This is a genomic window from Vibrio sp. 2CM40D, assembly GCF_023161825.1.
GTDB lineage: Bacteria > Pseudomonadota > Gammaproteobacteria > Enterobacterales > Vibrionaceae > Vibrio > Vibrio alginolyticus.
The window spans coordinates 1-54,465 of the sequence record NZ_JALNTL010000016.1 but is presented as its reverse complement, the minus strand read 5'-3'; the positions used below and the strand labels follow the sequence as shown (position 1 = coordinate 54,465).

Here is a 54,465-nt window from a genome sequence, read left to right as displayed (position 1 = left end):
GTAATGTTTGAATTGACTGTGCTGAATCTTTCGATTCAATGGTCACTTCGTTTCATTGAAACCTAATTTGATACCGAGGTATCTAATTGGATTATCATCAACGAGTGCCCACACAGATTGATAGGTTCTTATTTTTAAAGAGCTTTTCTAACATTTTCAGCAACTTAGTTGCTCGTCGTTAGGGGTGCGTATCTTACTTCACACCGTGAGAGAGTCAAGCATTTTTTCAAATTCTTTTTTCTCTCTTCCCGACTCGCTGTGTGACTTTCGTCTCACTCCGTGTCGGTGGATGCGCAGTATAGGGAGTTGAGAAATTAGTACAAGTGTTTTTTGCAAATAAAAAACCAACCGGTCACAAATTAGCCAAAAGTGCGATATTTGCATATTTCTTCGTCACATTTGAGACATATCACAGCAATTGGTTGGAAAAACACCAACCATATACGTAAGATTCATGTGTCTATTCTGTTAATGGGCAATCGATCTCTTTATCACTATGTGTAGTAATTAAAATGACGTCTAAAAAAAATCTGATTTTATGTGTTGGGCTGGCCATCGTTGGGGGAATCATCTTCTCTCAATTCATCATCCCACCAGCCTTGAGCTTCCTCATTGGTGTTATCGCTACTGCTTTTCTTTTTTCATTTTCTAGCAAAACACCTGTTCTTCAATCTTCGGATCCTGATCCTTCAACTAAAACGCTGTATGTCGGCAACCTTCCTTATAAGGCCAATGAGAGTCATGTTCGCGATTTGTTTGCTGAATATGGACAGGTCTATGCGGTACGCTTAATGAAAGATAAGCGTACTGGAAAAAGAAGAGGGTTTGGTTTTGTAGTGATGGCTGCGGCAGATGCCAAGCCAGCTATCGCTAAACTTAATGAAAAGGAATATATGGAGAGAACGCTAAAAGTGAGAATTGCGAACGATCCTAAACATCCGGATGGTGGTAAACCTGAACAGGATTAAAACCTAGCTTCTTTAAACAAATGTTCAGTGCATCTTCCTGCCAAGGAGTTGCACTGGCATAAATCGACTTACTTCCCTCTTCTGTATCCTCAATTTCATCACTTAATAGCAATGCTTTTACTCGACGTGCAATCGCTGCGCCTGAATCAATTAAAGTAACGTCCCCACCCAAAGCTTGATGAATCTCCTCTTTGATTAAAGGGAAGTGAGTACAACCGAGCACCGCAACATCGACTTTATCGCGAAGGGGAAGCAGGATATTTGTCAGTTCGTCGAGAGAAACGCTGTTGCCTCGCAACTTCTCTTCGGCCATATCTACCAAGCGAGTTGATCCCACCAGCTCAACTGGTTTGCCTTGCGCAAAGTCCCGTATTAACTCGTGAGTATATTGGCGTGTTACTGTCGCCGGAGTGGCGATCAGCCCTACCCCTTTTGATGCTAAAAGCGATGCGGGTTTAATCGCAGGGACAACACCAACAACGGGAATCGATAAATTTTCGCGTAAGGAAGGAAGCACTATGGTGCTCGCCGTGTTGCAAGCAATGACGACAATGTCGACTTGGTGTTCTTCGACTAATGAAGAGACCAGTTGGTTAACTCGTGAAATGAGTACAGCCTGATCGAGTTCACCATAAGGGTAAGCCTGATTATCGAATAAGTATAAGTAGTCTAGCTGGGGCAATAGGCGATGTATCTCTTGGAATACAGAAAGGCCACCAACACCGGAGTCAAAAACTAGGACTTTTTTCTTACTTGCTACTCGCACGAGCCTTACCTAAAGAACAGAAACGTTGCGATCATACTGCGTAGATTTGTTTTGGCAATGCTTTAGCATGGTATCTTTGATGGCTGAATCTATCTCCAGATTCTACATCTCGCTTCGTCAGCTCGATATGCCCTTGAAAAGACGGCGAAGACGTGACCAATGTGTGAAATTCACCATTTTCCCCACAGGGATCAATTTGACTTGGTAATGACCCTATTAGGGCTTTGTCATACCAGCGACCACACCATTCTGGAGGGAGAACACTTCCGTCTATGGTGATCAACATAGCTTGAATACCACGCTCTATGATTTCCATCGCTAGTTTGTCGCTGCTCTCCCCTAATAGCGGAAAGACGCACTCCCAGCCAGCAGGTTCAATATAGCAGCGTCGGTACTCGGCAATGCCATTGCAAAACATATCGCCAAATGCGACAGCTTCTATATTCAGACCACTACTTTGTAATCCATTAACGATGGTCGATTGATAAATGTCGTTACTCGGAAAGACTTCAGGCAGTTCGATAGTAATGAGCGGAAGCGCAAGTAAGTCTGCTTGCATTTGTACAACCTCAAGCGGAGTTGCTTGGAAAGGAACTTCTTTCCCTACGTAAGTCGTGTACAAACCGACAACTTGATAATTTGGATTCTCGTTAAGGCGCTCAAGCGTTAATGTCGAATCTTTACCGCTGGACCAACTGATCACCACTCGCTTGGGTTTCTTCATTCGATTTTCCACCACAAAATGTAAATTACCACCTTCTAAAGAAGGTGGCTTTGTATGAGCCCCCTAAAAGGGGGCCTTTGTTTCGTCCAGCGCCAATTGCTGCTGCTCTACTCGCTCTTGCTTCTCTTGATGTCTTACATATCGGCGTATTATTTCTTCATTGATTCCAACACTATCGACAAAATAGCCTCTTTGCCAAAAGTGATTACCCCAAAGCCTGTTCTTCCTAAGGTGAGGAAACTTGATTGTATCTACTCATGTTATTTGTCCTCTTCGAATTCTGGAAAAATCAAAGATGCATTTAGCATGAGTAGATTTACAGGCAAAGCCGAAGCGGATGATAACCACCTACTGAAGTAGGTGGTTTAGGGCTGAAAATTAAAAACCGCCCGAAGGCGGTTTGTGCTCATTCACGATTAGAATTCGTAGCCAACGTTGATATAGTACGCTCGCTCTGCAGCAGGGTAACCTTTTGCCATCTCATACTCTTCATCAAGTAGATTATCGATACGAGCACTAATAGAGGTCGACTCATTCGGATAGTAAGTCACTGCCGTATCAACCAACGAGTAAGAAGAAAGCGTAATATCTTGTGAAGGCCAAGTGCTGTAATCCACATCTGGACGCTTACCGACGTACTGATAGCTAACCGACCAATCCACTTTATCGAAGCTCACTAAAGCATTCCACTTATACATTTCTTTAGCGCGGCGCTGCAACTGATGCCCTTTATCGTCTTCAGCATCTTTGTAATCTGCACTCAATTGGTGCTGCACAATCCCTGTATCAAACTCAGCAACAAGCTCCACACCTTGGATATGTGTTTCACCATCGACATTCAAATATTTGTATGTGGTTGGATGGTAATCGATAAGATTCGTGATTTTATAGTCATAACCCGTTACGGACCAAAAAACGCCTTGGACATCACCGCTGAATGCTAACTCCCAAGCATCTGACTCTTCCGGCTTCAGATCTTTCTCACCGTATGTTGGGTCATACTGTTGATATAGGTTTGGAGCCTTAAACGCAGTACCAAAAGCGGCTTTAACCCCAAACTCTGGTACAAACTGGTAACCAGCCGCTAAACTGTAAGTGAACTCACTACCGTATTCTTCATTATCATCAAGGCGAGCACTGCCCTCGAGCATTGCTTTATCAATACTAGTGGTTGCCATACCAAACAGAGCGCCATTGGTACGATCAAACGTTTTATTCGCACTCTTGTCTTTATAAGATTCGTTGCGCCAATCAATACCACCAGCAAACGTCGTATTGTTGTTTAGCAAGTAACTGTTGGTCCACTGGACATTTTGCTGCTCAAGTTCATCTTCAGTACCTGAGTGTTTGCCTTTTGCTTGCTCATAGTTCCAAGACTTCTGTTTCTGTGCTGTTACTTGTAGTTCTGACATCACATTATCAGACTGATACTTACCGCCCAGAGTGACAGAAAGATCGTCTTTTTCTGCTTCGTAGTAACCGCGACTGCCGTAGCTGCTGTCATATTGATAAACATTTTCGTAAGCACGTAGGTTACCAAATGCAGACCACTGGTCATTGAAGTTATGCACGTAACCTAGCAGACCATTCTTTGTATCAAAGCCATGGCGATCACCGTCATTAACTCCCGGTACAGGACGAACGTTATAACCATCATCACTTTCACTACCAAGCGCGATATTTAGCTGGCCGCTCTCTGTGACTTTAATACCAGATGCCACACTCAATTCTTGATAATCTAAACTACCTAAACCCGCACTTAACTTCGTTCCTTCTTCGTCAGCACGCGCAATGGTGATGATATTGATCACGCCACCAATCGCTTCTGAGCCATAAAGTGACGCACGCGCACCACGCACGTACTCAATACGTTGAACGTAAGTAAGTGGGATTTGGTTAAAGTCCACAGCGCCCTTCGATGCTCGCGCAAAACGTACGCCATCAACCAGTACTAAAACTTGGTCGGAACTGGTTCCACGAACAAATAAAGACGCTAACTGACCACGACCACCATTTTGTGAAACTTGAATCCCCGTAAGGCGACGCAATACATCTGGTAGGGTTTTCGCTTGAATGCGATCGATGTCTTGTCGAGTAACTACTTCGACATCTGCCAACGTACGGCTTTCGGCTTGCTCAAAACGGTTTGCAGTAACAACGATGGTTTCGTCAGTGGAGGTTTCTTGGGCCTGTAGATAAGAGACAGGTGAAAGCAGCGATGCCAAAGTTATCGCCAGTGCGGATTTTCTCATTGTATTGTCCTAAATCGCGTAATTCCTTCCGAGCCCTGTCATCATGACAGTCCAGTGCTGTGGCTCAGTTGTTGGCAGGTATTCGGACTCAAGAGCACGGGTGTACCGCCTACTTGCTCGACTTCCCACATAAACTAATGCAGTGTCTGATGAGCGTTCGTTCTCTTTTACCGCTGCGCGTCAGTTCTGGATTCACACCAGATTCCCATTTCAGCCATCTAGATTGCTAGATAGCACCAACTTGAGGCAAATATTATTCAGCTATTGATTATTTGTCCAGCCAATATTGCCCTTAGAAGTTGTAACGTTTTGATTGATTTTGCTTTCTACTCTGCCTGTACGCACTATCTTTAAATCAATTCCAGTACAAAACTGGACATCCTATTGAGATTGAATAAAATCTGCGCTCTTAAATTGAATGCACCATAAAAGGTAAGATCATGGCTACTCTTGATGTAAACCCACAACGCTACCAAGAACAACTGGCTGAAAAAGTCGAACGTCTCACGGATATGTTCGCGCCATACAACATGCCAGAACTGGAAGTGTTTGAATCACCAGAGCAGCACTACCGCATGCGTGCTGAGTTCCGTGTTTGGCATGAAGGCGAAGATCTTTACTACATCATGTTCAACCAAGAAACTCGTGAGAAGTACCGTGTTGACCAATTCCCTGCAGCAAGCCGTCTGATCAACGACCTGATGCCGCTATTGGTTGAAGCGATGAAAGACAACGACTCACTACGTCGTAAACTGTTCCAAGTGGATTTCCTATCGACGCTAAGTGGTGAGATTCTGGTTTCACTCCTTTACCATCGCCAACTTGATGAAGAGTGGATTGAAAACGCGAAAGCCCTTAAACAGCGTTTGAATGATGAAGGCTTTAACCTAAACATCATTGGTCGCGCTCGTAAGATGAAGATTGTCCTAGACCGAGACTACGTTATCGAGAAACTCGATGTAAATGGTCAAAGCTACATCTACCAACAAGTAGAGAACAGCTTCACTCAGCCGAACGGCAAAGTCGCAGAGAAGATGCTGGAATGGGCGGTCGACTGTACCCAAGAAAGCACTGGCGACCTACTAGAGCTTTACTGTGGTAACGGTAACTTCTCGCTGGCGTTGGCACAGAATTTCGACCGCGTACTGGCAACTGAGCTAGCGAAGCCATCGGTTGTATCTGCACAGTACAACATCGCCGCCAATAAGATTGATAACGTACAAATCTTACGTCTATCAGCCGAGGAATTTACTCAAGCGATCGAAGGTAAGCGTGAATTCCGTCGTCTACAAGATGCAGGTGTAGATCTGAAGAGCTACAACTGCAATACGATTTTTGTCGACCCACCACGTGCTGGGATGGATGTCGATACTTGTAAAATGGTGCAAGGTTACGAGCGCATCATGTACATCTCTTGTAACCCTGAAACTCTAAAAGAGAACTTGGACATTCTATGCGAAACACACAACGTGACGCGTTTTGCTCTGTTTGACCAATTCCCTTATACCCACCATATGGAAGCGGGCGTGCTATTGGAACGCAAAATGTAACCCACGGCGTCAAATAAAAAAAAAGCGAGCTCAATGGCTCGCTTTTTTTATTTGATTCGTTTGCTTATTCCGCAGAAGTCTTCTTACTGACAAAACCTAACTTCTTACCAATCCATGCGAGTAAGATCATTGAAACCATGATCGCAAAGAAGTTTGAGCCTGCTTCTGGGTATTGCGCTTTAATAAACGCAGAGTGACCAAACGCACCTACGAAGAAGCACGCCAAGCCAACTAATGGGATATCTTCTGATACCGGATTATTTAGGTACTCTTGGTAAAGAGCTTGTACAGCCAGTACGAGTGCAATCAATGGGAAGATTGAAAAAGACACTTCACTCATGGTCAACCATGACAACAAAGCATCACCACACATACCTGCAACCAGTGCCAAAATCAGCGTTTTCTTTTCAGATTTATTTCCATTCGACATTATTCTATCCCGCCTTTTAATCGGTTACGTTCACGTTCTTTGCGATACCAATAGGCCCCTTTGGCTATCATTCGCAATTGCATGATCAATCGCTCGGCGAGTTCATCGCGCTCACGTCGATCTAAATCTAAAGCTTCAGCCCCCGAACTGAAAACCAAAGTCACAGACGCTTCTGCTTGAGTATACGCCTCTTCTCTGGTCACGCCGGTGCTCATTAAATACTCGGTTAATTCTGCCGCAAAATGCTGGATTTCTCGAGCAACAGCGGTACGAAATTCAGCAGAAGTGCCGGAGCGCTCACGCAACAACAAACGAAAAACGTTCGGACTACTTTCAATGAATTCCATAAAGGTTTCGACCGAGGTACGAATTACGCTACCTTCTTTCACAATACGTTGACGCGCCTGACGCATCAGTTGACGTAGTAGCAAACCGCCTTCATCGACCATGGTTAAGCCTAGCTCATCCATATCTTTGAAGTGACGGTAAAAAGAAGTCGGTGCAATCCCTGCCTCTCGGGCGACTTCTCGCAAGCTAAGGCTGGAAAAGCTGCGATCCGCACTTAACTGACTAAATGCCGCATCGATCAATGATCGACGTGTCTTCTCTTTTTGCTGTGCGCGGATTCCCATCGATTTCATTCTTAACTTGCTCTTTTTCTGTAGGGTACAAGAGCCTCAATATAACGCAATTTGCTCCTACGGAGAAAGATATGTTGCTTCGCTCGCTCTGAGCGCCGAGAACGTTACTATTGGCATGCATCTAATTGCAATGTTCTCGATGCAATTTATAGACATACAACATACCAAATCACCCTTTTGGTCGATTCTGCGTGATCACTTCCACTCTCTAACAGGCATTACGTGTACCAATAGAGTAAATGAGTTAAAATCGCGCTAAAGCAATGTTAAGCAAATATAACAAGGAAGGCATCATGGCGCATGTTAATCACTATGACGTGATCGTAATCGGTAGTGGCCCTGGCGGAGAAGGGGCTGCAATGGGATTAACCAAAGCGGGACTGAATGTTGCCATTGTCGAGAAAGAAAGCAGTGTCGGCGGCGGTTGTACTCACTGGGGTACCATTCCATCAAAAGCACTGCGTCATGCCGTTAGCCGCATCATCGAATTTAATAGCAACCCGCTATTTTGTCGAAACAACACCAGCGTTCATGCAACATTTTCTGACATTTTAGGTCATGCTAAATCGGTCATTGATAAGCAAACTCGACTTCGTCAGGGCTTTTATGACCGTAACTCATGCACACTTTTGTTCGGAACCGCGCGATTTATCGATAACTACTCAATTGCAGTGATGCAAAGCGACGGTACAGAAGAAATCTATTCTGCGGATAAGTTTGTCATCGCGACGGGTTCTCGCCCGTATCAGCCTAACGACGTAGATTTCTTGCATGAGCGCATCTACGACAGTGATTCCATTTTGAGCCTGAAACACGACCCTCGCCATATCATCATTTACGGTGCGGGCGTTATCGGTTGTGAATACGCTTCTATCTTCCGCGGCCTTGGAGTGAAAACCGACCTTATCAATACCCGAGACCGCTTGTTGGAGTTTTTGGATAACGAAGTGTCAGATGCGCTGTCTTACCACTTCTGGAACAGCGGTGTAGTAATTCGTAATGATGAGACCTATGAAAAAATCGAAGGCACAGAAGATGGCGTGATTATTCACCTACAATCTGGCAAGAAGATGAAGGCAGACTGCTTGTTGTATGCGAATGGTCGAACAGGTAACACCGATAAGTTGAATTTGGGTGCAGTGGGTCTGGAAGCGGACTCTCGCGGACAACTAAAAGTAAACCGTAACTACCAAACCGATATCGAACACATTTACGCTGTAGGCGATGTCATCGGTTACCCTAGCCTTGCAAGCGCCGCTTATGACCAAGGGCGATTTGTCGCACAAGCCATTACGAAAGGTCAGGCAGAAAACTACCTGATTGATGATATTCCAACGGGTATCTACACCATCCCAGAGATTAGCTCTGTGGGTAAAACCGAGCAAGAGCTAACAGCTGCGAAAGTACCGTATGAAGTAGGACGCTCTTCGTTCAAGCATCTAGCTCGTGCACAGATCGCAGGGAAAGACATCGGCAGCTTGAAGATATTGTTCCATCGTGAAACCAAAGAAATTTTAGGGATTCACTGCTTTGGCGAACGTGCTGCGGAAATTATCCACATCGGTCAAGCCATTATGGAGCAAAAAGGCTCAGCGAATACCATCGAGTATTTCGTCAATACCACCTTCAACTATCCAACAATGGCCGAAGCGTATCGTGTCGCTGCGTTGAATGGTTTGAACCGCTTGTTCTAATCTATGCTTCTTGATAGCAGACAGAAAAACAGCAGGCTTGGACCTGCTGTTTTTATATCAACATTGTGTTAGGAAGGTATCCTTGTGCCATTGGTAGAGAAAGATAATCCCTAAACCAATACCCCGCATCAACATAAAGCTCATCATTGCAAACCACAGCGCGTGATTTTCCCACTCGGCGAATAAGTAAAAGACAACGAAGAAACTGCTGGTCGCGACAAACATACTATTGCGCATGTCTTTGCCTTTGGTTGCACCGACAAAAATGCCATCCAATAGAAAGCACCACATCGACGCAAGTGGCATCACCACCAGCCAAGGTAGATACACCGCTGCTTGCTGTTGTACCACCTCAATTGAAGTGATCATGGCGATCAACTGCGATCCCGCCAAACCAAAGAGCGCGGTCAGTCCTAAGCAAATAACCAAACTCCAAAAGAAAGTGCCGACAAGCGATGCACTCAATTGTTGCCTATCTTTGGCACCAATCGCCTTCCCGACCATGGCCTCGATTGCGTAAGCAAAGCCATCCATGCCATACGAGATAATCATCAGGAAGCTCATCAGAACCGCATTTGCAGCGACAACCTCATCACCAAAGCTCGCACCTTGGAACGTCATAAAGCTAAAAGCCGCTTGCAGACACAAAGAGCGCAAGAAAATATCGCGATTCAATTTCACGAAGCGCCCTAAACCGTGTTGAGTGCTGGTTAGCAACTTTTGAGGTGATGGTAATTGCCTCTCTCGCCAGGTTTTCCAAACACACATGAGACCAAAACCCATGCCTGAGTAGTCAGCAATCACCGATGCCAGCGCAGCGCCTTCTACTTTCCACCCCAAACCAATCACAAACAACAAATCGAGGGCGATATTAGTCACGTTGGTGATGATCACCATCCACATTGGTGCTTTGGAATTTTGCGTCCCGAGCAGCCACCCCAACAACACAAAGTTCATTAGCGCAGCGGGGGCACTCCACACACGGATAGAGAAATATTGCATGCCGTAGTGTTTTACCTCTGCGCTGGCGTCACTCCAGCCAAAGATCAAATCAGCAATCGGGTTATGGGCAATAAGGAAGACTAACGCAAACAGCAGCGCCATAAGTGAGCCTTGCACAAACACCAAGGCAAGTTGCTTTCGGTCTTCACCGCCATAGGACTGCGCCGCCAACCCAGTAGTCGACATACGCAAAAAACCAAGCAGCCAAAACGTCACGCTGATCATGGTGCTGCCCAACGCAACACCACCCAAATACCAAGCGTGGTCTAGATGACCAATCACCGCAGCATCGACCAAACCGAGCAATGGGACAGTAATATTCGACAGCACCATAGGTATCGCTAAAGCTAAGACTTGGCGATGAACTTTTGGGTTAGATAAAGGAGAGAAGATTGAATTTGTCACAGGCACCTCATCAGTAAGATCGACGAGTGTACCTGAGCGCTTAACGACTAGCCAATTACCACTTGATGTGAACGAGGACTGGCGTGAGGCGATGCTTCAACATTGGAATCTTATTAAGCCAACGCTGCCAAGCTTTCCAACGAGAACAGAATCTATCGAATGGCGAGAAAGCTTTCGCCCATTGTGCCCATGGTAACCATTGCAATATCTGTGCTGCAGGCGCTTCAAAGCCATGAGCATAACGATCAGATCCAAGCTTTTTCCCCCACTTGGTTTCCGTTAAATCTCCTGCCAGCACCATACACAGTTCAGCAGAAACAAAATGTCGACCTAAGGTTTGAATAAATTTCGCGACTTGACGCTCTGTGCAATCGAGCAGTGCCATTTCACATAAAATGAGTACCGGTGCTTGCTCTGGAATGGCTAACGTCTCTAGCCACGACATTTCATCCACACTGCCACAGCGATGTTCATAGCGTTCATTTTTGTGGAACAAGCGCTGACGCCATACCAAATTTTCCGTCACATCCAGCTCTATCCAATGGCAGCGTCCATTATCCAAACGATAAAAGCGGGTATCCAGCCCCGCTCCGACATTGATTATCCAGGCATCGGGATACTGCTGTAAGAAGTGGCTAACCTGCTGGTCACAAAGCTGAGTCAGCGTCACGTGCAGCAATTGCTTCTGCGCAATATCACCACTCAAACAATCCGGCGCCATCTTACAGCTCAAACACGCTTTAGCAGCTATCGGATCGTACACCAAGCCATTGTCGACCATGCTTTCACGGCTACGCAATAACAGTGGCTTCAATAGATGGTTAGGAACTTGATGTTTAGACTGAGACATGGGCATTTCCTGCGCCAGAGAGAAAACATAGACATTAATAAAGATGATAATGAATATCAATTACATTATCAAGCTTATAAATTGGTCAAAACAAACAAGGTCAAGATGATGAGCAAGCTTTTGGAGGAAGTAGAAAAAGAGAAAAGAAGAGAAAAGACAAAACAGCCCAGGTCAACTGGGCTGCTTAAATACACTTACATCCAATCGGTATTACGAATAATACCAACGGCTAAGCCTTCAATCGTAAGGTGCTGAGACGTTAAGTCCACTTGGATTGGGGCAAACTCTTCATTCTCAGCATGCAGTAATATGGTTGAGCCTTTGCGCTCCAAACGCTTCACAGTCACATCATCATCAACACGCGCAACGACAACTTGACCGTCTCTCACGTCTTGGGTTTTATGCACCGCGAGCAAATCGCCATCCATAATCCCGATGTCTTTCATACTCTCGCCATTTACACGAAGTAAGAAATCCGCTTGCGGTTTGAACATCGCAGGATCGACTTGGTAGTGCGCCTCTACGTGCTCTTGAGCCAGAATTGGCTCACCCGCTGCAACTTGACCAATCAATGGCAAACCCTGCTCATCATTGGCTGCGTCTTCAAGCAGGATACGAATCCCACGAGAAGCGCCTGGAATAATTTCAATTGCTTGCTTACGAGCAAGCGCTTTTAGGTGTTCCTCTGCGGCATTCGCAGAGCGGAAGCCAAGCTCACGCGCAATCTCTGCACGAGTTGGTGGCATTCCGGTGTCATCGATTTTACTTTTAATCAAATCGAAGACTTGTTGTTGGCGTGGCGTTAACGGCTTCATGTCTCACCTGTCTTTTTATACAGTTAACTGTGAGTATATCCAGTAAATGCTCAAATGAAAACCCAATTGGTTGTTTTTTAATTTATTTGTGGAGAGCTTTCAGCTTACCGATTAAGTTCATTCTTTATTCGTTTAAAACACCGACTTTTCAGTTAATCAAGTCAAAGCAATAACTTAGGGGTTCGACTAATTTACAGCCAATAAAATTAAAAGGTTTGACCAGTTTCTGGTATCCTTGCAGCGCTTAAATTTTATCGCCTAGGCTTATTTCTATTGCCGTACTCATCTCTTTTTATAGAGAAGACATGCAAAGCGGAAACTGAAATAAGGTTAGGCCTGTTTGAATACCTATTGAGGCTGTGAACTTTATGTCTTCTGGACAATCATTTTCACGTTCATTACTAAAACTACCTTTATCGGTACTGGTAAAGGGCACCACAATCCCGTCGAACCCGATTGAAGATCTGAACATCGACCTAACTAAACCGATTGTATATGCCCTGCCGTTCCGCTCGAACGTGGATTTGCTGACACTGCAAAAACAAGCCATGAGCCTTGGTCTACCCGACCCGCTCAGCCCGCTGGAAATCAATGGCAAAACGCTGAACCGTTTCGTCTTTATCGCTGCGCGTCCAACTGTGATGAACAACGATAATGATGTCCCAACCGATTCTGTTTCTCTGTTCACTGACTTACTGGAACTGCACAAGCTGGATAGTGAGTTGGATGTTCAAATGATCCCTGCAACCGTGCTTTGGGGTCGTAAGCCAGGTAAAGAAGAGAACCAAAAGCCTTACCTTCAACCGATGAATGGTCCGCAAAAAGCCAAAGCAGTAATGGCGGCGGGACGCGACTGCTTAGTTCGCTTTAGTCCCGTGGTATCTCTGCGTTATATGGCAGACTCTCACGGTACCGACAGCGCAATTGCGCACAAACTGGCTCGCGTGGCGCGTATCCACTTCTCACGCCAGAAACTGGCTGCTTCAGGCCCAAACCTGCCACAACGACAAGTGTTGTTTGCTCGTTTACTAAAATCTCCAGCTATTGAACTGGCGATTGCTGACGAAGCCAAGAGCAAAAACATCTCGATTGATAAGGCACGTAAAGAAGCCCACGACATCATGGATGAAATCGCTGCCGACTTCTCCTATAGTCTGGTGAAAAACGGCGACCGCATCCTGAGTTGGTTATGGACAAAACTATACCAAGGTTTGCACATCAATAACGCCTCGACTGTGCGTCGTTTAGCGCAAGACGGCCACGAAATTGTGTACGTTCCTTGTCACCGTAGTCACATGGACTACCTGCTTTTGTCTTATGTTTTATACCATGAAGGCATGGTACCTCCGCACATTGCGGCAGGCATTAACTTGGACTTCTTCCCGGCCGGTCCTCTTTTCCGTCGTGGTGGGGCGTTCTTTATTCGTCGTAGTTTTAAAGGCAACAAACTGTACTCAACCATTTTCCGTGAGTATCTAGCTGAGCTGTTTGCCAAAGGCTATTCAGTCGAGTACTTCAGTGAGGGTGGTCGTTCACGTACAGGTCGCTTACTGCAAGCGAAAACGGGTATGCTGGCTATGACCATCCAAGCAATGCTACGTGGTCTAAACCGCCCAGTAACACTAGTGCCGGTCTACATCGGTTACGAGCACGTAATGGAAGTGGGCACTTACGCGAAAGAGCTGCGTGGCAAACGCAAAGAGAAAGAAAACGCAGGGCTTGTACTGCGTACTCTGCGTAAACTGCGTAACTTTGGTTTGGGCTATGTGAACTTCGGTGAGCCAATTCAGCTCAACCAATACTTGAACGAGCATGCTCCTGAGTGGACGAAAGACATCGACAGCATGGGTGGTAACAAACCACAATGGATGAATCCTGTGGTCAACGACCTTGCTAATAAGATGATGACGCACATCAATGATGCGGCGGCAGCAAACGCGTTGACCTTGTGTGCAACCGCACTGCTTGCTTCTCGTCAACGTGCACTTTCTCGTGACTCGCTGATCAATCAGATCGAGTGTTACTTAAAGCTACTCAAAAATAATCCGTACTCAAGCACCTCCACTATCCCTACCGAAAGTGCTGAGGAGTTGGTTGATCATGCAATTTCGCTTGATAAGTTCGTGATTGAAACCGATAGCATGGGTGACATCATTTCGCTGGACCGTAGCCAATCGATCCTGATGACTTACTATCGCAACAACATCATTCACTTGTTCGCTCTGCCGTCATTAATTGCCCAAATGCTCATTCGTCAGCGCAACCTTTCGGTAGCCAAGATTCAAGCTAATGTCGCGCAAATCTACCCATTCTTGAAGAAAGAGCTGTTCTTAAGTTACCAAGAAGACGAGTTGGATGAATTGGTCGTTAAAACACTGCATGAATTTGCCGATCAGAAAATGATTAGTCTTGATGGTGATAAGCTGGAAATCAATCAATCGAACAACCAGCCTTTGGTTCTGCTAGGTCGTACGATAACTGAAACGCTGCAACGCTACTCTATCGCGATGAACTTGCTTGTTGCTTACCCTGAGCTAGGTAAATCGGACCTAGAGCAGAAGAGCCAAGATATTGCTCAGCGCCTAGGGCGTTTGCACGGTATTAATGCGCCAGAATTCTTCGATAAAGGTGTGTTTACCGCCATGTTCAATACGCTCAAACAGCAAAAATACCTCGATAACGATGGTAACTGTGACACGAAGAAAACGCAGCAATTTGCACGACTACTGTTCACTCTGCTTTATCCAGAAGTGAAACTGACGATCGAAGAGAGTATTCACCAACTTCGGTCGTAACCGTTTTACCTTCTTCCAATAAGAAAAAAGGCATCCAATCGGATGCCTTTTTCTATTTCTTCGCTTACCAAAATGCGACCAGTAACCCTATCGCTATCACCATGCCAACATAATTGTTGTTAAGGAAAGCCTTAAAGCACAACTCACGCTCACGGTGACGAATTAAGTGCTGCTGATAAACAAACAACGACGCTGCAATCAAAAGGGTCCAGTAGTAACTTTGTCCCAATTGGTAGAACAGCCCTAACCAAACCAACATCGCGAGTGTAATCAGTTGCAACACACCAATAATAAGCTTGTCATGACGACCAAACAGAATTGCCGTCGATTTAATGCCAATCTTTAGATCATCATCTCGGTCTACCATCGCATATTGAGTGTCGTACGCAATGGTCCACAAAGCGTTAATGAGGAACAAAAACCAAACAATCAATGGTAATTCCCCAGTTTGTGCAGCCCACGCCATTGGAATCGCCCAGCTAAAAGCCAAGCCTAAAAATAGCTGTGGAATATGAGTGTAACGCTTCATAAATGGATAGATGAACGCCAACACAATGCCAGCGAAGGATAGCTGAATCGTCAGCGGGTTCATGGTCAGCACTAACAAAAACGAGCTGATACCCAAAACCAAAAATAATCCAATCGCTTCTTTTGCTGTCACTTTCCCTGATGGCAGTGGACGTTGCTTAGTACGCTTTACATGGCCGTCGACTTTGCGATCTGCAAAATCATTAATCACGCACCCCGCACTACGCATTAGGAATACCCCCAATACAAACACGATGAATACATCCCAACTCGGCATCCCTTGGGCTGAGATAATTAGCGCCCAAATCGTTGGCCACATCAGTAACAGTGAACCAATCGGGCGATCCATGCGCATCAGTTGCCAATATGCTTTGGCTTTTTCTGCGGACATTTACACTGTCTCCTTAGCGTAAACTGGTGAATTAGATAAGAATAACTCGGCGACTAGCATCGGTTTGTGATTCATCCACAACCTTGAGCGTCGCGCTAACAAACGTCCTTCTGGTACGGCTACCCATCCCATTTGCAAAGAGTCCCGCTCAACGTTATCTGCGCTGAACACAGTTAGTCCTAATGGGATATCCCCTTGTTGAGCCAAATCATACTGCTGATCAACTAAGGTTGAGCGAGGAATCAATGTCCGCCCAATAACCCAGTTATTATTGTCACCGCACAAAATTACCTCTCTCAGTAAGCAATCTTGTTCGGACAATAACTGGCTTTCGTCCTGTTTTAATGTCGCTGCAGTGACGATCTGATTTTGTAGCAATTCTACCGTTAACGCTTGGCAGTGCTGTTTTAAACGACGTGACAAAGACCCTTGCTCTTCAAGCCAGTGCTTGGCAAATTCATTTGGAAATTCGAATTCTTCGGGGTTTTGCCACTCTACTTCCAATAAAGAAGCAAGATAGAGTGATGTTGGCTGATTCATACTAGTATTCAATTGGAGGCTTTATGCGTACAATAAAGCAACAACTTACCGTCCATAGTAATGTATGTAACCGTAAGTTCCGTTATTTGTTATAGACGGCCCATTGTATCAAGACTGAAGCGATTCGAATATCGCGATCCAGAGAAAGAAAAGTTAGAAATATGTACAAACGTTATATAGCCCAAATTATTTTTGCGTTAACCATACTATTCGCCGCACCAAGTTGGGCTGAAACGGAAGAAGCTGGACCTAAGTTGGCATACTTTACCCTAGAGCCTGACCTCACTACTAACTTTTACACCAAAGGCAAAAAGTTAGGTTATGTGCAAGTGCGCATCGACATCATGGTAATGAGTCAACAAGATTTATCAGTTGTTGAGCATCACCAACCTTTGATTCGCGATGCAGTGATTGAATTATTGGGTAAGCAAACAGAAGATACGATTAAGTCCCTGTCTGGCCGAGAAGATCTGCGCAAAACCTTAGTGACGACCCTCAACGAAACGCTTTTGCCTGAAACAGGTAAAACCATCATTGCCGATTTGTTGTTTACAAAATACCTTTATCAATAAACCCAAATCCGTTTTGAACATAAAAAAGACCGCTCTTGAGCGGTCTTTTCATTTCATCTGCTTTAGGCTTGCTGTTGGTATTTCATCTTGCCTGAATCAAACAGCGCAATCGCCATCCCCGACAGTAGCCCAACTAAGTGAGCGGTGTTTGCAATCGCCATAAATGGCTGCACAAAACCAAGAACTAACCATACCAACATAAAGACGATGATTGGCTTGGGTAGCGTAAGGCCTAAATGTGGCAAGCGGTAACCCAATATCCACAAATAACCAAGCAGTGCATAGACCACGCCAGACAAGCCGCCGAAGTTAGCCCCTTCAACATAGAACTGGCCTGCCCCTGAAAACGCTGCCGACACCACAAAGAGTTGCAATAGCTTACCGGAACCGAGACGACGTTCGATGTCGCCACCCAACTGCCACCACCATAGTAAGTTAAACACGATGTGAGTTACTGAAAAGTGCAGTAACGCATGACTTAGCCATCGCCACACTTGCCATTGTTGCCCCTCAAAAGCCGGGAAGTGCAACAACTTAAACACGCCATTGCCAAAGCCAAACATTTGTAACAAGTAGATGATGATACAGACTGTCATGATCAGCAAAGTCATGGGGCCAGCTTTCGCTTTGACCATGCTCATGATACTCGGGCTGGAATAATGAAATGTGCTCTTACGAGTATCGGCAACGTCCCACGAGGCGGCGCTGTATTTTGAATCAGACGGGTTAGCAAGGAACAGCTTAAGTTCGGCTTCCGCTTCTATTTCATGCTGGCTATCAGTCAGCCACAGCGCAAATTGCCCATCCCCTTCTGGCATCATTTCGATGTCAATTTGGCGAGAGGCCATATAATCAATAAAGGCTTGCGCCATACGTGGATTATTTAACGTTACCAATCTCTTCATTAACTTCTCACTATCGGTAGTTCTGCTCGATGCCAGGCTTCAAAGCCACCATCTACACTGTACACCTGTTCAAAGCCTTGGTTAACCAAATATTGCGCCGCACCTTGGCTACTAATACCGTGGTAACACATCACTAGAATAGGTTGTTCGAACTCCACTTCATCCATAAACGCAACGATCGTATCGTTAGTTAAATGATACGCGGACTCCGCATGCGCAACGGCAAACGATTGAGGGTCACGGATATCTACAAGCTTCGCATCACCCTGCTCGAGCAGCGCTTGCGCACCTTGTACATCGATATGCTTAAACTGATCCATTTACTTTCTCATTGTCTTATTAATATACCCAAGCAACCTCGAACCTAACGTACTAATCAGCGCCCGTGGTACAGCATAAAATCCATATTTGAAGCTGCTTGGGTATACTGCCGCTATTGTAACCTATCCAACGGAAAACTTAGACACATGGATAATCAGGGTTTTCAAAAGTGTACACATTCCAACCATTTGTGGATAAAGCTGTGAATTGCGTTGATAAAGTGTATTTGGATCTTTTGATCCACAATATGTAGTGATGATCCTGATCTAACTGTGTGTATATCTATAACTATCCCCAGATGGAAAAGTGCTTGAATCCCTTATTTTGTCCGGGTTTCGAACAGTTGATAAATAATTACTTCACAGAGTTATACACAGGTAGCACATAAAATCCAGATCGCAAACGCTATCGATTTTCGATCGACAATAAAAAAGCCGAGATCACATGATCTCGGCTTTCTATGAAAATCTTACTTTCAATTAGCAGTGGAAATTAAAATTCACCCACGGCCAATTTTAGTTTCTTCATTGCATTTTTTTCTAGCTGGCGAATACGCTCGGCAGAAACACCGAACTCATCAGCTAAGTCTTGCAATGTTGCTTTCTCATCATCTAACCAACGAGAACGCACGATGCGCTGACTACGCTCATCCAAACTCGCTAATGCATGACCCAAGCGATTGTTGGTGTGCATTTCCCAGTTGGCGGCTTCAATGTTGTCGGCCACATCAGACGATTTGTCTTCTAGGTATAGCATCGGCGCTGTGTAAGCGTTTGAACTGTCGTCTTCATCAGTTGGCATATCAAAGGTTGAATCCACCGCCGCTAAGCGTGATTCCATCTCGCGAACTTCAGAAGGCTCAACACCTAACTCGCGCGCAACGGTTTCCACTTCACCGTTGTTAAACCAACCCAAGCGCTTTTTCGACTTACGCAGGTTGAAGAACAATTTACGTTGCGCTTTAGTGGTCGCAATTTTCACGATACGCCAGTTACGTAGCACGTATTCGTGGATCTCTGCTTTGATCCAGTGGACAGCAAAAGAAACCAAGCGAACCCCTACTTCTGGGTTAAAACGCTTAACGGCTTTCATTAGACCGATGTTACCCTCTTGCACAAGATCCGCCATTGGCAAACCGTAGCCAGAGTAACCACGAGCAACGTGAACAACGAATCGTAGGTGCGAAAGAATTAGACCTTTTGCAGCCTCAATCTCACCTTTATAGTGTAATCGTTCTGCCAGCTCACGCTCTTCGTCTGCAGTCAGCATTGGGTAGCTGTTTACTGAGCGAATATAGCTATCAAGGCTATCTTGCGTGACTAGAGCCATCGGATACGCTTCTTTTGTCATTCAATTCCTCATCAATCTCTGATCTGGAGCATTACATTGCAATTTAGCTTCGATATCTTGAACTCAAAATGAACAAGTTTCAAGAAGGGGAAGCAATTATCCATAAACATTTGGTCTAAGCAAGGGTTCAAAATTAGCTAGTGCTAATGAAATCCAAGTAATAAGACCGCCATCACTTAAACTGGTTCAATTTCTTTTAAATGTCGTTGCGCAGAAAAACGCGCCGCAATACATCCCAAAAGACTCCCAATGATGATTAATAACAAAGATTCATCCCAATTTAGACCAATCAGGCGGAACTGGCTATCGTACAACGCAGCAAGGTCTTCCACCGCACTATTCATGACAATGGTCACTAAAGCCGTTACCAACCACGCAATAGTGGCACCTAACACGCCAAACCACATGCCTGTGTACAAGTAAGGGCGCAGAATGAAACTGTCCGTCGCACCGATCAGTTTCATGGTTTGAATCTCTTCTTTATTCGCCAACACATTAAATCGCAATGTATTGCCAACGATTAAAAATACCGCACCGAGCATCAGCACTGTCAGGGTAATGACAATAATACTCGCGAGAGTTTTGATGGCATCAAGACGCGCCAGCCAGTCTTCGTCAAGTCTCACGTCGGTCACATCTTGTTGCTCTCGAACGTCTTTGGCTAATGACTGAATATCACTTTTTAGCTCCGAATCTGGCGTAATCACCAACACACCAGGTAGCGCATAGCCACTTAAAAGGCTGATAGCTTGGTCGAACCCTGCATATTGGCTTAAATCAGATAGACCTTGTTGCGGTGAAATATATTCTACCTCTTTTACCAAAGGCCAAGTTTCAATTTGATCTTTGAGAACCATCACTCGTGCATCCGGCATGCCTTCAACTAAGTAAGCACTAACTTGTGAAGGAGAAGCGACATCTTCCGCTGCCCCCGCAACGTTTTTCCCCAATAGATACAAACAAGCTGGCATGGCAAGTGCCATGGAGATGACCGCTAGGGTCAGAATGTTGCCTAGTGGTCGTTGCCATAAGGCGCTAAAAGAGGATTTAGCTTGTTTTGCATGGACAGAGAAAAAACCATCGGTATTCGCACGCTTGGCACTGCGGCCTTTCCCCTTCTTTTGGGAGTGCTTGTTACCTGCCATAGTCTTCTACCTCACTTAGGAAGCCTTGGTTCAATTCAAAATGACGATACTGTGGGCGAGTGTTTACTAACCCCACATCGTGCGTGGCAAGTAGGATAGTCACGCCCGCACGGTTAAATTCTTCGAATAGACGCAACACACGGTTGGATAATTCTGGGTCAAGGTTACCCGTAGGCTCATCAGCCACCAGCAACGTTGGTCGATTAACCACAGCACGGGCAATACCGACGCGCTGTTGTTCACCACCAGAAAGTTGACTAGGTAGACAACGAGCTTTATCGAGTAAGCCCGTTTTATCTAACGCCGCAGAAACACGGCGTTTGATTTCGTTTTCAGAAATCGATTCGATACGCATTGGCAGAGCGACATTGTCGTACACACTGCGATCCATCAATAGGCGATGATCTTGAAAAACAATCCCAATATTGCGGCGCAAAAAAGGGATGTCTTTGCCTGGAATACGCGTGATGTCGTGGCCATTAAAATGGATTTTGCCATCGGTTGGTCGCTCTATCGCGCAGATCAATTTCAGCAAGGTACTTTTACCAGCCCCGGAATGTCCGCCTAAAAACGCCATTTCACCGCGCCTCAGGTGAAAATCGACTTTTTGCAGTGCTTGTCGACCACCTCGGTAAGCTTTGCTTACTTGCTGAAATTTGATCACCGTTGATTTCCTCTAACTCTTTTTATTCTTCACGACTAAACAGTGCGTCAATAAACTCTTGAGTTTCAAATGGACGCAAGTCTTCGATACCTTCACCCACACCAATGTAACGAATTGGAATACCGAACTGATCAGCAATAGCGAAAATTACGCCGCCCTTGGCTGTACCATCCAACTTAGTCAAAGTAATCCCGGTTAGAGGGGCAACATCACTGAAAAGTTTCGCTTGGCTAATGGCATTTTGTCCTGTACCTGCATCAAGCGTTAGCATGATCTCATGTGGTGCAGAGTCATCAATTTTCTTCATCACACGTACAATCTTACGCAGCTCTTCCATTAGGTTCGCTTTGTTCTGTAGACGACCTGCTGTATCAGCAATCACCACATCCACACCACGTGCTTTTGCCGCTTCAATCGCATCATAGATAACAGAGGCACTGTCTGCGCCAGTATGTTGAGCAATCACAGGAACATTATTACGTTCACCCCACACTTGTAGCTGCTCAACCGCTGCGGCACGGAAAGTATCTCCCGCTGCAAGCATCACTTTTTTGCCTTGAGTTTGGAACTGCTTCGCTAGCTTACCGATGGTCGTGGTTTTACCCACGCCATTTACACCCACCATCAAGATGACGTAAGGCGTTTTGTTGCTATCGATTTCTAGTGGCTGTTCGACTTTAGAAAGAATCTCAGCCATTTCTTCTTTCAACAAACCATAAAGGGCTTCGCCGTCTTTCAGATCGCCACGTGTGGCTTTTTCTGTCAGGTTGTTGATAATTTTTGTTGTGGTATTCATGCCCACATCAGCAATAAGCAGTTGCTCTTCTAGCTCTTCAAATAAGTCTTCATCGATTTTCTTACCGCTGAACAAACCGAAGAAGCCAGCACCAATATTTGCTTTTGTTCGGCTTAGGCTGCGTTTAAGACGAGCAAAAAAGCTTTCTGTTGGCTTTTCTTGTTCTTGAACACGAGGCGCGGCCGATACGACTTCTGGCTCTTCTGCTTCTGCTTCTGCTTCTGCTTCTGCTTCTGCTTCTGCTGGGGCAGCCTCTGATTGTTTCGCTTCTTCTTCAAGTTCTGGCGTTGCTTCCGCTTGCTCAGCAACCGCTTCGGTTTGCTGCTCTTCAGAAGGCGCTTCCACTGCTTCTTCTTTTACTGTTTCTTCAGTTTTTGGTTTTGGGCTTTGCTCTTCGTCACCAAAACCTAGCCACGAAAGTAATCCGCGCTTCTTTTTTTCCGTCATCTGGGGCTATCCTAGATTGTTCTTTTATCTATTAATGACTCTTTTTTGACAAGATTATTATCTGTCTAAAAAAGGCTAATGACAAAGTTCTGAAAACTTTCCGATTAGGTAATTCTAATCTTATTAGTGTTACACTCTGTCATCTTGAATATTCTGGGCTGTATCCAAGCTCCAAGCTCATTGCTTGGGCGATTAGATATAGTATCACTTTATTAGCGGTCAAAAAATCTATGGTAAGACGTCGCCAGCAAAACTCATCACAAAAAAAGCCAACAACGGGCTTTGTTCGCATTATTAGTGGCTTATGGAGAGGCAGAAAACTTCCTGTACACGATGCTGAAGGCTTACGCCCCACGACAGATCGCGTCAAAGAAACGCTGTTTAACTGGTTAGCTCAAGATGTACCACAGGCAAAATGTCTCGACTTGTTTGCTGGCTCTGGCGGCTTGGGATTTGAGTCAGCTTCGCGCCAAGCAGAGCAAGTGACCATGGTTGAGCTAAACCCACAAGCTTTCCAACAGTTACAAAAGAATGTTGCCTCTCTTAACGCGAACAACATCCAAGTGGTAAATACCGACGCACTGAGTTTTTTGAAGCAACCGGGTTCTGCTCACCATGTGGTGTTTATTGACCCACCGTTTCGCAAAGGTCTATTGGATGAGACCGTGGCTCTGCTAGAACAAAATGGCTGGCTCGCGGAAGATGCGATGATTTATATTGAAACAGAAAAAGAACTCAATATTGCCGACTTACCAGAAAACTGGCAATTACATCGAGAAAAAACAGCAGGCCAAGTGAGCTATCGTCTGTACGAACGTACCTCCGCATAACGCCTCGATTTAAAAGGATACTTAAATGAAAGCACTAATTATGCTGGCCAAAGCGGCTATCGCCTTTGTTTGGTTAGTATTAATCCTAAATATTTTTATGCCCTTTCCCGGCAATGCCGCGATTGCGCTATACATCATGACCGCTTTTTTGTTCATCATGCACGGTTTACAAATGGCCATCTTCATTGGTGCATTTGGCGACAAAATAAAAATGAGCAGTTGGGAAAAATATTCAATCCTGATTTTTGGTATTTTTGCCCTACTCGATATTCGTCGTAAACACATGATGTAATCGCTCAGATACGAAAAAGCCGCTCTTGTGAGCGGCTTTTTTTCTGCATTTCGTTCGTCACCCAATGTAACTTTTTACACCATCCAAGAACATTTGAGTGGAGATCATCACCAGTAACAAGCCCATTAAGCGTTCTACCGCCTTCAAGCCACGTTCACCCAACAAGCGATTAAAGAAGCCATAAAACATCAGTATAAAAAATGTTGCGCCCCACGCAATTACGACTGATGCTGACATTTCCAACATTTTCTCTGGATGTTGCGAAGACAGTAAAAGCAAGGCTGCAATCACTGAAGGGCCCGCGATCATAGGAATGGCCATCGGAACAATAAAGGGCTCCTCGCCTGCTGCCAGTCCAGTGATGCTGCCAGCACTCGGGAAAATCATCTTAATCGCAATAATGAAGAGAATAATGCCACCTGAAATGCTGAGCGTTTCTGGCTGGACATGCAAAAAACTTAAGATGCTTTGTCCTGCAAACAGAAACAACATCAAAATCAGTAAGGCAAACAGTAGTTCACGAATCAATACCTTACGACGACGCTTGGGATCGATATGTTTGAGAATAGACAACACAATCGGCAAGTTACCGAGAGGGTCCATGATTAGAAACAGCATGGTCGCTGCAGAAAGAATGTCCATATTCTGGCCTCACCTAAAAAATGGCGGCCAGTGTATAGCAAACTGACAACATGAGTATATGACTGAGGGCGAAAACACCATATTCACCCTCGATCTTAGCCGCCGTTTAGTGATTGCAAACTCGCGCCATATTGACCACAAACTTACCTTCAAGCTCACGAATTTTGTCGCGCTTGAGCAAAAATGCTAGTAATGCATCTAAGTCTAGATCATTCAGTTTACAGGTGTGAAAGCGAACGCTAGCACCAAAGTGCTGTGTGAGGGCTTCGCGATCCATTGGTGTTTCTCTAAGTAGGTTTAGCAGCTCGTGAGCATGGATTTCACTCATTATTGACTCCAGTTATTAAGAACAATGCGTTCAGTTTACTGAAATCCTCAAGAGCTGCTTTGACTTAAATTAGTAAATGATTGAGGCAACAATGAGGGCATGAGCAAAAAAGTAACTGCCACTCACCCACAAATAGGCGTGTTTCATCGGTTTTCGATAACCGTGTATCGCGTATGCCAGCGCCGAATAGATCAGAACTAAGGTTCCGCTAAAGCCGATAGCATTGGCGTAACTCGGCACTTGTAACCAAACTTCACCGGCAGCCCAAGCAAGTTGAACCAGCATCATCCCCATGATCACAACGGGGAATACCAGAGAGTCGAGTTGAGGTAGCAACAAAAAGAACGCTACGATACTCGCTGCAAGCAGCAGGGCCAACAGCCACCAGACAATCTCACCATTAAGCTGCACCCAAAATGACTTGCTGTAGCATACCTGGGCAACCAGATAAGCCGTAAAATAGATTAGCTTACGAGTTTTAAACGAGTGCAGCGTATCTGCCACCATAGACACAATAAGCCCACCCGCAATCCAGTAGGTATATGTTGCGGATGCACCTTGAGTTAACACCAACACAAGAAGAAGTAGCAGAGTAAAGATTTTAAACACGAGGGATTGTGTCGGGTTAGCTTGCTTTGCTCCCAACACGGAATACACACCTGATAGCCCTATCGCCAGCCAACTCCACATGCAGTATACACCTTTTACTTAAACTCGCCGCTAGTCTAGGTAGACCAGTTTTGATGTAAAGACACAATCTACGAAAGTTGGATCTCGCTAGCGATTCGAAACATTTTGTAACCCTCAGCCTACGTAATAATAAAGCCGATGAGCCTGAATGATGCCACTAAACATTGGGGCCAAGCTTTGCTCATCAGCCGAACCCATCAAATCACACGACACAATAACCAACGCTTTCTAAAACTATTTAACTGAAAAACAGATAAGTACTCCAGGTAAGCCGCCATTTCACAAACTGACGATTAAACCACCAGGATGTATGTAATGCAGGCAACAAGAATAAATAACAGACACAAAATAGAAAATAGTCTTAGTAGCGCTCTAAGAGAGGAGAAACCACTGATGACTAGGGGTAAAAACTAAGAAAACCGACCTTAATTCAGTAAAAAAAACATCAGACAAGAAAAGTAAGTCAATGATAAATAAAACCATAATTTCAATAACAGATAAAAGTGCGGACTTCATAAACCATAAAATCACTAAACACTTTTGAAGCCCATATTTTCTCATAAGGTAAGAAAATCTCACTCCATGCTTTCGATTTGACGATGCAACCTCATAGCACATTTTTTAATTTTCTCAATTTTTGAGAAATACAGACAAAATAAACACCCAACATACCATTCGAAACAAAAAACAATTACAAAGCCAACATCACAAACCATTTAACATTATAAAATCATACACTTAAAACAAAAAAGGATAGAAATAAAACAATGTGAACACTTTAAATACAGCACAAAAAACATAGTTTCATTAGTCAGAATCATGTAAAACCAGACAAGTTAAGTGTGGTTTTTGAAAAGATTAACGAGCATATGTTGATCAAACCCCAAAAACAGTGCTATATTAAATTCATCGAGTTCATCAAAGATTAAGGGGTAGTGTTATGATTTCATCTTCTCAAAAACAAGGGCTGGTTATGATTGCAGTGGTTGTGGGTTTAATGACACTGCCAATGATGTACTAACCCAATGATTTAAAATAAAAAAGGACGCAAATGCGTCCTTTTTTATTTATCTGTATAGCTCTACTGAATGTGCTTAGACAAAATATCCCAGTGCATATAGTAGAAACCAAGAGCGGCCAGCGTAATCAACGTCATTAGCAAAATTGCTGTACGCCAAATAAAGCGAGAGCTTCTTGGTGTCAGCTCTTTTTCACAAGCATCACATGCCGCCATAAAGCCTTTACGATCATCCAGCTTGTAATCGTCTTCGTGCACCACTTTGTTACGCACGGTTGCGATGAATCGAAGCTTTGCTATCACGTCATGCGGTAAACGTTCTTCACAACTATTAATAAGTTGGTGCAACCCTTTCCCTTCTGCATGGTACTGAGTACGCAAAAGTTTTTCGATCGTTCGGGTACGCATGACTACTTTTTCAATATCTGACATCGTAACCCTCCTTACCAGACCCTTCCTATGTTCATTATTTTTATTCTTCTATAAATTTAGAGCTTTTTCGAGCCGTTAAGTGCAATTTTACTTTCAATTTGTGCCCTTGAGCTCATATAGCCTAACAAGTGAAAGCCGCTTCGTTCAGCTTTAGTGACTTCGCTTGCAGATGAAGCGACGATTTCATCGTGCATCATTAAGATAAATCGTGAAGTGCGCCGAATAATCTCCATATCCCTTTCATTAGATTATGAATAAGTTACCTCAACTCATCGTTTCGTCAGCGAGTTCTGTAGAATGGGACCCGATAAAACATTGGAGGTTAATATGCCAATCTCACTTATTGTCGCCCTATTCGCCCTTATTGCCTTGGGCGCGTGGGTGTTTTTCCGTTTTTATAGTAAGCACTATGTGGGCGAAGACGCTCCAGAGCAAAGCGCGCAGGTAACGGTTTTAGATAAACAAGCGATAGACATACCAAACGCACCACCAGGTCAAGACGATCAAGAGTATTGGATTTACGTTCAACGTGGTTCTATCGGTCCAAAGCGTGAATTCCAAATTGGAGTGCATTACTACCATGCACTCAACCCTGGAGATAAGGGAACACTGACCTATCGCGGCAGCAAGTTCCTTCACTTCGCTATCAAACGTTAAGGCAGTAACCAACGAGTCTTGGCAGAACGAGAAAAGAGATAGCTCATCGCCAAGGCTCCAGCTCCACTTAGAACGATCCAGACTGGAATCACCCACGCAGGATGTCCTGTGTACCAACCGAACTCTTTCATCGGCCATAAGAAAATAGGGTGAAGTAAGTAAATCCCCAAGCTGTGCTGACTGATCACACTGACCACTTTTTGTACTTTTGGTGATAAGCCTTCACCAAAGTAACGCCCGATCATAAAAATCATCGAAGCCGCTAGAATCACATTCAGTGTTTTATAAGAGAGCCAGCGCCCAACCGTATACTTCTCCGCCTCTAAGCTATTTGTCACAACCATCGTAAAGGTCACTGCCAACGCCACGAGTCCTAGCCCAACAAATAAGGTCACCATAGAGCGATTCAAAGGTACCTTTTGAAATAAAACATACCCCAGTGGAAGGTAACCCATATAAAGCCACATCTGACTACTCCAAGGGCCATCAATCTTGAACAAGAACAGTGTGCTGGTGAAAAGCCAAAATGCGAGATAGGTATACAAGACGTTGTCATCCACGTTGCGTACCATCCATTGAAACAGCGGAATCACAAAATACAGTGGTATAAAGTAATAGAAAAAGCCGAGATGGTAATACGTTGCGTGGAATGGGCTATTGCTTAATACCTCTTTTACGGTTTCAAAATCAAAGCCTTGAGAAGTCCAACCTGAAAGGTATGCATAAAACATCGACCAAATAAGAAATGGAACTAAAACTTTGCCCAAACGCCTTTTGATATAATACTTACCGTCAAATGGTCGAGTGTCACTGAGCATTAGCGCTCCGGTGATCAAAATAAAAACTGGCACTGCCCAGCGGGTTACGCTATTCACGCCTACCGCTGTCAGCCATTGGTCAAATGGAATCACTCCTAACTCATTTCGATACGGTGCCAAGACGTGAATGGCGATCACTGCTACCGCTGCGAAGCAGCGCAATAAATCAAAAAACAGAACCCTTTCTCTCATACCTTTCCCTACTTTAAGTCGCTTATCGTTTATAGCATAGGGTAAATCTCAACTAGTGAAATGGTTAACAATCTGTTTTTGCTTATTTTTAACTCAACAATGACCTACAACGGGGATTTCATCACCACTCTAATCACTTAACGAGAACCAAAAACCAAGCATCAGTATTCACTCTCGATGCCAAACCGAAACAATCTGATTACAGCAAACGGCGCATAAGAAACAAAAATGGCTCCGATTTGGAGCCATTTATACCATCTACAGATAGCGATACTGGGGGTAGTTACGCAGTAGCAACATCAGCTTTTGGCAACTTAATTGAAATCAGCGTCGTCAGTGCCAAGAAAGCAAAAGAAACCCATAAGCACGCTGCGAGGCCTGCCTCTTGGTAGATCCAACCCGATAATACCGTGCCAATCAAACGTCCCATCGCATTGGCCATGTAGTAAAAACCGACATCCAACGAGACGCCATCGCCTTTAGCGTAGCTCACTATCAAGTACGAGTGCAGCGAAGAGTTAATGGCAAACACAGCGCCAAAAATCATCAAACCTACCACAATCACCAATTCAGGCTGCCAACCGATTTGCACACCATAAGCAATACCAGCCGTAATTAACGCTAGGATTCCTGCCCACACCAATGCTGCACTACCATCAGGCACACGACCTTGCGCTTTGCCAGTAATACGCGGCGCAAAGCCTTGCACAAACCCATAAGCAATGACCCACGCTGCGAGAAAGCTACCAACCCACAAGTGATCCCAGCCAAACACGCTACCAAGATAAATAGGCAGAGCAACGACAAACCACACATCACGAGCACCAAACAAGAACATGCGTGCTGCGGATAAAATGTTTATCGATTCAGACTTGGAGAATATTTGGCGAAACTTAGGTTTACTCTTTGCTTTACCCATGTCCGCTTCTAGCCAGATCATGCTGCAAACAAACACTAATGTAAGTACACCCGCCATAATAAACATCGAGTTTTGAAAACCCACCCAAGACAGCAGCAAGCCACCAACAAAAAAGCCCGCTCCTTTGAGTGCATTCTTCGAGCCAGTCAAAATCGCTACCCATTTGTAGAGCGCACCTTGCTGTTCGTCTGGTACTAGCGTTTTAATCGCGCTCTTAGCACTCATTTTGTTCAGATCTTTGGCAATCCCCGACAGAGCTTGCGCTGCCATCACCCAAGGAATGGTCAGCCATGCATTTGGTACTGCGAGCATCAGCAACGCAAACACTTGCATCGCTAAACCAATGTTCATGGTTTTATTTAGGCCTAACCTTGCGCCCAACCAACCACCAACCAGGTTTGTCACCACACCAAAAAATTCATAGAAAAGAAACAGTGAGGCAATAGCTAACGTGGAATAACCTAAGTCATGAAAATAGAGCACCACCAGCATACGCAGTGCGCCATCGGTCACCGTAAAGTTCCAATAGTTAAACGTCACTAACATGTACTGACGAATACTTTTGCTTAATTGAGAAATCATATTGACCTCATATGTACAGCGATAGAAGCATTTAGATCATCATGTTCTAAATACTTCCTAACCTGTACAGCAACATTGACCAATACAATGTTGCTGTGATTTTCAAAAAATGCCCCAACATCAATAAAAAGCAAAATACACCTTAAAAACAATGCATTAGTTAATATTAATGGCTTTTCTTGTAAACAGTCGTATCCTGAAGAAGCTCGAATTTAGCTTTTGGATCATAACGAACCAAAAGCTATTTAAGCTGATCAAGCGTCTTGAGCCACGCGTTCGATGTACTCAACTTGCACAGGTTTTGTAAATGCACCAGGGCGCAATGCCTGCACTTCTCGCACGATATCTTCTAACTGCCATTCCTTTTCTAGGAGTAGGTGAGCAGCGAACAAACCTGTGCGCCCCGAACCACCCATACAATGCATCGCAACTTTGCCACCTTGAGCAAGAATCGCGTGCAGTTCCGGACTGGCTTGTTGCCACTTCGTCGCAAATTCTTCATTTGGTGCGCAGTCGTCTTCAATCTCGATCTGGAACCATTTCATACCCAGTTGCTGAGTGGCTTCACCCAATGCAGAGACATTCTTCGCGGCTAATTCACTATCATCTAATGCAGTAACGACCGCTTGAACACCCTGCTCTTTCAACTGTTCTAACGACGTATGCAAATCGACACCTTTCGTTCCTGGGCACGGTGTTAAGATTAAAGCACCGGAGTCCAAATCTAATTGCCATGTAGGATGAGACATTGTGACCCCCTTTTAAGCCAAACCAACGTTACGAACCAGCTCTGCTGTGCGCGTTGCATAACCCATTTCGTTATCGTACCAAGCGTAAATCTTAACCATACGAGAACCCACAACCATGGTTGATTGCGCATCAACGATGGTTGAACGTTGGTCGCCTTTATAATCGATAGAAACTAAAGGACGCTCTTCGAAGCCAAGGATGCCTTTCAAATCACCTTCAGATGCTTCTTTTAACAGTGCATTCACTTCTTCTGCTGTGGTATCACGCTTCACATCAAAAATGATGTCTGTTAACGATGCGTTTGCTAGAGGTACGCGAACCGCATGACCATTAATTTTGTCTTTTAATTCTGGGAAAATTTCGACAATCGCCTTCGCGCTACCCGTCGTAGTCGGGATAAGGCTCATGCCGCATGCTCTTGCACGGCGTAGATCTTTGTGTGGCGCATCTAAAATAGTTTGCGTATTCGTCAGGTCGTGAATGGTCGTAAAAGAAGATTGTTCGATACCCAATTTCTCATGAATGACTTTAACCACAGGTGCGATACAGTTAGTCGTACACGAAGCTGCTGTCACGATACGATGTTTTTCAGGGTCGAAAATATGGTCGTTCACGCCCACCACAATGTTCGCGATACCTTCTTCTTTCACAGGTGCGCTTACCACGACACGTTTCACGCCTTGCTCTAGGTATTTATTTAGGAATGATGTTTTGCGATGTACGCCTGTCGCTTCAATCACAACATCACAATCAGACCAGTTCACCGCATCGATATCGCGTTGTTGAGTCGTGGCGACACGCTTGCCGTTGATGACGAGCTCACTGCCTTCGACCTGAACTCCATGATGCCAACGACCTTGCACTGAATCGAATTCTAATAAGTGACCAAGCGTAGCTGCGTCACCTGCGACATCGTTGATTAACACAAACTCCAATTCTGGCCAATCAAATGCCGCTCGCAGCGCTAAGCGACCAATTCGGCCAAAGCCATTAAGTCCTACTTTAATTGTCATAGTTTTACCCTCTAATCTTCTACCTTGAATCTCTATTCGCTGTTAACAGCAAGCCTCACGACTTTTATCGTGTAAGCGTGTGATGTCGTCTTGGTATTCCTGCTTCAAACAGTTTGATGCCACTAAGTCTTCAATTAACTTTCGCATCCAACCTGGTAATTGCTGTGATAACTCGTAATACACCCATTGCCCTTGGCGTTTATCCACCAAGATGCCACTGGATCGTAACTGAGCAAGATGACGAGAAACTTTCGGCTGGCTCTCTTGTAGAGCAAACGCCAAATCGCCAACGCAAGTTTCACCTTCACGGGCCACGAGCATTAAACAACGTACGCGTGTTTCATCGGATAACAGCTTAAAAAACTGATGTGGAAGCATAATGAACATACCTATATATGGATATGCGTATATGTTTATTTAATTAAGATATATCGTCAAGAGGAAACCGTCCATCGTCATAAAAGTTTCACATCTAACGAACAGCTTGATTGTAAAGAGAGAGATTCAAAGAGATAAAAGATAAGACAAGAAATTATGCAGTCGCGATGCTTTGACTCCAGCGAGCCGCTTCACCTAAGGAGAGCTTCACTTCCTCTAAAGGCAACCCCAATTGCATCGTGATTTTTTCAACCCCTGACCAATCGGCACGCTCGTAGCACTCTTCGAGGGAAATAAGTGCACCATAAACCCCTTTGCGATGTAATAGCGCTTGTTGTACTGAATGACTAAGCGGTAACTGCCTAACTAAAGATTCCACCGAAAGATCCAGCAGCGCATCTAGAATCGACAGCAAACCAACCATGAAACCTTGCTCGTTGAGGTGAGAGAATGGCTGATAGCGCGACATCAATTGGCAAAATTGAGCTCGTTGCAATGAAAGGTGATACAGCTCTCGAGGCTTGTTACTGGAGATATACGATGCCACAACCAAAGAGACAAACTGCTTAAGGTTATCCTGGCCAAGATAAATCAATGCCTGACGAAAAGAGCTGATTTCGACAGCCAAATTCGGCGCTTGCGTATTTACAAAACGCAATAATTTATATGACAACGCGACATCTTGCGTAATGATGGACTCGATACGAGTAAAGTCAGGCTCAGGAGCACAAACTTCACGAAACAGTTGCAATGCCAACACTTGCTCAGGACTGACGTATTTAGTCTGCGAGACGAGTGGCTTGCTAAAAAAATAACCTTGGAAAAATTTAAAGCCAGCCGCTTTCGCTTGCTCAAACTCTTCTGCAGTTTCAACACGTTCTGCTAAAAAGTGGTATTTGACGCGTTTGGCCAGGTGTGTTTTGACCAGTTCACAGGCCTTTTCGAGCCCCATCGCCATAATGTCGAGCTTCACAATATGCACATATGGCAAAAAACGACGCCATTCTGGTGTTAGGGTGAAGTCATCCAAAGCGATCAAGTAACCTTCTCGATAAAACTCACGAATCGCATCAAGAAGCTCATCCGTAGGTTGGCACGTTTCCAACACTTCGATGACAATTTTGTTTTTCGGCAAACTGCGCGGCAAACGTCGCACCAAGCTTTGATGAGGAAAGTTAATAAAGCATCTTGAAGAGGCAATCACTGGGTTAGTACCCAGTGATAGGAAGTTTTCGACGATCAGTCGGTATGTCGCTCGATTTGAATCAATATGTGAAGGGTATGCGTTACTCTCCCCGTCTCGAAACAACAATTCATAACCCAGCGTCTGTCTTTTTCGGTTAAAGATCGGCTGGCGAGCGACATACGTTGTATTCATGCTAAAGAAGGACCTATAAATGGCTTATGACTTTGCAGCTGCTAATAATGCACCACAACCCATGAACATTGAACCGAATACTTTGTTTATTTTTCCCATGATTTTATCGGAGCGAATAAAGCGTCCCATTTGTGCTGCCAAGCTCGTGTAACCCAACATTACACACGCATCAATCACGACCGTAGTGACGCCAAGCACCAACAGTTGCGTGATTTGGTCTTTTGCCGGGTCAATAAACTGCGGGAACAACGCCACCAGAAAAACAATCGATTTAGGGTTGGTGAGGTTAATCAACACTGCCTTGTACAACAGCGCCGTGCCTGACATCTCGTTGTGGTTTTCAGCTGCGACTAAGCTTGATGTATCGCGCCATTTCTGAATCCCCAACCAAACCAGATAAGCGGCACCAACCCATTTAATGACAGAAAATGCGGTTGCTGACTGCGCGACAAGCGCACCAATACCCGCCCCCACCAGCGCGATGTGGATAACTAAACCAATTTGTAAGCCAATAATGGCACCCAGTGATTTACGGGTACCGTAACTCAAACCATTACTGATTGAGTTCACCGTGCCAGAGCCCGGCGCCAAACTAAAAACGATTGCTGTTACTACATAAGCTAACCAGACATGGGTATCCATTGCATTTCCTCACTAATTCTTCGATGATACATCGCGTAAACAACGTATCTTCAGGTAATCAACTAATGGCGACTAACCATTCACCTTTGACTTATACTCAAGAGACATTATTTGAGCAAGCAATTGGTGGTCCGATCGCAGCACTTTGGCAAACTCGCCAAGAGGGCTTTGTTAAAGGGACTGAGAAAAAGAACATTTACTGGTGCAAGCTAACCAACCCAGAGCATAAAAAAGCCGTGCTCATCGTAAATGGACGCATTGAGTCTTCCTGGAAATACCAAGAGCTGTTTTACGATCTCTACCGCCAAGGTTTCGATGTCTATTCCTTTGACCACCGCGGTCAAGGTTTATCAGATCGTTTATTATCTGACTCAGATATGGGTCACGTCTATGACTTTACTGATTATATTGATGATATGGACATCGTCGTAAAAAAACACGACCTTAGCGAATATCAACAATGCTTCATCATCGCGCACTCTATGGGCGGCGCGATAGCCACACGTTACCTGCAAACTCACCCAGAACACCCTTTTACTGGTTTGATTCTAAGTGCGCCCATGTTTGGCATTAACCTGCCATGGTACCTATCACCAATAGCGATTCCGGTCACACAAATTATGTCAGCGGTATCGACTTTGCCACGCTATGCACCAGGACATCAGGCCTACTTCCCTAAGCCCTTTGAAGATAACCCACTTAGCCAAAGTTACGGCCGCTACCAATGGTTCCGAAACCTATATACGGAAAAACCGGAACTGCAAGTCGGTGGGCCAAGCACTCGCTGGGTTTGGCAAGGGCTCATGGCCGCTAAGCAGTGCTTTTTATTAACTCGCCAAGTCAAAATACCAGTAATCCTAATCCAAGCCGGAAACGATCGGATTGTTAGCAACCTCGCGCAAAAGCGTTTTATTGATAAATTGCGGAAAACCAACCCGCACGCGGAGCTGCTTTCCATCGAAGGCGCACAGCATGAAATCTTATTCGAGACCGACAAGTATCGTAATCAAGCGCTCGATGCGATTTTCCGCTTTATGAATGACCCTAAATCGCCATCAAACGAACAAGCACAATAAGAACTCTAGGCGACCATTTCACGACTAAGATTAAAGAGGAAATGTCTACACATCGATTTACCCTCTTTTTCATCCTCATTTTGGCGTACACTGCTTGAACTTGGCTACTTTGACACTGTGTTTAACCGCATAGTGCTACGGGCCCAAGTTCCCCCGCATTCGGAGCAGTACGATCTAGTCAGTCTGCTGTACTCCGTTTGCAATTCACCTGTTCCACACTATCCAAACCGTTTACGAGGACTTCATGAGCACATCGCTACCTTGCAAAGAGATCACCAAAATCGTTGCCTCTGATCTGGATGGCACGTTACTCGCACCAAACCATCAGCTCAGTGCTTACTCAAAAGAGACGCTAAAAGCGCTGCATGAAAAGGGTTATACCTTTGTCTTTGCAACCGGCCGTCACCACGTAGACGTTGCGAGCATCCGTCGCCAAGTTGGCATTCCAGCTTATATGATCACGTCGAATGGTGCCCGAGTGCATGACCAGGAAGATCAGCTAATGTACAGCGAGAATGTCCCTGCGGAACTGGTACAAGGCGTGATCGACACGATCAAACATGATCAAGAAATACTTATTCACATGTATCAAAATGATAGCTGGTTGATGAACAAGGATGATGAAACGTTACGTGACTTCCACGATGAATTCACTTACGTCTTATTTGATGAAGACCACGCCCCAACTGACGGTATTGCGAAAGTTTTCTTTACTCATCCAGGAGAAGACCACGAACGTTTGGTCGTATTTGAAAACAAACTACGTGAGCAGTTTGGTGATAAGCTGAACATCGCATTTTCAACGCCTTGGTGTTTGGAAGTAATGAGCGCTGGCGTGTCTAAAGGTCATGCTCTTGAAGCGGTAGCGAAAAAACTCGACCTCACGTTAGAAAACTGCGTAGCATTTGGTGATGGCATGAATGACGTAGAAATGCTGTCGATGGCAGGTAAAGGGCTAGTTATGGGTACATCACACGAAAAAGTGATGAAAGCTCTACCAAATAATGAAGTAATTGGCAGCAATGCAGAAGATGCGGTTGCACACTACCTACAAGAACACTTGCTGTAAGCTTCAATACTCCAAATAATGAAGGGCTGCACATTCGCAGCCCTTTTCTTTTATCGCTGACTTGGCAGCTTCTCTTTGCCAAGAATCGCGTCCCATTCTTCTTCTGTCACGGGCATAATCGACAAGCGATTTCCACGTTTCACCAACGGCATGTTCTCAAGTTCTGGCATCGCTTTCATCACCGACAACGGAATCACTCGCGCCGTTTTACGTACAAACTCGACATCCACCATAATCCAACGCGGGTTGTCTGGGTCTGACTTTGGATCGTAATAATCGCTTTCGGGATCGAATTGGAAATGATCGGGATAGGCTTCTCTCACAACTTTAGCAATACCTGCCACGCCAACATGTTTACAAGAAGAGTGGTAAATCAGGACTAAATCGCCCACCTTCACTTGGTCACGCATCATATTGCGCGCCTGATAATTACGAACTCCCTCCCAACATGAAACCTTTTGGGTTCGAAGCGTGTCAATAGAAAAGGTATCTGGTTCAGTTTTAAATAACCAATATGCCATAATGCCATCCGATGCCGATTGAGTAACAATAATGAGGAAGATATAACATGAAGGCTTTGAAAAACCCAGTGGCGCTTGCCACCCTGCTGGTTCTGCAAGCATGTAGTTCACAGTCGCCACAATCTGGTGCCGCTGACCTAACCTCTCCACCAGCAACCTTAGATAAGCCTGAAACCATTCAACCTCAAACTTTTATGCTACGCGGAAAAGTGATCGTCGGTCACGAGAGCCAATACATCATGCCTTGTGGCAGCGACAAGCAATATTGGTTGCAACTATCACCACAGCAAATGCAACGAGCAATTCAGTTAAATAACGAGCCTTACCAGACTATGTATGGCGAGGTTATCGGCCACCTCAACCCACCGGGCATCGATGGGTTTTCTGCTGATTTCGATGCTAACTTTGTCGTGGAACAAGTGAACTTCCTCACAACGGAAAATCCAAACCGTTGTCAGCAACCAAACAAACCAACTCGCGTGTTTGGTAATGAGCCTTCTTGGTCGGCAAGCTTTGAGGCTAATGGACTAACATTCCAGCAAATCGGCAAACAAACCACAAAATTAGCGATTAACAGCAGTCAGCTTCAACCTCGCCAGCGCACTTATCAACTACAAGATGGTGAGCTTCGCTTAACAGAAAACCTCTGCTCAGACACAATGAGCGATTCTTTGTATGGCTGGAAAGCAACACTAAAACATGATGGCGAGACGTATCAAGGTTGTGGTATGGCTGCAAACGTCGATGCAACGCTTGGCTGGGCTAATACCTATGTCGCGACCTCAACCCAATCACAAGGCTTTGAAGTACAAATGACCTTAAACCCAGACCACAGCGCCACAACAAAATACCGTTACTCCAATGGACAAGCACCATTAATCGAGCGTGGTTACTGGCAACAGTTAAGTCCGTCTCAGGTTCAAGTTGTCATGACGCATCATCAACAGCAAAGGCTAATGTCAGAGCGACTGTTTACTCGAGAAGGCAATCAGCTCAAAGCGACCAAAGAAAAAGTCGGTAACTTAGTATACCCAATCGCCGATGGTGGTTTAGTCCTTTATCCTGCCACCGTTCGTGATGAAGGCATCATGCAACCAGCCGAAAAACGCACCAACAACCCCATCGGTAGTGCTGACGTCCCTTCTAGTGCAGAGTTTGATTCAAAAGTAGATGCCGCGGTGCGCAACTACTTCTTTATCCATCAAACCACCCCCAACAATAACCAATACCGTTGGCTAACTTACGACCTCAACAGCGATGGTAACGAAGAGCTATTGGTACAGTTGGATTGGTGTGGTTCCGGAGGCTGTACATTGCTGATATTTGAACATCACGAAAAGGAATGGCGATTTAATAGCCGCATTACACTAGTGCAAAGCCCGATTATGCTCGGCCAACAAACCTCTCATGGTTGGCGAGATCTGATTTTTAATGTCAGCGGTGGCGGAGCTAAAGCGGCTCAACACGTGATGCAATACACTGGGGTTAGCTACCCACTCAACCCAAGCATGGCACCAACGGCAACGCCGAACCAAGTCAGTGGTGTGCGTCTGTTCTCTGATGGGATAAGCCCGGTGCGCGAAGGAGTTCGTCTGTAATGTCACAACCGTGTCCAACCTGCGGTTTTCAATTCAATTGTATGTGCTCGCTAATGCCGAAACTTACCAGTGAGCACAACATCCTGCTGTTAATGCATCCGAATGAACTGAAGCGTGATACTAATACCGGCCAGCTACTAGAGCAGTGCCAACTCAACATTGAGCGAGTAATCTGGGATCGCAAACAGCCACCAGCAGAATTGCTCACTCTATTAGCTGATCCGTCGCGGTATCCGGTGTTGCTCTTCCCCTGTGAAGAAAGTATCACACTCGAACATGTGGTACTCCAAAGCCAGCAACAAACCAAAACTCCGCTGTTTATTATTTTAGATGCCACCTGGCAAGAGGCGCGCAAGATGATCAATAAGAGCCGTTGGTTAGAAGGTATCCCTACTATGGGATTGTCTGCGTCGGCGGACTCACAATATCAGCTGCGACGCAACCAACAACAAGGTAATTTGTGTACGTTTGAAGTCGCTGCACATTTGCTCGGGCAACTTGGAGAACAAAACAACCAACAACAAATGCAGCGCTTTTTTGCCCATTACCTCGCTCTGTTCCAAGCTGAAAAGAGTGGACACGCTCTTAAGCGTTAACCATTAAGCTCAGTAGAAGAACCAAACAAAAAACGCAGCCTACGCTGCGTTTTTTACGACAAGAAGTTTCACGTGAAACATCATTAAAACAGTCGAGTCGGCTTGCCAAGATAGTAACCCTGCAAATAGTCCACCCCCATGTCTTGTGCAATGGTACACACCTCCTGATTGTGGACGAACTCCGCCACCGTCTCCGCGTTAAACACCTGGCACAAACGCACCAACTGGGAAGCGATCTTGCGCTGTTTTAAGTCTTTATCAATATCACGAATCAAGCTGCCATCGAGCTTTATGACTTCTGGCTCCAACTTTAGGATTTCATCGATATTCGAATAACCGGACCCAAAGTCATCAACAATGATACGCGCCCCTAAGCTTCTAAAATGACTGCACACTTCTATCATTCGGCCGTAGTCTTTGATCTGCTCAGATTCCAGCACTTCTAAACCAATTCGCCTTGGGTCATTTAGCTGGCTAATTTCATGCTCTAAAAGCATTAAAGTTTTATCACTGAGCAAATCTTGCGGCGATAAGTTTATAGAAAAGTCACCTTGCTTATCTCGCATATAATGCAACGTAGAATGAATCATGTGCCGACTTAGTCGAGTGTAAAGATGCGTATCAGAGATAATTGGCAGAAAACGTCCTGGCGCAATCACCGTTCCATCGGCTTCCAGAATACGAACCAAACATTCTTGGCTTGCCAATTTGTGGCTACTCGCATGCACAATAGGTTGGCTATAAGTGATGATATTCTGTTTGAGAATGGCTCTACTGACGCAACTTAGCCATCCAAGTTGCTCTTTACGCACATCCTCACTGACTTCAATATCTTTCGCATTACAGATATGGGTATTACTGCGTACACCGGAGCGCCTCGCTTCGATGCCTTTGAGTAAGAGCTCATCTACTGAAGCGGATGGAAAGTCTCGACGACTCACTAAGCCGCCGCATAGCGAGATAGAAAGATAATCTATTTCACGTAGGCCAATTGGCTCAAAATTAGTTTGTTCTACCGCGTCAGCAAAACGCGTAAAGTGCTGTTTGATGGTCTCGCTGCTTTGATCAGCTTTAAATATGAACGCCCATTCACCAACCCCAATACTATAAAGCTGCAAAGCCGTTGGCATGCCGAAACGCTTTCGTAGTCGATTCGTAAAGTGCATTGAGAGATCTTTGAGTAATTGATCTCCCACTCGGTAGCCGTATTTTTCGTTGATATGACTAAAGTTAAGTAGCTTTAGAGTCAACAAATGCTCATCCAAATCGATGTTACTCAGCCGCTCTTGCAATGCGACCCGGTTTTGTAATCCCGTGCGACTGTCGCGTCGATAGCTTTCTTGTAACTTGCGCGTTTGGCGATCGAGTTGATATCCCATATGCGCGTTCATATGGTTGAGATCGCCGATCGCATTTCGAATCAAGCTAAACAGCGGTGAAATAGAGGAGCTAACGGGCGACTTAGGCAAGTTCAATGTTTGCACTTCGTCTCCCTCTCGCATCGCTAAATACGTCAGGCTGTGATGGAGAATTTCGGGCTGACCAATACCACCATGCAGTTCCCCCATACAGTAACTACCAAACGTCGTCGCAATATCTTTGAAGGCTTGGACTTCGTCGCTGCTGTCAATAAAGTCTAACCGTGACGCGCAGTTAAAAATCATCACGACTTCAGGTTGGTGCATGGCTAACTCAACCACACCATGCCGCACTTGCTCGAGCGTTAACGAGGGATGGTTATAGCAAAATTGCACTTCGTCACCAAGACACCAGGGCCTGTCGAAGCTCATACTGCCATCAGCGTGTAGCTCCGTTACCGTACAAACTTCCTTTCGCCCTAAGCTTTCTCGATACAATGGAAAGCTGAGCAGTTGACTCAGCGTCACGTCATGGCCATCCGCCAAGTAACGCTTGTATACGTCCAGCGCTTTCTTCTCACCTAAACAATACAAGCGCGTTCCTTTTGCATGAGTGACTTTGTGTGGCATGCCAATCGGGTTCCATTCCGAATACGCATCAGTCCATAGCTTCAAAGTATCACTGTGCAAAGCTACGGCAACCACAGCGTTATCGTAAACTCGGTTTTGATATAGCACCCAGCAGCCATCGTCAATACTCTGCGCCAACCCTCCAGAAATCACTACTTCTTCACTGGCGAAGGTTTGAAACAAGGGATAGTCACGTCGTTCAATTTGCACAGCAAAGCTGAGGATCACCTGTGAATTATGCTGCATTAGAAGAGAGCGCTTGAGTTCCCCGCCATCAATGTCAGGGGAGTAAGAGTATGTTTGTACCGCAGAAGTCAGCGTGGTTTGCTCAAATTCAATCACACTCACTAGGCAACCAGAGGTAAATATCTCCCCTTCCAGAATCACATTACGCGTACTATGCCCCATAACATGAGCATTCGGCAGCGACGACAAAACGGCGTCTGCAAGTGTGGTCGTAATTTCGCGCGATTGCGTCGACAATATTTGTACTAAATATTGTTTATCTGAGGAAGTCGGAAAAGTGACTAAAAAGTCATTCAGTTGACTGACATCGTGAACCAGTTTTGAAAAAGCTCGCATGGACCTACCACTGCCGTAACACTATCTTCACCACGACGTGTGGCGTTACTATTTTTATTTAATAGAGAATAATTTACGTGGCTTTGCGCTGCTTTTCTAGACACAAAATGAGATTAGAATGGATTAATGCGAAAGCAATTAAAAAAGTGTGAGTAACGGCTGCAAACTATTGATTTCAATATCAGGTAAAGTACGTGTTTTTGAATGGTTAATGACATTTTTATTCATATCATTAAACCAACAGGCTGCAAAACCAGCCAACTTTGCACCATGCACATCCGTGGTTAGATGATCACCGACATGCAGAATATTCTCCGCAGGAATATCCAAGAATCGCTTCGCTTTAGTAAACATATCGGTTGCGGGTTTCGCCAATCCATCTGGTCCTGCTTTAAGTACCTGTTGGAAATAAGGCGTAAGACCGATGCGGTCTAAATCCACATTACCGTTGGTGATTGCTACCAACGGGATGTGCTGCGCGAGTTCCTCCAGTACATCGAGGCTTTGCTGCGGCACTTCAAAACGGCTACGCCAGTCCAACGCAACGTCTACTGCGGCTTTCGCGGCGGCATGTGCTGCGTCTTCGTCGTAGCCTACTTGGGAGAAGGCTTGCTGAAGTTGCACTAAACGCCATAAAGTGACATCGCTCTTCAGCTCGGGTTGTTGCTGCACAACACGCTGCTTGAGAGCAAACCAATCCGCTTTGTTCATATGAGCAACCGCTGGATGATGGTGCTTGAGCCAAGATAGCAACTCACGCTCCATGCGAACGATCACAGGATAGTTGTCATAGAGGGTATCATCTAGGTCAAAGGTCATTGCCTTAATAGGCTCGATACGGCGATAAAATTTCATACTTCGGCTCACTCCCCGTTCTTTTTACGTGCGCGTGGATGGGCTTGGTCGTAGGCTTGCGCCAAATGTTGGAAATCCAAGTGCGTGTAGATTTGGGTCGTCGAAATGTTCTCGTGCCCTAAAAGCTCCTGCACCGCACGTAAGTTATTGCTTGATTCGAGCATATGTGTCGCAAATGAGTGACGCAATTTATGCGGACTAATATGGCTTGCGACAGACTGTTTCTGCCCCCATTCAGCCATGCGCTTTTGCACGCTACGATGCGAAATACGCGTTCCAAGCTTAGATACAAACAAGGCGGGCTCACCTGGAGCGGCTAAATCACCACGAACGCGTAACCACTTCCCGACCCACTCGGTTGCCATCCCAGAGAACGGCACTTTACGTTCTTTATCGCCTTTACCAATAACACGAAGCTCACCACTACGCAGTTGTACATCACGTACATCCACACCCACCAACTCAGCCAAACGTAAACCGGCGCCGTACATCAGCTCCATCATGGCGCGATCGCGCACAGCCAACGGGTCGTCCTCGTTGACTTCAAGTAATTGGCTCACTTCGTCAACATCGAGGTTTTTGGGCAACGGGCGTTTTTTGCGAGGTGCTGAAACCCCTTTGGCTGGGTTAGCCGACATCTCGCCACGCAGAATAAGGAAATCGAAAAAGCTACGTAGCGATGAGAGTCGCGTTGCCAAACTGCTGGCTTTCATGCCTTCTCGCATGCCCTTACCTGCTAATTGGCGCACCCAACCAGCATCCACTTGAGACCAATCTTTGAGCCCCATTTCAGCTAAGTGCTGCGCCATAGTTTCTAGCTGCTGTTTGTAATTGCGCTGAGTATGTAGGCTAAGCCCCTTTTCGCTTCGTAAGAATTCATAGAAGCGCTCAAGAGGCTTTTGCAGACTATTTGGCAGAGGAGTGTTGGGAGTTGTCGTCATCGTAACTTTGCCATACCAGTGTTTGAGCGAGATGTGCCACTACTAATGATAGGTGACGCAAAAACAAGGTATCCATATCTGGCTGAAAATGGCCGCCATCTTCACTAGAAAAAGCAAGCACGCCCAGTGTTTGCTGTTTCACGAGCGGCAGTACCACATAGGACCCCATTTCCGGCACTTCCATGTTGCCAAACAAAGCTTCACGATCCACTTTGCGAAGACGTCCTAAGTACGCATCTTTGCCATTTAAGTGAGTGGTCGCAAAGCGTTGATAACTTTCCTTACTCAATTGAATCGATGCGTCGCATTGACTAAACAATCGAACAAACGCACGTAAGCCCAATGTTTTGGCTTTCTCTTCGATAGAATGAATGACTTGTTTAAAGTCACCACACTTTAGAATCTGCCCCTGCAAATCCATAAATTCGTAAAAGGTGCGATCATTGTTCGCCGCAAGCGACATTAGTGTAGTGATCTCTTCCTCTAACTCTTCAATGCGCTGACGTTGGCGATTCATTTGGATGTGTACCAAAGATACCGCGCCTAAGTCTGAGTGTGGGAAAGATAAACGATCCACAAGCTCCGGACGTTGCACAAAAAAGTCTGGATGATCTTTGAGGTACTCTGCCACTACTTCAGCCGTTAAGGCATCTGCTTCTACTTGAGACAAACCGTTTCCTTTTTCTTCAACTAGCAAGATAATTGACCATCAAATACATGCGTTGTAGGTCCGGTCATAAACAACGGCTTGCCAGGGCCTTGCCATGCAATTCGCAATTCACCACCAGGTAGAGAAACCTTAACGTTTTCATCCAACAAGCCCTGCAGAATCCCAACCGCGACTGCCGCGCATGCACCACTACCACAAGCTTGTGTCTCTCCTGCGCCTCGCTCGTAAACTCGAAGACGAATATGGTCACGACTCATCACCTGCATAAAGCCAGCGTTGACGCGCTCTGGGAAACGCTCATGCGACTCGAGCAGCGGACCGAGAGTTTCCACTTCTGCCGTATCCACATCGTCGACCACGGTCACTACGTGCGGGTTACCCATGCTCACAGCACCACAAAACAAGGTATTGTCGCCTGCTCGCATGATGTAAGTTTTCTCTTTTTGCTTCGCTTTGAAAGGAATTTTGTTCGGTTCAAACTCTGGTACGCCCATGTTGACCGTCACTTCCCCATCATCTTCGATGTTGAGAATCATCTTTCCTTTCTTGGTGCTCACGCTGATGCTGTATTTATTGGTCAGTCCCTTCAAGCGAACAAAGCGGGCAAAACAGCGTGCACCGTTACCACACTGTTCAACTTCACTACCATCGGCATTAAAAATCCGATAATGGAAGTCGGTTTCAGGGTCGTAAGGGGCCTCTACCACAAGCAATTGGTCAAAACCAACGCCAGTATGACGATCCGCCAAGCGGCGGATCAGGTCTTGCGAGAAAAACACGTTCTGGGTAATACAGTCGACGACCATGAAGTCGTTGCCCAAACCGTGCATTTTGGAAAAGTGGAAATGCATTTGTTGTGTGTTACTCCGGTAGAATCTGTTCCAGCTGCCACAAACTGGTCAGCTCCTCACGCTGGCGAACTAAGTGGCTTTGTTTACCGTCCACCATCACTTCTGCTGCTCGGGTACGAGTATTGTAGTTCGAAGACATCACAAAACCATAGGCACCTGCTGAACGAACCGCGAGTAGATCACCTTCTTGCAAAACGAGTGCGCGATCTTTACCCAAGAAGTCGCCGGTTTCACAAATAGGACCAACCAAGTCGTAAGTCTGAGCTTCACCCTTTCGCGGTGAAACTGGCACAATATCTTGCCATGCTTGGTATAGCGCAGGACGCATCAAGTCGTTCATTGCAGCGTCGATAATCGCAAAGTTTTTATGCTCAGTATGTTTTAAAAACTCAACACGCGTTAGCAAGATACCTGCGTTCGCAGCAATTGCACGGCCTGGCTCAAAGATCAGCTCCAAGTCTTGGTGATTTTCAAGACGGCCTAGTAACGCTTTGGCGTAATCAGAAGGCTGAGGTGGTAATTCATCACGATAGACCACACCCAAACCACCGCCGACATCAAGGTGACGAATGTTAATGCCTTGTGTTTTTAAATCATCAATCAGGGCCAATAAACGGTCTGTCGCGTCGATAAATGGGTCTATATTGGTCAGCTGAGAACCAATGTGGCAGTCGATACCTTGCACATTCAAGTTCGGCAGGCTTTGCGCGAATTTATAAACATCTGGCGCACGATCAAACGCAATGCCGAATTTATTGTCGCGAAGACCAGTCGAAATGTAAGGGTGTGTTTTCGCGTCGACATCTGGATTGATACGAAGAGAAATTGGCGCAATCACACCAAGCTCACCCGCAACCTTGTTCAAACGTTCTAGCTCTGGCTCAGATTCAACGTTGAAACATTTGATACCTAGCTCAAGAGCGCGCTTCATCTCTGCCGATGTTTTACCAACACCAGAGAAAACGACTTTTTTCGGATCACCGCCTGCGGCAATCACACGCTCAAGTTCACCACCCGACACGATGTCAAAACCCGATCCCAAACGCGCTAGCGTGTTCAATACGCCTAAGTTTGAGTTGGCTTTCACCGCGTAGCAAACCAGGTGAGGATGCTGACCCACAGCACTATCAAACGCTTTCCAATGGCGCTCTAGCGTGGCTCGAGAATATACGTAAAGAGGAGTGCCATATTGCTCTGCAAGAGCTTGAAGTGGGACGTCTTCGGCCCAAAGCTGGCCATCATCCTGATAGTTGAAGTAATCCAAAATTCGCTTCCCTTATTTTATTCGACTGCTGAACCCTAATTTCACCCTAAGGTGCGGTTATTTATTGTGATTGCTCATTCTGTTGAGTGTCATCTGGAATGTATAGTGAGCCAGACTGACCACACCCCGCTAAGGTCGCGGCAACCATCACAAACAACACAGTAACTAATTTTTTCATTTCGCATATCGTGATTATTGAATCAATGCCCCCTATAATCGCACCACACTCAGGAAAAGCAATAGGATAGACGGATGAACGATACTGAATTTCATCAACTGGTGGATGCGCAGATGCAAATCATCGAAGAATCCATCGATGATTCAGGCGCAGACATTGATTACGAAGTCACTGGCAACGTAATGACATTGGAATTTGAAGACCGCAGCCAAATCATCATTAATCGCCAAGAGCCGATGCATGAGATCTGGCTAGCGTCCAAATCTGGTGGCTTCCACTTCAAACTTATTGAAGGTAAATGGACCTGCTCAAAAACGGGTATGGAGCTATTTGAAATGGTGAAGCAAGAATGTGAAAAGCACGCAGGCGAAGCCATTGATTGGGCATAATTCTGGTCAATCGTCACCAAAACAAAAAGAGCACCGAAGTGCTCTTTTTGTTTATTGATACGGGTTTAATTACGCGTTCACAGTTTTGGTCGGGCGACTCGGTGAACAACCGTCATTACGGTAAGGAATGATATACGCATTCCCCTCTTCAGGGTGAATAATTTGATAGTACTGAGGCAGGTTAAAATTAATAAACTTCGACGCGACGCGACTATCGTCTTTTACCGACGTGTAGAAACTGTTTACAGACGAAATCATTTCATCTTTGGAGCCACTAAATTGGTGATACACTTCTACTTGATTTGACTCATCCAACACATAAATATTGAAGCCATCTTCGTTATCTTCAAAGAAGAACTGCACCAGACCTTCACTGGCAAACCCATCCACCGCTTCCGGCATTTGATATTCTTGCTCACGATCGAGCATTAACAGCGGCGAGCCTTTGAGTTTGTTAGTAGAAATGCTGCGGTAGAAATCGATGGAATTTTCTAGCTTCTGCACCGACACACCACGACGTTCAAAGAACAACCCATAAGTCTGGTTACCAAGACGCATCGCTTTAAAGCGGCGACGTTTCTCTTGCTCTACTGGTTTCAAGCGTAAGTCGATACATTCAGCTAAAAGCTGGTAAACCATATTGCGCATCACACCACGCATGTTCTTCGCATAGCAGAACACATCCACTGATTCTGGTGGCAACGCATCTTGGTGCATTTTGCCCAAAATGGTTTTCAGTGCATCCAGCATCGCCGTTTCCCCTTTGAAATGCAGCGTACGCACTTCATGCCAAGAGTTACGGTAAACAAGGTCAACACTGCCGACTAAATTTTTATGTTCTGGACCAAAGCTAAAAATATCGGTGTTCTTAACATCCACTTTCAACGAACGACCAGAAAGTTCAGACGTCGGATCATTTTCAAAGTTGATGAACATCGCAAGCTGGCTTATTTCACAAGGACTCGCTAGCGCCTGCATAGATGGACGACGCTTACGCAACGCAAAAGTATTTCGTAAGTCGCTCACCATTTGGTAAAACTTATCAATATCTAGCTGCGCTTCACGTACCACGGCATGTAAACGAGTCGATTCAGTAATCAAGCCATTGAAGAATGCCCAAGCAACCAACTTACTCAAGTATTCATGATGCTCTAGATATGGTTGCCCCAAAATGCGGTGCGCAATAAGTGGTTGTTTATAGAGGTACCAACCAGACTTGTTCACTCCCCCTTTTTTCACTTCGATAAAGCTCAAGTCAGGCTCGTGCAGATCAGGTGAAATCTGTGGGTTTAGTAACGTTACTTTGCCCGGCAATACTTCAAAAGCCGCGTAAAGTTTACGGGCCAAAATACTGATGTCTTGCGGACTGATAGCAGAAGTGATGTCGTTACGACGCGCAAATTGAATCAAGTTACGGTAGCTTTGCATCAACGCATCCAGCAATGCATGATGTACCACCTTCACTTGTTCAACCTTCCAATTACGGCGGTCATCGAGCTCTGCAACGACACTGGCATCCCAATTCCATTTTGCAATCATATCGCTCAGCGCTTCACGACGCCAAGCTACTGAGCCAACATTCGGCTCACGAGATAGTTTTTCATGGGTTTTGAGATAGAAACAGCGACGCACTAAATCCAAACGTGTATCGTCTTGAATTCGCTCTAAGTAACGGGTTACTTTTTCCAACATTAAGTAGTACGCATCCATGCCATAGAGATCAGGCTCATGGGCAAAGAAACGACGTTTAGTGTCGATGCTTAACAATTGAGTATGCGGGTATTCCCACGAGTAAGCTTCTAGCAAGATGGCTTTTAATACCGATTTGTAGGGAGAGTCGATGCTTTTGTATAACTGCCACAAGTTCGAGCCGAAGTATTCTTCAGCAGGAATGCAGTTCAATTTACCAAAGTCGATCCATTCACTACAGTCGATGTAACCATCACTGCAAAGTTGAGAAACGTACTCGTCGTAACACTCTTCCATTTCTGGCGGCACGATTTGCCATAACAAACGCTGTCCGGCAATACGCACCGCACTACGATAGAATTCATCTAGCAAAAGTAAGTGCTGAGATGAACCACAGTTATCACCTGTCATCTCCTCAGAATGATTGCTTCTAAAGCGCTCTTTATCCATTAAGAAAAAGTTCGCTTCCACGCCTTTGCTTTGTGCCCAATCCGTGATGAGTAGGCATTTATTGGTCAATAACTCGCGTTCGTCACAATCCATCTCTGGAGAAATACACACCCAAATATCCAAATCACTGGAAGTACTTTGACCAATCGAGGAGGTACTGCCCATGGTGTACAAACCCAATATAGCGGGCTTTTCTACCGTCTTGAGCGGCTGACCAATGGCAAGTTGAATATCATCTATGAATTGTTGCTGAATGCTATTTAGTTCAAGCCCATGCACACCAAACGGGACATCGGCATCATAATAGCCAGGAATTACAGGATGGTTGTAGTTCAACAAGGCAGGAATCAAGTGGAAGACTTGCTGGCTTTGCGAATCCATAAGCGCCAGCGCGCGATCAACTCGCTGCTGATTCAAATTATCTAGTCGCTGGATGATTTTTTGGGTGTAAGCCTGCAAGGGGAATTCCTTGGTTGAACAATCACGAAAATCTGCTGACGTTTTAAACCAAAACGGCTTAAAAACGTGATCAATTTAACACTTTTATTGGTGCGGGTAAAGCTTCACGCCCGCGTATCACTCTGGATACAAAACCATACTTTAGTCACAAAATTAATCGCGCGGTAGTGTCGCTCTTATTACCTATTACTAATAATAGTCCTTAGTCTAATTGAGAATCCAGTCACACTATTTTCATAACGTCATGTAATTCCATTCATAGCCTTCAGAGATAACGAACTAACAGTAAGCATTTCTTGATGAGAATGGTAGGATAAACCCAAATCCAAACAGCATTGAGAAGATCATGACACAATCCACACCGATTCGCATTGCAACTCGAAAAAGCCCTCTTGCTTTATGGCAAGCTTACTTTGTTAAAGACGCCCTTCAAGCCGCTCACCCTGGCTTGGAAGTCGAGTTAGTAACCATGGTGACCAAAGGTGACGTGATTTTAGATACACCACTAGCAAAAGTTGGCGGCAAAGGCTTGTTCGTAAAAGAGCTTGAAATCGCGATGCTAGAAGGACGTGCAGACCTCGCCGTTCACTCAATGAAAGACGTACCCGTCGATTTCCCAGAAGGCCTTGGCCTCGTGACCATTTGTGAGCGTGAAGATCCTCGTGATGCCTTCGTCTCTAATACCTATAGCCACATTGATGAGCTCCCTCAAGGTGCCGTGGTTGGTACTTGCAGTTTGCGCCGTCAATGCCAACTGAAAGAATATCGTCCGGACATCATCATCAAAGAGCTTCGCGGTAATGTGGGCACTCGCCTTGGTAAGTTAGATGCGGGTGAGTATGATGCAATCATTCTTGCTGCGGCTGGCCTCAAACGATTGAAGCTTGAAGAACGCATTCGTAGCTTTATCGAACCAGAGCAATCACTACCAGCGGTAGGGCAAGGTGCTGTCGGTATTGAGTGCCGCCTTGACGATGAAAGACTGCTTAAGCTGCTTGAGCCACTTAACCACCAAGACACCGTAGACCGCGTTTTGTGTGAGCGCGCAATGAACCTTACGCTAGAAGGCGGCTGTCAGGTACCTATCGGCAGCTATGCCCTGCTAGACGGCGACAACATTTGGCTACGCGCATTAGTTGGCGAACCAGATGGCAGCGAAATTGTGCGTGGTGAAATTCGTGGCCATCGTAAAGATGGCGAAGCATTAGGAGTGCAGCTAGCCAATGAGCTGCTAGATAACGGCGCTCGTGAAATCCTAACTAAGCTGTACGCAGATCACGAATAACCATGGCAGTGTTGGTCACTCGGCCGGGAGAGCAAGGCAACGCGCTTTGCTCTCTGCTCGAAAGGCACGGCATTTCCGCATATCACCATCCTCTGATCGACATTGTCGCCGATCTCACGGACACGCACCTCTCTAAACATCTACATCAAGCTCAAATTGTTATCGCTGTTAGTCGACATGCAGTGCAATGCGCACAGCAAATCTTAGCCAGCAACGGGATGTCATGGCCGAAACAAGCTATTTACCTTGCCGTTGGTCAAAAAACAGCACACTATTTAAGCAAATGTACCCAACAGAAAGTACACTATCCCCAAGTCAGTGATAGTGAACACTTATTGCGACTGCCAGAGCTCAACAATGTGGCACAACAACAAGTTCTTATCCTTCGTGGTAACGGCGGAAGAGAGCTGATCAAAGATGCATTGGTGAGGCGTGGCGCAAAAGTTCACTATAGTGAGACTTACAAGAGAGAATTCATCCCATTCGATCCAGTAAGCTGTATCTCACTATGGAAAAACCTACAAATTAACCAGATTATTGTCACCAGTGGTGAACAACTGGATTATTTGTGCAGCCAATTGACGTCGGAGCAATTGACTTGGCTTAATCAACAAGAGTTGTATATCCCCAGTCAGCGTATCGCTGACATCGCAATTCAAAGGGGGTTCACTCGCGTGAGATGCACGGGAAGCGCATCCAACCAAGAATTACTGGCGGCTCTCCAGCCCTAGCTACACAGGATATAGGCATGACAAGTAAAAATAACGACCAAAAAAATAACGATAAAAACCTTTCCGAAGAAACCTCATCGGCACCGCTAGTCGAAAAAACCACATCGCAGCAGGATGCGGACCTTAAAAAAGAGCAACCACAAGCGGCCGAGCCCCCAAAAACAGCAGAGCCAACCAAAGTCGAGTTTGAAGAAAAACAAGGTAAACGCGGTGTCAAACTAGGCACGGTCGCTATCATCTTATCGATTATTTTTGGCGGTGGCCTCGCGTACAAGCTGCATCAACAGCAAGCCGATTACCAAGCGCAGATCGCCCAACTAAAAAGTCAGCTAGAAAGCACTCAAGCTTCCATGAAGCAAGAACTCAGCCGGGTACAAGAAGAAACCATCGAGAAAGCAACAACCGTGACACACAAAGCGGAAGTGGTACTTGGACAGCAACAGAAGAGCATTGAAAGCTTACAGCTCGCCGTTGCCGATGTGAAAGGTCGTCGACCAAACGACTGGCTATTAGCGGAAGCCGATTACCTTGTCAAATTAGCTGGTCGTAAATTGTTCTTAGAGCACGATGTAGAAAGCGCGACTCAACTGATGGAAAGTGCAGACCAACGCATTGCAGCACTGAATGACCCTAGCCTCGTCAAACTACGTAAAGCAATGGCGAACGATATCACCAAACTTCGCACTATCCCGCTAATTGACCGTGATGGATTGGTACTACGCTTAACTGCCCTACAACAGCAAGTAGACAAGCTCCCTCTCGCCAATGCACTGCTACCTGAAGCTGAAGCCGTAGAAAACACTGAAGTGTCTGAAGATATCGCAAACTGGCAAGATAACTTAATGACCTCTTTGAAGGACTTTTCAGAAAACTTCATTACCTTCCGCACGCGCGATGGTAACGTCATTCCACTGCTTTCTCCTGAGCAACACTTTTACCTGAAAGAAAACATCAAAGCCAAATTGGAAACGGCAATAAAAGCGGTGTACCAAGAGCAAGGTGAAATTTACACCACGTCTCTAAAAACAGCAGACAAATGGGCATTAGCTTTCTTCAACCAAGACGATAATTCCGTTAAAGAGTTCAACAAAACGGTTAACCTACTAAGTCAGCAAAATATTCAAGTGGAATACCCAACGAAACTGCAAAGTCAGTCTCAACTATCAGATGTCATTCGTGAACGCCTACGTCGTGAAGTCACAACGATGACAGGCATGGAGGATAAGTAATGTTTCGTCTTATTTTCCTATTTGTTGTACTAGGCGCAGGACTATTTGTTGGCACCCAGTTTTCTGGTCAGCAAGGCTATGTACTCATCTCCATTGCCGAGAAAACGATCGAGATGAGCGTAACGACATTAGTGGTTTTCGTTATCGCAGCACTCGCAGGTCTTTTTCTGCTTGAGTACCTGATTAAGAAGTTAGTTTATGCTAGTTCTACAACATGGAACTACTTCAGTGTTCGCAAAATGCGCCATTCCCGCCGATACACCAATGAAGGCATTATTAAACTTCTAGAAGGTGACTGGAAAGGTGCTGAGAAGAAAGTAACTCGCTGGGCAAATCATCACGATATGCCGCTGCTCTGCTACTTGGTTGCGTCTGAAGCAGCACAAGGCCAAGGTGATAAAGCAAAACGAGATCACTATCTAGAGCTAGCGAGCCAACAAGAGAACGCCCATCTCGCAGTAGAACTGACTCGAGCGAAACAATTTATCCGCGACAACGAGTTCGAGTCCGCTTTCGATACCTTGCAATCGTTAAAAAGTCAGTATGCGAGTAACTCTATTGTATTGAACTTGCTGAAAACAACGTACATGCAGCTAAAGTTGTGGCAACCTCTTATTGACCTCTTGCCACAACTAACCAAAGCAAAACTCATCACGGAAGAAGAACATGCAGAGCTGATTCAAAAGGCGCAGTGCGGCTTACTCCATGAAGTAGCGCAACAACAAGGTAGCGAAGGGCTAATCTCCCATTGGAATAGTCTCTCACGTAAAGTGAAACAAGACACACACCTCGTTGCCTGTTTTGCTCGAGAACTCATCACACGAAAAGCTGATGCAGAAGCCTTTACCGTGCTAAAAGAAGCATTAAAAAAACAACCTGCCCCAGAGCTTTATCAACTTCTGCCAGATCTAAACCTGCCAGATACCCACCCTGTCGTGGTCTTCTTAGAGGGAGTAGTGAAGAAAGAACCGGATAACGCCGCTGCCCATAGCGCATTAGCGCACTTCTATTTCCGTCAAGAGAAGTGGCCAGAAGCCCAAGACCACTTTGAGATCGCCTTAAAGCTTCGCTCTGACGTCTCTGACTATGCATTCCTAGCAGACACACTAGAGAAGCAAAATCTAACCAAAGCTGCTCACGAAGTCTCTCGTAAAGCTCTCACGCTCGTACAGAATGACTAACTAAAGGTGACCTAACCAAGCCGGCAGCTTACTGTCGGCTTTTTTATTGCCTGCTACTAACCCTTTAGTCCTTAGTCATCAATATGTTTATCCAATTCATTGGCTCCCAAGTAGTTCTCAACTTCCTAGCAACTCACTATCGTTTCACTTTCCTCTTCTTTTTTTGACTACTCTGATCCTGTCATTCCAGCAGAATCCAAAACAATTTTAAAAGATGCAGGAATACGTAACTTTAGCCTGTTGATGTATGGTTTTAAGACGTAGCTAGATTTAGGCAATAGAGCACACGCGTCGCTAGACTGAGCAAAACAAAAAGATACATCAGTGAAACAGTGGCTATTTTAGTATGCTTATTTGTTCGGTCTATCCGGTAAAAGGGGCTAGAGAAGCAATGGTAGTGCTTTAAGAGAACGATAAGGCAATAGATGGTTCAACAACTTAACAAAGCATCTCCAACAACCTTATCTGGACAGCATGCAGTGATGAGGATGAACAGCTTTAGAGGCAACTGCACTTCTTAGCAAAAATCAAAACATCACAACCAATACCGATACCAATATTACTTTGTCGAAAAGTAGATCGCATATGGAATTGATTTTTGACAAGCACAGATAGAGTAATAAAGATGTGCGGAAATGAAAAAAGCCTCGCTATTTCTAGCGAGGCTTCTTAATAGTGGCGGAGAGATAGGGATTTGAACCCTAGATACGCTATTAACGTATGCCGGTTTTCAAGACCGGTGCTTTCAACC

52 protein-coding genes, 2 pseudogenes and 1 riboswitch are annotated in these 54,465 nt (G+C 45.3%); of the genes and pseudogenes, 17 read left to right on the top strand and 37 right to left on the bottom strand.

The window, feature by feature from the left end:
• Nucleotides 1–512: 512 nt before the first annotated feature.
• Entirely contained in the window at nt 513–968 is a 456-nt protein-coding gene (locus MTF70_RS22785) for an RNA-binding protein (protein WP_017636066.1), read from the top strand.
• Here MTF70_RS22785 and murI read toward each other — a convergent pair.
• The 4 genes and pseudogenes from murI to btuB form a co-directional block, all read right to left on the bottom strand.
• Entirely contained in the window at nt 931–1,734 is an 804-nt protein-coding gene (gene murI / locus MTF70_RS22780; RefSeq protein ID WP_005389694.1) for a glutamate racemase, read from the bottom strand. The genes MTF70_RS22785 and murI overlap by 38 nt on opposite strands.
• A gap of 31 nt (nt 1,735–1,765) precedes the next feature.
• Entirely contained in the window at nt 1,766–2,458 is a 693-nt protein-coding gene (locus tag MTF70_RS22775; protein ID WP_042523947.1) for an ATPase, read from the bottom strand.
• 63 nt (nt 2,459–2,521) lie between these two features.
• Nucleotides 2,522–2,701, bottom strand: a pseudogene (locus tag MTF70_RS22770) (transposase); the annotation flags it as partial.
• A 173-nt stretch (nt 2,702–2,874) separates the two neighbouring features.
• Nucleotides 2,875–4,710, bottom strand: a complete 1,836-nt coding sequence (gene btuB / locus MTF70_RS22765; RefSeq protein ID WP_054866550.1) for a TonB-dependent vitamin B12 receptor — start codon at nt 4,708–4,710, stop codon at nt 2,875–2,877.
• A 55-nt stretch (nt 4,711–4,765) separates the two neighbouring features.
• Nucleotides 4,766–4,966: riboswitch (cobalamin riboswitch) on the bottom strand.
• A gap of 184 nt (nt 4,967–5,150) precedes the next feature.
• Between btuB and trmA the strand changes: the two genes are divergently transcribed.
• Nucleotides 5,151–6,260, top strand: a complete 1,110-nt coding sequence (gene trmA / locus MTF70_RS22760; RefSeq protein ID WP_047104456.1) for a tRNA (uridine(54)-C5)-methyltransferase TrmA — start codon at nt 5,151–5,153, stop codon at nt 6,258–6,260.
• A gap of 64 nt (nt 6,261–6,324) precedes the next feature.
• On the opposite strand, the gene MTF70_RS22755 is transcribed toward trmA, so the two are convergent.
• Complete coding sequence (locus tag MTF70_RS22755) at nt 6,325–6,690, bottom strand: YijD family membrane protein (protein ID WP_005378634.1); 366 nt, start codon at nt 6,688–6,690, stop codon at nt 6,325–6,327.
• Nucleotides 6,690–7,331 carry an HTH-type transcriptional repressor FabR gene (fabR, locus tag MTF70_RS22750; protein WP_005378632.1) on the bottom strand — a complete coding sequence of 214 codons (642 nt, stop codon included), beginning with the start codon at nt 7,329–7,331 and terminating at the stop codon, nt 6,690–6,692. The genes MTF70_RS22755 and fabR overlap by 1 nt, the downstream gene beginning before the upstream one ends.
• A 263-nt stretch (nt 7,332–7,594) precedes the next feature.
• Between fabR and sthA the strand changes: the two genes are divergently transcribed.
• On the top strand, nt 7,595–9,025 hold the full coding sequence (gene sthA / locus MTF70_RS22745; protein ID WP_005389689.1) for a Si-specific NAD(P)(+) transhydrogenase: 1,431 nt from the start codon (nt 7,595–7,597) through the stop codon (nt 9,023–9,025).
• 57 nt (nt 9,026–9,082) lie between these two features.
• Here sthA and dinF read toward each other — a convergent pair whose 3' ends face one another.
• The 3 genes from dinF to lexA form a co-directional block, all read right to left on the bottom strand.
• The gene (gene dinF, locus MTF70_RS22740) at nt 9,083–10,432 is read right to left on the bottom strand and encodes an MATE family efflux transporter DinF (RefSeq protein WP_205461607.1); all 1,350 of its coding nucleotides are present in this window, start codon (nt 10,430–10,432) and stop codon (nt 9,083–9,085) included.
• Nucleotides 10,433–10,487: 55 nt separating this feature from the next.
• Nucleotides 10,488–11,282, bottom strand: coding sequence for a class I SAM-dependent methyltransferase (locus tag MTF70_RS22735; protein WP_025768172.1), 795 nt, complete (start codon nt 11,280–11,282; stop codon nt 10,488–10,490).
• Between the two features lie 194 nt (nt 11,283–11,476).
• Nucleotides 11,477–12,097, bottom strand: a complete 621-nt coding sequence (lexA, locus tag MTF70_RS22730) for a transcriptional repressor LexA (RefSeq protein WP_005378682.1) — start codon at nt 12,095–12,097, stop codon at nt 11,477–11,479.
• A 368-nt stretch (nt 12,098–12,465) separates the two neighbouring features.
• On the opposite strand from lexA, the gene plsB reads away from it, so the two are divergent.
• On the top strand, nt 12,466–14,892 hold the full coding sequence (gene plsB / locus MTF70_RS22725; protein ID WP_025768170.1) for a glycerol-3-phosphate 1-O-acyltransferase PlsB: 2,427 nt from the start codon (nt 12,466–12,468) through the stop codon (nt 14,890–14,892).
• A gap of 64 nt (nt 14,893–14,956) precedes the next feature.
• On the opposite strand, the gene ubiA is transcribed toward plsB, so the two are convergent.
• Together ubiA and MTF70_RS22715 are read right to left on the bottom strand one after the other, a co-directional pair.
• A complete protein-coding gene (ubiA, locus tag MTF70_RS22720; RefSeq protein WP_025768169.1) occupies nt 14,957–15,811 on the bottom strand; it encodes a 4-hydroxybenzoate octaprenyltransferase in 855 nt (284 codons plus the stop codon).
• The gene (locus tag MTF70_RS22715) at nt 15,812–16,351 is read right to left on the bottom strand and encodes a chorismate lyase (protein ID WP_005378686.1); all 540 of its coding nucleotides are present in this window, start codon (nt 16,349–16,351) and stop codon (nt 15,812–15,814) included.
• Nucleotides 16,352–16,512: 161 nt separating this feature from the next.
• On the opposite strand from MTF70_RS22715, the gene MTF70_RS22710 reads away from it, so the two are divergent.
• Nucleotides 16,513–16,923: a flagellar basal body-associated protein FliL gene (locus MTF70_RS22710; RefSeq protein WP_005378687.1), complete on the top strand. Its 411-nt coding sequence runs from the start codon at nt 16,513–16,515 to the stop codon at nt 16,921–16,923.
• A 62-nt stretch (nt 16,924–16,985) separates the two neighbouring features.
• On the opposite strand, the gene glpG is transcribed toward MTF70_RS22710, so the two are convergent.
• The 6 genes from glpG to ftsY all read right to left on the bottom strand — a co-directional run bounded on the left by glpG (nt 16,986) and on the right by ftsY (nt 22,551).
• Complete coding sequence (glpG, locus tag MTF70_RS22705; RefSeq protein WP_025768168.1) at nt 16,986–17,828, bottom strand: rhomboid family intramembrane serine protease GlpG; 843 nt, start codon at nt 17,826–17,828, stop codon at nt 16,986–16,988.
• Entirely contained in the window at nt 17,828–18,148 is a 321-nt protein-coding gene (gene glpE / locus MTF70_RS22700) for a thiosulfate sulfurtransferase GlpE (RefSeq protein ID WP_005378691.1), read from the bottom strand. The genes glpG and glpE overlap by 1 nt, the downstream gene beginning before the upstream one ends.
• A gap of 493 nt (nt 18,149–18,641) precedes the next feature.
• Nucleotides 18,642–19,499 (bottom strand): RNA polymerase sigma factor RpoH, encoded by an 858-nt coding sequence (gene rpoH, locus MTF70_RS22695; protein ID WP_005378693.1) that lies wholly within the window; start codon nt 19,497–19,499, stop codon nt 18,642–18,644.
• 176 nt (nt 19,500–19,675) lie between these two features.
• Entirely contained in the window at nt 19,676–20,644 is a 969-nt protein-coding gene (gene ftsX, locus MTF70_RS22690; RefSeq protein ID WP_025768167.1) for a permease-like cell division protein FtsX, read from the bottom strand.
• Complete coding sequence (ftsE, locus tag MTF70_RS22685; protein WP_005378697.1) at nt 20,634–21,308, bottom strand: cell division ATP-binding protein FtsE; 675 nt, start codon at nt 21,306–21,308, stop codon at nt 20,634–20,636. Before ftsE ends, ftsX begins: the two co-directional genes overlap by 11 nt.
• Before the next feature lie 22 nt (nt 21,309–21,330).
• Nucleotides 21,331–22,551 (bottom strand): signal recognition particle-docking protein FtsY, encoded by a 1,221-nt coding sequence (gene ftsY, locus MTF70_RS22680; protein WP_064368850.1) that lies wholly within the window; start codon nt 22,549–22,551, stop codon nt 21,331–21,333.
• 230 nt (nt 22,552–22,781) lie between these two features.
• Between ftsY and rsmD the strand changes: the two genes are divergently transcribed.
• Nucleotides 22,782–23,381, top strand: a complete 600-nt coding sequence (gene rsmD / locus MTF70_RS22675) for a 16S rRNA (guanine(966)-N(2))-methyltransferase RsmD (protein WP_005378702.1) — start codon at nt 22,782–22,784, stop codon at nt 23,379–23,381.
• A gap of 25 nt (nt 23,382–23,406) precedes the next feature.
• On the top strand, nt 23,407–23,673 hold the full coding sequence (locus tag MTF70_RS22670) for a DUF1145 domain-containing protein (protein WP_005378704.1): 267 nt from the start codon (nt 23,407–23,409) through the stop codon (nt 23,671–23,673).
• Nucleotides 23,674–23,730: 57 nt separating this feature from the next.
• On the opposite strand, the gene MTF70_RS22665 is transcribed toward MTF70_RS22670, so the two are convergent.
• From MTF70_RS22665 to MTF70_RS22650, 4 genes are all read right to left on the bottom strand, one after another.
• The gene (locus tag MTF70_RS22665) at nt 23,731–24,315 is read right to left on the bottom strand and encodes a YhgN family NAAT transporter (protein ID WP_005389671.1); all 585 of its coding nucleotides are present in this window, start codon (nt 24,313–24,315) and stop codon (nt 23,731–23,733) included.
• A gap of 106 nt (nt 24,316–24,421) precedes the next feature.
• Complete coding sequence (locus tag MTF70_RS22660) at nt 24,422–24,643, bottom strand: YecH family metal-binding protein (protein ID WP_005378711.1); 222 nt, start codon at nt 24,641–24,643, stop codon at nt 24,422–24,424.
• Nucleotides 24,644–24,712: 69 nt separating this feature from the next.
• Entirely contained in the window at nt 24,713–25,333 is a 621-nt protein-coding gene (locus tag MTF70_RS22655) for a lysoplasmalogenase (protein ID WP_005389670.1), read from the bottom strand.
• Nucleotides 25,334–26,414: 1,081 nt separating this feature from the next.
• Nucleotides 26,415–26,783, bottom strand: coding sequence for a hypothetical protein (locus tag MTF70_RS22650; protein ID WP_005378717.1), 369 nt, complete (start codon nt 26,781–26,783; stop codon nt 26,415–26,417).
• Nucleotides 26,784–27,110: 327 nt separating this feature from the next.
• On the opposite strand from MTF70_RS22650, the gene MTF70_RS22645 reads away from it, so the two are divergent.
• A complete protein-coding gene (locus MTF70_RS22645) occupies nt 27,111–27,440 on the top strand; it encodes a DUF2500 domain-containing protein (protein ID WP_042523937.1) in 330 nt (109 codons plus the stop codon).
• Here MTF70_RS22645 and MTF70_RS22640 read toward each other — a convergent pair.
• From MTF70_RS22640 to rhtB, 7 genes are all read right to left on the bottom strand, one after another.
• Nucleotides 27,437–28,450: an acyltransferase family protein gene (locus MTF70_RS22640; RefSeq protein ID WP_042523935.1), complete on the bottom strand. Its 1,014-nt coding sequence runs from the start codon at nt 28,448–28,450 to the stop codon at nt 27,437–27,439. The genes MTF70_RS22645 and MTF70_RS22640 overlap by 4 nt on opposite strands.
• A gap of 283 nt (nt 28,451–28,733) precedes the next feature.
• Nucleotides 28,734–29,951, bottom strand: a complete 1,218-nt coding sequence (arsJ, locus tag MTF70_RS22635) for an organoarsenical effux MFS transporter ArsJ (protein ID WP_005383628.1) — start codon at nt 29,949–29,951, stop codon at nt 28,734–28,736.
• A gap of 254 nt (nt 29,952–30,205) precedes the next feature.
• Nucleotides 30,206–30,700 carry a cyclin-dependent kinase inhibitor 3 family protein gene (locus tag MTF70_RS22630; protein WP_025768165.1) on the bottom strand — a complete coding sequence of 165 codons (495 nt, stop codon included), beginning with the start codon at nt 30,698–30,700 and terminating at the stop codon, nt 30,206–30,208.
• 12 nt (nt 30,701–30,712) lie between these two features.
• Nucleotides 30,713–31,714, bottom strand: coding sequence for an ArsJ-associated glyceraldehyde-3-phosphate dehydrogenase (locus MTF70_RS22625; protein ID WP_025768164.1), 1,002 nt, complete (start codon nt 31,712–31,714; stop codon nt 30,713–30,715).
• Nucleotides 31,715–31,756: 42 nt separating this feature from the next.
• A complete protein-coding gene (locus tag MTF70_RS22620) occupies nt 31,757–32,092 on the bottom strand; it encodes a metalloregulator ArsR/SmtB family transcription factor (RefSeq protein ID WP_005378730.1) in 336 nt (111 codons plus the stop codon).
• A 154-nt stretch (nt 32,093–32,246) separates the two neighbouring features.
• Nucleotides 32,247–33,470, bottom strand: a complete 1,224-nt coding sequence (locus MTF70_RS22615; RefSeq protein ID WP_005378731.1) for an EAL and HDOD domain-containing protein — start codon at nt 33,468–33,470, stop codon at nt 32,247–32,249.
• A gap of 24 nt (nt 33,471–33,494) precedes the next feature.
• On the bottom strand, nt 33,495–34,112 hold the full coding sequence (gene rhtB / locus MTF70_RS22610; protein ID WP_005378732.1) for a homoserine/homoserine lactone efflux protein: 618 nt from the start codon (nt 34,110–34,112) through the stop codon (nt 33,495–33,497).
• 65 nt (nt 34,113–34,177) lie between these two features.
• On the opposite strand from rhtB, the gene MTF70_RS22605 reads away from it, so the two are divergent.
• Complete coding sequence (locus MTF70_RS22605) at nt 34,178–35,188, top strand: alpha/beta fold hydrolase (protein ID WP_005378733.1); 1,011 nt, start codon at nt 34,178–34,180, stop codon at nt 35,186–35,188.
• A 244-nt stretch (nt 35,189–35,432) separates the two neighbouring features.
• A complete protein-coding gene (locus MTF70_RS22600; protein WP_017636084.1) occupies nt 35,433–36,257 on the top strand; it encodes a Cof-type HAD-IIB family hydrolase in 825 nt (274 codons plus the stop codon).
• Between the two features lie 50 nt (nt 36,258–36,307).
• Here MTF70_RS22600 and MTF70_RS22595 read toward each other — a convergent pair whose 3' ends face one another.
• Nucleotides 36,308–36,778 (bottom strand): EVE domain-containing protein, encoded by a 471-nt coding sequence (locus MTF70_RS22595; RefSeq protein ID WP_005378735.1) that lies wholly within the window; start codon nt 36,776–36,778, stop codon nt 36,308–36,310.
• 47 nt (nt 36,779–36,825) lie between these two features.
• Here MTF70_RS22595 and MTF70_RS22590 point away from each other — a divergent pair, with 47 nt between their 5' ends.
• Nucleotides 36,826–38,376: a membrane protein gene (locus tag MTF70_RS22590; protein WP_042523928.1), complete on the top strand. Its 1,551-nt coding sequence runs from the start codon at nt 36,826–36,828 to the stop codon at nt 38,374–38,376.
• A complete protein-coding gene (locus MTF70_RS22585) occupies nt 38,376–38,972 on the top strand; it encodes a tRNA-uridine aminocarboxypropyltransferase (protein ID WP_042523926.1) in 597 nt (198 codons plus the stop codon). Before MTF70_RS22590 ends, MTF70_RS22585 begins: the two co-directional genes overlap by 1 nt.
• An 83-nt stretch (nt 38,973–39,055) precedes the next feature.
• Here the strand turns inward: MTF70_RS22585 and MTF70_RS22580 are convergent, their stop codons facing one another.
• The 7 genes and pseudogenes from MTF70_RS22580 to MTF70_RS22550 form a co-directional block, all read right to left on the bottom strand.
• Nucleotides 39,056–41,542: an EAL domain-containing protein gene (locus MTF70_RS22580; RefSeq protein WP_042523924.1), complete on the bottom strand. Its 2,487-nt coding sequence runs from the start codon at nt 41,540–41,542 to the stop codon at nt 39,056–39,058.
• A 138-nt stretch (nt 41,543–41,680) separates the two neighbouring features.
• Complete coding sequence (yigB, locus tag MTF70_RS22575; RefSeq protein WP_005378741.1) at nt 41,681–42,397, bottom strand: 5-amino-6-(5-phospho-D-ribitylamino)uracil phosphatase YigB; 717 nt, start codon at nt 42,395–42,397, stop codon at nt 41,681–41,683.
• An 8-nt stretch (nt 42,398–42,405) separates the two neighbouring features.
• A complete protein-coding gene (gene xerC / locus MTF70_RS22570; protein ID WP_005378742.1) occupies nt 42,406–43,338 on the bottom strand; it encodes a tyrosine recombinase XerC in 933 nt (310 codons plus the stop codon).
• Nucleotides 43,304–44,035, bottom strand: a complete 732-nt coding sequence (locus MTF70_RS22565) for a DUF484 family protein (protein ID WP_025768160.1) — start codon at nt 44,033–44,035, stop codon at nt 43,304–43,306. The genes xerC and MTF70_RS22565 overlap by 35 nt, the downstream gene beginning before the upstream one ends.
• The gene (gene dapF / locus MTF70_RS22560; protein ID WP_005378744.1) at nt 44,029–44,859 is read right to left on the bottom strand and encodes a diaminopimelate epimerase; all 831 of its coding nucleotides are present in this window, start codon (nt 44,857–44,859) and stop codon (nt 44,029–44,031) included. Before dapF ends, MTF70_RS22565 begins: the two co-directional genes overlap by 7 nt.
• A gap of 10 nt (nt 44,860–44,869) precedes the next feature.
• Nucleotides 44,870–46,123, bottom strand: a complete 1,254-nt coding sequence (lysA, locus tag MTF70_RS22555) for a diaminopimelate decarboxylase (protein ID WP_167415538.1) — start codon at nt 46,121–46,123, stop codon at nt 44,870–44,872.
• A 61-nt stretch (nt 46,124–46,184) separates the two neighbouring features.
• Nucleotides 46,185–46,396 (bottom strand): annotated as a pseudogene (locus MTF70_RS22550) (lipoprotein).
• On the opposite strand from MTF70_RS22550, the gene cyaY reads away from it, so the two are divergent.
• Nucleotides 46,376–46,690, top strand: coding sequence for an iron donor protein CyaY (cyaY, locus tag MTF70_RS22545; protein ID WP_005383391.1), 315 nt, complete (start codon nt 46,376–46,378; stop codon nt 46,688–46,690). The pseudogene MTF70_RS22550 and the gene cyaY sit on opposite strands and share 21 nt — an antisense overlap.
• 69 nt (nt 46,691–46,759) lie before the next feature.
• Here the strand turns inward: cyaY and MTF70_RS22540 are convergent, their stop codons facing one another.
• Nucleotides 46,760–49,288, bottom strand: a complete 2,529-nt coding sequence (locus MTF70_RS22540) for a class I adenylate cyclase (RefSeq protein ID WP_053350817.1) — start codon at nt 49,286–49,288, stop codon at nt 46,760–46,762.
• Nucleotides 49,289–49,634: 346 nt separating this feature from the next.
• On the opposite strand from MTF70_RS22540, the gene hemC reads away from it, so the two are divergent.
• From hemC to MTF70_RS22520, 4 genes are read left to right on the top strand one after another with little or no spacing between them, the layout of a single operon-like run.
• Nucleotides 49,635–50,573, top strand: a complete 939-nt coding sequence (gene hemC / locus MTF70_RS22535; RefSeq protein WP_005383388.1) for a hydroxymethylbilane synthase — start codon at nt 49,635–49,637, stop codon at nt 50,571–50,573.
• A 2-nt stretch (nt 50,574–50,575) separates the two neighbouring features.
• Nucleotides 50,576–51,304 (top strand): uroporphyrinogen-III synthase, encoded by a 729-nt coding sequence (locus MTF70_RS22530; RefSeq protein ID WP_005383386.1) that lies wholly within the window; start codon nt 50,576–50,578, stop codon nt 51,302–51,304.
• 17 nt (nt 51,305–51,321) lie between these two features.
• Nucleotides 51,322–52,533 carry a uroporphyrinogen-III C-methyltransferase gene (locus MTF70_RS22525; protein ID WP_005378751.1) on the top strand — a complete coding sequence of 404 codons (1,212 nt, stop codon included), beginning with the start codon at nt 51,322–51,324 and terminating at the stop codon, nt 52,531–52,533.
• Nucleotides 52,533–53,714, top strand: coding sequence for a heme biosynthesis HemY N-terminal domain-containing protein (locus tag MTF70_RS22520; protein ID WP_205461609.1), 1,182 nt, complete (start codon nt 52,533–52,535; stop codon nt 53,712–53,714). The genes MTF70_RS22525 and MTF70_RS22520 overlap by 1 nt, the downstream gene beginning before the upstream one ends.
• The last annotated feature ends 751 nt before the right edge of the window (nt 53,715–54,465 follow it).

Bases quoted from the DNA above. Each gene is read 5' to 3' on its own strand.
- MTF70_RS22715 (WP_005378686.1), bottom strand. From the start codon at position 16,351: ATGAATCAGCCAACATCACTCTATCTTGCTTCTTTATTGGAAGTAGAG.
- rsmD (WP_005378702.1), top strand. From the start codon at position 22,782: ATGGTAAGACGTCGCCAGCAAAACTCATCACAAAAAAAGCCAACAACG.
- MTF70_RS22735 (WP_025768172.1), bottom strand. From the start codon at position 11,282: ATGTCTCAGTCTAAACATCAAGTTCCTAACCATCTATTGAAGCCACTG.
- rpoH (WP_005378693.1), bottom strand. From the start codon at position 19,499: ATGACAAAAGAAGCGTATCCGATGGCTCTAGTCACGCAAGATAGCCTT.
- MTF70_RS22640 (WP_042523935.1), bottom strand. From the start codon at position 28,450: ATGAGAGAAAGGGTTCTGTTTTTTGATTTATTGCGCTGCTTCGCAGCG.
- MTF70_RS22755 (WP_005378634.1), bottom strand. From the start codon at position 6,690: ATGTCGAATGGAAATAAATCTGAAAAGAAAACGCTGATTTTGGCACTG.
- MTF70_RS22620 (WP_005378730.1), bottom strand. From the start codon at position 32,092: ATGCTTCCACATCAGTTTTTTAAGCTGTTATCCGATGAAACACGCGTA.
- cyaY (WP_005383391.1), top strand. From the start codon at position 46,376: ATGAACGATACTGAATTTCATCAACTGGTGGATGCGCAGATGCAAATC.
- ubiA (WP_025768169.1), bottom strand. From the start codon at position 15,811: ATGTCCGCAGAAAAAGCCAAAGCATATTGGCAACTGATGCGCATGGAT.
- MTF70_RS22595 (WP_005378735.1), bottom strand. From the start codon at position 36,778: ATGGCATATTGGTTATTTAAAACTGAACCAGATACCTTTTCTATTGAC.
- hemC (WP_005383388.1), top strand. From the start codon at position 49,635: ATGACACAATCCACACCGATTCGCATTGCAACTCGAAAAAGCCCTCTT.
- MTF70_RS22655 (WP_005389670.1), bottom strand. From the start codon at position 25,333: ATGTGGAGTTGGCTGGCGATAGGGCTATCAGGTGTGTATTCCGTGTTG.
- MTF70_RS22710 (WP_005378687.1), top strand. From the start codon at position 16,513: ATGTACAAACGTTATATAGCCCAAATTATTTTTGCGTTAACCATACTA.
- lexA (WP_005378682.1), bottom strand. From the start codon at position 12,097: ATGAAGCCGTTAACGCCACGCCAACAACAAGTCTTCGATTTGATTAAA.
- MTF70_RS22615 (WP_005378731.1), bottom strand. From the start codon at position 33,470: ATGAATACAACGTATGTCGCTCGCCAGCCGATCTTTAACCGAAAAAGA.
- MTF70_RS22630 (WP_025768165.1), bottom strand. From the start codon at position 30,700: ATGTCTCATCCTACATGGCAATTAGATTTGGACTCCGGTGCTTTAATC.
- dapF (WP_005378744.1), bottom strand. From the start codon at position 44,859: ATGCATTTCCACTTTTCCAAAATGCACGGTTTGGGCAACGACTTCATG.
- trmA (WP_047104456.1), top strand. From the start codon at position 5,151: ATGGCTACTCTTGATGTAAACCCACAACGCTACCAAGAACAACTGGCT.
- MTF70_RS22650 (WP_005378717.1), bottom strand. From the start codon at position 26,783: ATGTCAGATATTGAAAAAGTAGTCATGCGTACCCGAACGATCGAAAAA.
- MTF70_RS22605 (WP_005378733.1), top strand. From the start codon at position 34,178: ATGGCGACTAACCATTCACCTTTGACTTATACTCAAGAGACATTATTT.
- MTF70_RS22660 (WP_005378711.1), bottom strand. From the start codon at position 24,643: ATGAGTGAAATCCATGCTCACGAGCTGCTAAACCTACTTAGAGAAACA.
- btuB (WP_054866550.1), bottom strand. From the start codon at position 4,710: ATGAGAAAATCCGCACTGGCGATAACTTTGGCATCGCTGCTTTCACCT.
- MTF70_RS22580 (WP_042523924.1), bottom strand. From the start codon at position 41,542: ATGCGAGCTTTTTCAAAACTGGTTCACGATGTCAGTCAACTGAATGAC.
- MTF70_RS22775 (WP_042523947.1), bottom strand. From the start codon at position 2,458: ATGAAGAAACCCAAGCGAGTGGTGATCAGTTGGTCCAGCGGTAAAGAT.
- ftsX (WP_025768167.1), bottom strand. From the start codon at position 20,644: ATGGCAGGTAACAAGCACTCCCAAAAGAAGGGGAAAGGCCGCAGTGCC.
- sthA (WP_005389689.1), top strand. From the start codon at position 7,595: ATGTTAAGCAAATATAACAAGGAAGGCATCATGGCGCATGTTAATCAC.
- yigB (WP_005378741.1), bottom strand. From the start codon at position 42,397: ATGAAATTTTATCGCCGTATCGAGCCTATTAAGGCAATGACCTTTGAC.
- MTF70_RS22585 (WP_042523926.1), top strand. From the start codon at position 38,376: ATGTCACAACCGTGTCCAACCTGCGGTTTTCAATTCAATTGTATGTGC.
- glpE (WP_005378691.1), bottom strand. From the start codon at position 18,148: ATGGATCAGTTTAAGCATATCGATGTACAAGGTGCGCAAGCGCTGCTC.
- MTF70_RS22525 (WP_005378751.1), top strand. From the start codon at position 51,322: ATGACAAGTAAAAATAACGACCAAAAAAATAACGATAAAAACCTTTCC.
- fabR (WP_005378632.1), bottom strand. From the start codon at position 7,331: ATGAAATCGATGGGAATCCGCGCACAGCAAAAAGAGAAGACACGTCGA.
- MTF70_RS22785 (WP_017636066.1), top strand. From the start codon at position 513: ATGACGTCTAAAAAAAATCTGATTTTATGTGTTGGGCTGGCCATCGTT.
- MTF70_RS22670 (WP_005378704.1), top strand. From the start codon at position 23,407: ATGAAAGCACTAATTATGCTGGCCAAAGCGGCTATCGCCTTTGTTTGG.
- ftsY (WP_064368850.1), bottom strand. From the start codon at position 22,551: ATGACGGAAAAAAAGAAGCGCGGATTACTTTCGTGGCTAGGTTTTGGT.
- MTF70_RS22520 (WP_205461609.1), top strand. From the start codon at position 52,533: ATGTTTCGTCTTATTTTCCTATTTGTTGTACTAGGCGCAGGACTATTT.
- MTF70_RS22530 (WP_005383386.1), top strand. From the start codon at position 50,576: ATGGCAGTGTTGGTCACTCGGCCGGGAGAGCAAGGCAACGCGCTTTGC.
- arsJ (WP_005383628.1), bottom strand. From the start codon at position 29,951: ATGATTTCTCAATTAAGCAAAAGTATTCGTCAGTACATGTTAGTGACG.
- MTF70_RS22645 (WP_042523937.1), top strand. From the start codon at position 27,111: ATGCCAATCTCACTTATTGTCGCCCTATTCGCCCTTATTGCCTTGGGC.
- rhtB (WP_005378732.1), bottom strand. From the start codon at position 34,112: ATGGATACCCATGTCTGGTTAGCTTATGTAGTAACAGCAATCGTTTTT.
- plsB (WP_025768170.1), top strand. From the start codon at position 12,466: ATGTCTTCTGGACAATCATTTTCACGTTCATTACTAAAACTACCTTTA.
- MTF70_RS22625 (WP_025768164.1), bottom strand. From the start codon at position 31,714: ATGACAATTAAAGTAGGACTTAATGGCTTTGGCCGAATTGGTCGCTTA.
- MTF70_RS22590 (WP_042523928.1), top strand. From the start codon at position 36,826: ATGAAGGCTTTGAAAAACCCAGTGGCGCTTGCCACCCTGCTGGTTCTG.
- xerC (WP_005378742.1), bottom strand. From the start codon at position 43,338: ATGACGACAACTCCCAACACTCCTCTGCCAAATAGTCTGCAAAAGCCT.
- glpG (WP_025768168.1), bottom strand. From the start codon at position 17,828: ATGAAGAGATTGGTAACGTTAAATAATCCACGTATGGCGCAAGCCTTT.
- MTF70_RS22665 (WP_005389671.1), bottom strand. From the start codon at position 24,315: ATGGACATTCTTTCTGCAGCGACCATGCTGTTTCTAATCATGGACCCT.
- MTF70_RS22600 (WP_017636084.1), top strand. From the start codon at position 35,433: ATGAGCACATCGCTACCTTGCAAAGAGATCACCAAAATCGTTGCCTCT.